Raw genomic sequence first — 56883 nt, 5'->3', positions numbered from 1 at the left:
CCCGGACGCGGACGCCGACGCGTTCGCCGAGCACGGCGCGGTGGTCGGCAGCGCCCTCGACGGGGTCCGTTCGCTGCGGCACGCGGCCGCGCTGATCGCCGCCAGCAACGCGATGGACGACGTGTTCATCCGGCTGTTCGCGCTGCGCCGCCGGGAGCCGGCGGACGACGCGGTAAGCCGGATCCTGGCCGCCGAGGGTGATCAGATCCAGTCACACGAATTGCTGCCGATGTGCCGGCTGCTGCTCGTGGCGGGCTTCGAGACCACCGTCAACCTGATCGGCAACGCGGTCAACGCGCTGCTCGACCACCCGGATCAGTGGGCCGCGCTGGCCGCCGACCCGGCCGGGCTGGCCGATGCGGCGGTCGAGGAGACGCTGCGCTGGGACTCGCCGGTGCAGCGTACGGCGCGCTGCGCGCGCGAGGATGTCGAGGTGGCAGGCCGTACGGTACGGCGCGGCCAGTTCGTCGTCTGCCTGCTCGGCGGGGCCAACCGGGACCCGGCGGTGTACGCGGACGCGGACCGCTTCGACATCCGGCGCGTGCCGGAGGCCGATCACCTGGCCTTCTCCAGCGGCATCCACTACTGCGTGGGTGCGCCGCTGGCCCGCCTGGAGGCCGGGGTCGCGCTGCGGATGCTCGCCGAACGGATGCCCGACCTGCGGCGGGCCGGCCGGCTGCGGCGCCGCGACGCCAGCATCATCCGCGGACCGCGGTCCCTGCTGGTCGCCGCGGGATCCCGGGCCCGGCCGGTGTCGGTCTGACCCGGGCGGACTACCTCAGGAAGCGATCGAACAGGTTCTTGGTGGCGCGCTGGATGCGGGCGTCGGTCACCTTCGACTTGACCAGCGCGAGCGGCCAGTGGAAGGTGCCGGCGACGAACATGATGGTGCCGTTCGGCGTCTCGCAGACGCTGGTGTTCTGCACCCGGTCGCCGCGGCCCATCCGGTCGGTGTACGGGCTGGCGGACAGCAGCGTCTGGGTCGACTCGTAGTCGGTCGGCAGATCCGACTCGAAGCCGTCCGCCTCGACCGCCACCAGGTCCCGGATCGTGTCGCCGTCCTTGAGACCGGTGCCGGCCCACAGCCAGTGCTGGGTGTTCTGCACGACCATCGGGACCGGGGTGGCCAGGATGCCCCTGTACTGCACGCCGAGCAGCCGGGCCTCGGCGTGCTCCTGGCCGGTGCCCAGGTTGCGCCACAGGGTGGTCTCGCCGATCGGGTCGGGCGCCGGGTCGGGCGCACCCTTGTAGCAGGTGACGATCCGGCCGGAGGTGCCGCGCGCGTCCGCCTCGATCCGGATGTTCCAGTACAGGTTGTTCGCCGCCAGGAACGCGACGTGGGTGTTGCCGGTGATCGCCTTCTGCACGACGTCCCGCATGGAAGCGGTCCAGTACTCGTCGTGCCCGGAGAAGATCAGCGCCCGGTGCCGGCTGGGGTCGACCCGGCCCTCGTGCAGGTCGATGCTGCTGACATAGGTGACGTCGTACCGCTGCGACTCCATCCACTGCGCGGTGGCGACGTCGATGTCGAACCAGGTGGGACGGCCCCCACCGGAGAACGGACGATTGAAGGACACCTCGTACGCCCGCTGGGTGGCGTCGCCCATCAGGCCGTCCGGCCGGTAGCCCTTGTACAGGCTCTTGCCGTTACGGCCGTCGGCCGGCCACACGTTGTACGCGTTGTAGGTGGTGAACGGCACCACCATGACGAAGTCGGAGCGGCGGCTGTCGTCGCGCACCACGAACGGGGTGACCGAGCGGTGCCCGTCCTGGGTGCGGAAGACCGCGAGGTAGAGACCGGAGACCCAGCCCGGCGGGACCTTGAACGAGTACGCCGCGGGCCAGTCACCGCAGTCCACCGTTCCGGTGACCGGGTCCACCGTGGGCACCACCCTCGTGCTGCCGGACAGGTTGGGGCTGGTGTGCACCAGCCGGCCCCCGACGCCCCGGTAGTGACCGAGCCGGAACAGCTGGACGGTGAAGTGCTGCGGCGTCGCGAGGGTGACGTGGAAGTCGATCGTGTCGCCCTTGTTGACCGAGGTCGCGGAGGCGAAGCCCTGGATCTGCCGGGCGGCGTCGTTCACGTTCTCCTGCGGCAGCCAGCCCTTGTTGCCCTGGAACCGGTTCTCCAGGATGGTGGCGCTGACCTGCGAGGTGGTGGGGCGGGTGGCGCTCAGACCGCCGCCGAGGGCCACCGCGCCGAACACTCCCGCCTTGACGACGGAACGACGAGACGAGGGCAACAGATCCACCTTTCACATGCCGACAAATGCCGCGGCACATTTCGGGCATAGTGATCTCCGGGAGGTGCACCCGAGTAGAAAATCAATCCCCGTAACTTCCACAGCGGCGGCACAGGACGCTATCACAAAGAAGATTCAGATTCTGTCCCCTGCTCGGGCGGTATTCGTCACCCGGCAATAATGGTCGACCGAAAGCCACCTGCCCGGGAATAGGGCGAACGGCTGGAATTCCGGGCTGGGAAAGGCTTCAGAAACCGAAGCTGACGCCGAGCAACTCGGCCAGGCCGGTGACCCGGAGCTGGCGATGCACGAACTCGCTGGGGTTGCGCAGCCGGAACCGGCCGCCGATGTCGCGGACCGTCCGCTCGCCGGCGACCAGGGCGCCGAGGCCGACCGAGTCCATGAAGGTCACATAGGTCAGATCGACGACGACGACGGCCGGACGGTCGCGCAGCACGGTGTCGACGAGGGTGGCACGCAGCCCGTCGACGGTCGCCGCGTCCAGGCTGCCGCGCACCTCGACGACCAGGGCGCCGTCGGCCTGCCGCCGCGTGGTGATCACGGCCTCACCCATGACGACCTCGCCCACTGATATTCCGAGTCGGGCGATTTGCCCGATCTCTCCACCGTACCGGTCCCGATGTCCCGCTCGCAGGCTGGCGCGCGGTTTCCCGACCTCGCCGCACACCGCGTACGCCCGGGCCGGATTTCACCCACCGGACGGGGCATCCGGCAACCCGGACGGCACAGATTCCCGCATCGCGCCGAACCGTTCGGCATGCCGCTTGGCGGACAGGTGAACGCGGGATGACGTGATCAGACTCGTCGAAGGGGGAACGGCATGGCCAGACCAGGGTTGTTCGCGATCCGCGACGTCGGATCGCTGGTGCAGGACACCGCCGAGGAGGGCACCGAGCTCAAGAAGGCGGTCGGGGTCACCCAGCTGACCGCGATGGGCGTCGGCGCGATCATCGGCACCGGCATCTTCGTGGTGATCGGCAAGGGCTCGGGCATCGCCGGCCCGGCCGTCGTACTGTCCTTCGTGCTCGCTGCGGTGGCCTGCGTGTTCTCCGCGCTGTCGTACGCCGAGCTGGCGTCCTCGATCCCGGTCTCGGGCAGCGCGTACACCTACACCTACGCCACCATGGGCGAGCTCGTCGCCTGGATCATCGGCTGGGACCTGATCCTGGAGTACGGCGTCTCGGTGGCCGGCATCGCGATCGGCTGGGGCGGCAACCTCAACGCGTTCCTGGACGCCGCGTTCGGGGTCAGCCTGCCGGACACGATCGCCAAGTCCCCCGGCGAGGGCGGGGTGGTCAACCTGCCGGCCGTCTTCGTCGTGCTGGCGATCACCCTCCTGCTGGTGCGCGGCGTGACCGAGAGCGCCCGGGCCAACCTGGTCATGGTGGTGGTCAAGCTGGTGGTGCTGATCTTCTTCCTGGTGGTGGCGTTCGCCAACTTCAGCACGCGGCACTTCCACCCGTTCGCCCCGCACGGCACGCACGGGGTGACCGCGGCCGCGGCGATCATCTTCTTCGCCTACATCGGCTTCGACGCCGTCTCCACCGGCAGCGAGGAGGCCCGTAACCCGTCGCGCGACCTGCCCTGGGCGATCATCGGCTCGCTCGCCATCTGCACGGTCTTCTACGTGCTCACCGCGATCGGGGCGCTCGGCATCGCCAGCCCGGACCAGATGAAGGACAGCGACGCCCCGCTCGCGGCCGCCCTCGACCAGGGCGCCGGGATGAGCTGGGCGGCCGGGATCCTGGCACTGGGCGCGGTGGTCGCGATCACCAGCGTGGTGCTGGTGATCTTCTTCGGCCAGACCCGGATCTTCTTCGCCATGTGCCGCGACGGCCTGCTGCCGCGCCGGATGGCCACCGTCCACCCGCGGTTCGGCACCCCGGCCCGGATCACCGTCACGCTCGGCGTGCTGATCGCGATCCTGGCCGCGCTGGTCCCGCTGGGCACCATCGTGGAACTGGTCAACATCGGCACCCTGTTCGCCTTCGTGCTGGTCAACATCGGGGTGATCGTGCTGCGCCGGACCCGCCCGGAGATGCCCCGGCCGTACCGGGTGCCGTGGTCGCCGGTGCTGCCCCTGATCGGTGTCGCGTTCGCCGTCTACCTGATGAGCGACCTGCCCGGGGCCACCTGGCTGCGGTTCGGCGTCTGGCTGGTGGCCGGTCTGATCATCTACGGGCTGTACGGCTACCGGCACTCCCGGGTACGTCTGGAGCGGGCGGACTAGTCGAGGCGGTGCCGGCCCGCGTGCTCCTGCGGGCCGGCATACGTCGCGGCCTGCTGCTGGAGGCCGCCATACGTCGCGGCCTGCTCCTGCGGGCCGGCATACGTCGCGGCCTCGGCGGCGGTCCGGTCCCAGGCCGGCACCACCGGTTTCATCTCCATCATCGGCACGTACACCCGGGCGTCCACCGCCTCGGCCAGCAGCAGCGCCGCGACCAGTGCGGTCGGCCGCTCCGCCGGGTCCCGGCGCAGGCAGCGGAAACACAGGTCGAGAACCTCGGGCGGCAGTCCGTCCAGGCTCGGCAGCGGCTCCGGGTCGTGGTAGCGCTGGGCGCGGATCAGCTCGGTGGGCGAGCGGGTGGTCCACGGCACCCGGCCGGCCAGGCAGTGGTAGAGCAGCGAGCCCAGGCCGAACATGTCCGAGGCCGGGGTGGCCGGCATCCCGTCGAAGCGTTCCGGGGCGACGTAGGCCGGGGTGCCCATCACCATCCCGCCGGTGTCCGGCTCGGGTGCGCCGACCGCCGCCGCGATGCCGAAGTCGAGCACCTTGGCGCCGCTCGGGGTGAGCATCACGTTGGCCGGCTTGATGTCGCGGTGCACCACCTGCTCGGCGTGCGCGGCGGCCAGGGCGGCGGCCACCTCGGCGCAGATCCGCACCCCGATCCGCCAGTCGAGCCGGCCGCCGGCCAGGTGCTGGCTGAGCGTCTGCCCCTCGACCAGCTCCATCACGATGTACGGGACGTCGCGCCGACCGGGTGCCGGCGAGGTGCCGAAATCGTGCACGCCGGCCACGTTCGGGTGGGCCAGCCGGGCCGCCGAGCGGGCCTCGGCCCGGATCAGGTCGACACCGGTCTGACCGAGCGTGCCCTCCACCGCGGGTGCCATGATCTTGATCGCGACCGGGCGGTCCAGCACCTGGTCGTGGCCACGCCACACTTCGGACATGCCGCCCAGCCCGATCCGGTGCTCCAGCCGATACCGGCCGCCCAGCGTGCGCACAGAACTCCCTCCGCCCTGCAGACGGCGATACCCGAGTGGTGCCTGCGCAAACCGCGAAGATCTTTCCTACACCCGTTCGGTACGCAGGTCGTGCGCCCCGTCCTCCCGGGTGGCCTCGTAGTACAGCCGGCGGGTGCCGTCCGGCAGATCGACCAGACTCACGTAACGCAGCCCGTACGGCGGGTGCGGGCTGCCGACCGGCTCGTCGTCCTCGGCGGTCAGCTCCCCGAAGCTGCCGTCGGCGAGCCGCCGGCCGCGGGCCACCCCGGTGCGCTCCTCCCAGTTCTCCCCCGCGGTCGCCCGGCCGTCGTAGGCCACGGTGATGTCGTCGCCGGTCACCGACACCGACGACACCCGCACCCCGCGGGCGTCCCACCGGCCCGCCCGGCCGGACAGCGCGGTCCGCCGCCGGGTCCAGTGCACGCCGTCCGGGCTGGTCGCGTACTCGGTGGTCATCCGGTCGGCGTCGTCCCAGGACTCCAGCGGGTGCACCGAGGCCCACAGGTGCCAGCCGTGCCCGTCGTGGTGCAGCACCGGGTCCTTCCAGCCGAACTCGGCGTCACCGGCCAGCACGGTCCGGGCCGGCGCCGCGGCCAGACCCTCCGGGGTGTCCGCCTCGACCATCTCGATGCGCCAGTGCTTGGTCCCCGGGGTGGCCGCGCTGACGTACAGCCGCCACCGCCCCTGCGGGGTGCGGACCAGCGCCGGGCGTTCCAGCGACTCGGCGGCGAACCGGTCCTTGCCCACTTCGGCGACCACGGTGAAGGCGAGCCCGTCGGCGGAGCGGGCGATCACGTTGGCGATCCCGCGGCCGGCGCCGATCGGCAGGCGCACCCGGTACGCCAGGTAGATGTGCCCGTCGGCGGCGATCGCACTGGGCGCGCCGGACCACGCACCCGGCTCGGTGCCCGGCGGCTCCACGACCACGGTGGAGTCTTCCCAGCGGGGCAGGGGCAGGGCGGTGGTTCCGACAGACACGTTCGCGCTCCTGGAGAGATAGGGCGTACCGGGCAATCTTCGCATAACCTATTGAACGGGTGGGGTTTCCGGCGCGCGGGCGTGTCGGTCCACACTGAGCCAGTCGTCGTACCGCTCGCCGGTGATGTCCTGCAGCAGCGCGATGTCCTCGGCGAAGTAGGGCAGCAGCTCCGCCCGCTCGGCCGGGGTGGTCACCGGGCGCGCACCCTTCTTGCGGTGCAGCAGGGTGAGCAGCGGGCCGCGGGCGGCCAGCCGCAGCGGCACCGGGAAGTGCTGACCGAAACCGCCGCCGGCGCGCAGCAGCCCGCGCAGCACCCGGTTCAGTCCGTTGTCCTCCACGACGTGCCGGTTGACGTTCTCCTTCGGGATCGCGGTGAGCAGCCCGGTGCGCACGCCGAGGAACGCGCAGACCCGGTCCAGGGTGGCCGCCGGCGCGTCCTTGAGCTCCTTGTAGCGCAGCAGCAGCACCTGCTCGCGCGGGAAGCGCTGGTAGAGGTGCTCCAGCTGCCGGCCGTACAACCCCAGGCCCAGGTAGTGCCAGAACTGCGCCCAGCCGGCCTCGATCCGGGCGGGCTCGGCCCGGCACGCGGCCAGGAAGTCGGCCTCGGGCTCCAGGCCGGCGTTCCACAGGTGGGTCCAGTTCGAGTGCGCCCGATCGACGGGATCACGCAGAAGCAGAATCAGCCGTACGTCCGGCCGCACCGCCTTGATGCGGTCGTGCGCGCCGAGGTCGTGCAGGTAGAACGGCGTGGCCTCGCCCAGTCTGGCGCCGGCCGGCGCGGGCGCGAACAGCGCCTCGTAGTCCTCGCGCCGCCAGACGTGCTCCTGGTAGGTCTGCACGTCACCCGGACCGCCGTGCCGCGGCGGCGGCCCGTCGGAGAGGAAGAACTTGGGCTCCTTGACCGGCGACAGGAACAGGTCGGGGTGGTGCACCAGTGCCGCGTGCAGGGCCGTGGTGCCGGCCTTGGGCACACCGGCGATCAGGAAGTCGGGAAGTGCCATCGGTGTCCTCACTTCAAAGGGGTCACTTCAAAGTGTGGTAAGCCTACAGAACTTATAGACTTTCGCATCCCCCGTCGACCCCTAAACGGCACGGCCCGCGGTCCAGCGGCGCCACCAGCGGGTGCGGCGGAAGCGGGCACACTCGCGCGGCGCGCAGATCACGCACTCGGTGCCGGCGCGGTAGTGCTGATGAGCCTCGAACGGGTGCCCGCAGACACAGGCCACCCCCTGACCGGTACGCACGCCGACCAGCATGCCAGAACCCGCGAGGCCTAGCCATTTCACGTGACTGGGAGTAACCTTCGCTTGCTCCCAGGACGCCTGCCAGCGCGTATCTCGTCACGGATCACTAACTGTGTGTAGTGACTGAACTTTTCCCCGCCGGTGCGCGTACCCGGGAGCGAGACGACAACGCGACAACGCTTCGCCGTTCGCATCACCCCCCGGGAGCGTGCACCATGTTCCGGCTCATCCAGCTGCACACCGAGGCCGGTGTGCCACAGATCGGCGTCGACCCGGACGGCTACGTCAGCGCCCGCGCCGCCCTGGCCCGCTACCGCACCGCCCCGGCCACCTACTTCGCGGTCGGCCGCTTCGACCACGAGGGCACCCTCACCGAGGTGATCCTCGACCCGTCCTGCGGCCTCGACGGCGCGTGCCAGCGGCCCGCGTCGGTCATCCACGCCAAGACCTACCAGCGGCTCTGCGAGGGCTGCGCGGCCGGGATGGACGTGCTCACCGTTCCGCAGCTGGCCCGCCGGCTCGGCATCGCCTGCCGGCTAGCGCCGCCGATCAGCCGGCTGCGGCAGAACACCCTCGGCGGGCTGCGCTCCCCGGCCGGGAACCGGATCGCCCGCGAATTCGCCGACCACGTGCACGACCCGGCCTGGCGGGCCGAGCTCTGCGGCGAACTGGGCCAGACGCCGATCGCGCTGAACGGGCTGCTGATCGGGGCCGGGGCGCTCAGCCACCGGCAGGTGCTCGATCTCTACCCGGTGCTCTGCGCGCTCGGCGACGAACTGCCCGCCGGGGTGCGGGACGACCTGGCGCGGGCCACCGCCCGGCCACTGTCGCCGGCCGGCGTGGCGGGGCTGCGACTCGGGCTGGGCTGAGCACGGCGTACGCCGACATCGTCGGTTGACCCGTGCGGCGGCTAGCGTCGCCGTCATGGAGAGCACGTTTCCGGAGTTGGTGGATCGGGCCCGCGGGCTGGTGGCCGGCGGGCGGCGCGCGGTGCTGGGGATCACCGGGCCGCCGGGCGCCGGGAAGACCACCCTGGCCGAGTCGCTGCTGGCGGCGCTGGGCCCGGGTGACGAGGTGGCGCACGTGCCGATGGACGGGTTCCACCTGGCCGACGTGGAGCTGGAGCGGCTGGGCAGGCGCGATCGCAAGGGCGCGCCGGACACCTTCGACGGCTGGGGATACGCGTCGGTGCTGCGGCGGATTCTCGCCGATCAGGACGAGATGGTGTACGCGCCGGGATTCGAACGGGTCCTGGAACAGCCCATCGCGGGGACGATCGGGGTGTCCCGCGCCGCCCGGCTGGTCATCACCGAGGGAAACTACCTGCTGCTCGAGGACGGCCGGTGGGCGGGACTGTCCGGAGTGTTCAGCGAAGTCTGGTATGCCGATCTGGAGCCGGCCGAACGGCTGCGTCGCCTGGTGGCCCGGCACGTTCGGTTCGGCAAGTCGCCGGAGGACGCGCTGACCTGGGCGACCGGGACCGACGAGCGCAACGCCGAGCTGATCGCCACCACCCGGGACCGGGCCGATCTCGTGGTGCCGTCCGCGCTGCTGAGAACGCTGGGGAGAGTGTCGTAGGCCGGTGGCATGCTTGTCTGCATGTCAGTGGAAGAGGCGGCGGTCGCGGCGCGGCCGCGACGCCGGCGGGCGGGCGCCCGGTTCGGTGTCATTCTGGTCGCGGTGCTCGCGCTGCTCTTCGGCGTGCCGTGGGCCACGCTGCTCTGGTCGGGCAACGCTTGGCCGGCCCCGGTCCGGATCGCCGGCACGGTGGTGTTCGTGCTGGTGGCGGCGGCTTTCCCGGTCCTGATGTTCCGCGGTCACGGCCGCCGTGACGACCGCAGCTCGCGGATCGCCGACACCACCCTGGGCGTGGTCTGGGTGCTGTTCACCTGGTCGGTGCTCGGCCAGCTGCTCGGCCTGGTGCTGGCCCTCGCCGGGGTCGCCGACCCGATCCGTTCCCGGCTGGTCACCGGGCTGGTCCTGGCGATCTCCGCGGTCCTGCTGCTCTGGGGCCACCGCGAGGCGATGCGGGTCTCCCGGGTCCGCGCGGTCGACGTCACCATCTCCCGGCTCGGCCGCGGGCTGGACGGGCTGCGGGTGGTGCTGATCACCGACACCCACTACGGCCCGATCGACCGGTCCCGCTGGTCGCGCGGGGTGATCGACGTGGTCAACTCGCTGCGACCGGACATCGTGGCGCACACCGGCGACATCGCCGACGGCGAGGTCCCGCAGCGGCTCGCCCAGGCCGCCCCGCTCGGCGACGTCCGGGCATCGATGGCCCGGGTCTACGTCACCGGCAACCACGAGTACATGTCCGGCGCCGCCGGCTGGGTCGAGTACATGTCGTCGCTGGGCTGGGACGCCCTGCACAACCGCCACCTGGTCGTCACCCGCGGCGGCGACTCGCTGGTCGTGGCGGGCGTCGACGACCGCACCGCGGCCGGCTCCGGCGTCCCCGGGCACCACGCCGACCACGAGGCCGCCCTGGCCGGCGCCGACCCGACCCTGCCCGTCCTGCTGCTGGCCCACCAGCCGCAGCAGATCGACGGCGCTGTGGCGCACGGCATCGACCTGCAGCTGTCCGGGCACACCCACGGCGGGCAGATGTGGCCGTTCCACTACCTGGTCCGCATCGACCAGCCGGTCCTGCAGGGACTGTCCCGGCACGGCGACCGCACCCAGCTCTACACCAGCCGGGGCACCGGTTTCTGGGGCCCGCCGTTCCGGATCTTCGCGCCCAGCGAGATCACGGTGCTCACCCTGCGCTCGGCGGAGTGACCCGGCAGCGGCGGAGATCATGATCACTGCCGAATAAACCGGTTGAGTCGTTCCACCGGGCCAACGGAGGATGGGATACCGCCTGCCACCCCATCGCTCCAGAGGACTTTCTCATGCGCCTGCTCCGCGACCTGTGGGTTACCTCCCGAAGTCGCACGGCGCTCGCCGTGTTCCTGATCGTGCTCGGCGCCGCCGGCTCGTCCGTCGCGCTGGCGCTCGCCGGATCGGTCCTGGTCGACCGCTCCGTCCTGCTGTTCACCGTGCTGGCCGGGGCACTCGGCGCGATCGTGCTCAGCGACGTCGTGGTCGGCCTGATCGCCGCCCGGCTGACCGCCGACTGGGCCGCCGAGGTCCGCCGCGGGCTCAACCGGGTCGCCTTCGGCCAGGACATCCCCACCCTGGAGAACACGCCGGTCGGCGAGCTGCTCGACCGGATCGACTCGGACGTCTACCAGGTCGCCTCCGAGCTGCGCGGCAGCGGCGTGCGGATCGCGCAGAGCCTGGCCGTGGCGACCCTGTCGATCGTCACCGCGTTCTTCGTCTGGTGGCCGGCCGGCCTCGCCATGATCGCGGTCGCCGTCCTGATCTTCATCACCATGAACAAGCCGATCCAGCGCATCTCCGCCATCCGGATCGCCGAGGAGGAGGCCTGGTCCGACCTGGCCGCGGTGATGGAGGAGGCGATCCACGGGCAGGACGACGTGCGCACCAGCCTCGCCGCGCCGTACGTGCTGCGCCTGTACGCCGACCGGGCCCGCGAGGTGCTCTCCCGTGGCCGCCGCGTCTGGCGCACCTCGTCCCGGGTCACCATGGGCGCCGGCACCATCACCCGCACGCTGATCGCCTCGCTCGTCGTGGTCGGCGCCTGGGCGCTGGCCACCGGGCACATCGACGGCGCCCGGCTGACCGGCGTGTGGCTGCTCGCCCTGGGCTTCGGCGGCACCCTGGAACAGATCACCCGGATGGTGCCCGAGCTGCAGAACGCGCTCGGCGCCTGGGGCCGGGTGCAGATGCTGCGCGCCGTGCCGCAGGAGCCGTCCGGTGGCCGGGCGCCCGCCGACGGCGACCTGATCGTGCGTGACCTGACCTTCCGCTACGGCGAGGCGGACAGCGGCCGCCCGCCGGCGCTGCGCGGCGTCACCCTCACCTTCGCCCGCGGCCGGTCGTACACGTTGATCGGCCGCACCGGATCCGGCAAGTCCACCCTGGCCAAGGTGCTGACCCGGGCCGTCGACGTGCCGCCCGGCACGGTCTTCCTCGGCGGCGTCGACCTGAACGACCTCGACGTCGAAGGCCTGCGCCGGTGGACCGCGATCGTCCCGCAACGCACCGAGATCCTGGCCGGCACCCTGGCCGAGAACATCGCGCTCTTCGACGAGGACCTACTGCCCCGGGCCGGCGCGGCCCTCGACGAACTCGGTTTGAGCAGCTGGGTCGCCGGGCTGCCGGACGGCATCGGCACCCGGCTCGGCGAGGGCGGCTACAAGCTGTCCGCCGGGCAGGAGCAACTGGTGGCGTTCGCCCGGATCCTGGTCCGCGACCCGCAGGTGGTGATCCTCGACGAGGCCACCGCCCGGATGGACCCGGTCACCGAGTCGTGGGTGCAGCAGGCCACCGACCGGCTGCTGCGCGGCCGGATCGGGGTGATCGTCGCGCACCGGCTCTCCTCGGTGCAACGCTGCGACGAGGTGGTGGTGCTCGCCGACGGCGAAGTGCTCGAAGCCGGCCCGTTGCGCGAATCGCGTCGCTTCGCCGAGCTCATGGCCAGCAGCAACCTGACCGTGCCGGCGCCGGCCCGAGACCGGTCCGGCGGCGTGCTCGTCGAGGAACGCCATGACTGGGACGCCGCTGTCCGGCTCGAACTCGGCCCGGACGCGCTCAGCAACCCGCTGCCGACCGTCGAGCCGCCTCCGCTGCCCACCCCGCCGCGAACCCGGACGATGCGGGAGATCGTCCGGCTCGCCACCAACGACGCGCGGTACGGGCTGGGCGCGGTCTCGCTCTTCGTCTTCCTCGTGGTCTTCGGGCTCGACGGCGCGGTCCTGCCGGTGCTGTGGTCCCGGGTGGTCGACGGGGTCGGCAACCCGATGCTGCCCGCCGTCGGGATCGCCGCCTGCCTGATCGCGCTGATCCCGACCCTCTACTTCACCGGGGCCTGGTTCCCGGAATGGTGGGTGCGGCAGATGCTGCGGATCAGCCTGCGCCTGGTGCACGGGCAGATCGGGCCGCGCCGGGTCAGCAAGCACACCCCGGCCGAGGTGGTCGCCCAGGGCGGCGACACCGAGCGGGTGGTGATGCTGGCCGACAATCTGATCGACAACGGGGTGGCGCTCGTCGTCGTGGTCGCCATGACCCTGACCTCGCGCTCGCCGGTGCCGGCCCTGTTCTTCGTCGGCACCATGCTGCTGTCCGGCCTGGCCGCCACCCTGTTCGGGCCGCGCCTGGAACAGGCGGCCCGGCGCACCGTGGGGGCCCGCGCCGCGTTCGCGACCGCGCTGGTGTCCGCACTGTCCGCGGCACGCACGGTGAAACTGGCCGGCGCGACCGAACCGGTGCTCGCCCACCTGGCCAAACTTGACGCCCGGCGCAGCGAACTGCAGTGGCGGGAGATCGCGATCCAGGTGTGGGCGCGGTCCACCCCGTCGATCGCCAGCGGCCTGCTGCCGATCGGCGTCTGGTCGCTGTACCTCACCGACCGGCTCAGCGCCGCGGCCACCCTGGTCGCGGTCGCCACCCTCGGCTCGGCCCGCTGGTTCGCGTGGACCACGGCGTCGCTGGTGTCACACTTCCCGTCGGCCCGGGTGTGGACGGCGCGGACCGTCGCGATGACCGGCTCCGCCGAATACACCGCCGAGATCCCGGGCGTCGACATCTCCGCCGGCACCGCGCCGGCACCGGCGGCCGCGGCGCGCAACCCGCTGCGCACCCTGCAGCTGCGCGGCTTCAGCGCCGTCCACGAAAACGGCGCCCAAGGCGTACGCGACATCGACCTGACCGTCGACCGCGGCGACCTGGTGCTGGTCGTCGGCCCGGTCGGATCGGGCAAGTCGTCCCTGCTGCGGGCCCTCGCCGGGATCGTGCACCACACCGGCGACCTGTGCTGGAACGGCGAACCGGTGAACGAGCCGGAACTCTTCCTGCGACCCAACCAGGTGGGGTACGTCGCGCAGCTCCCCCGGGTGCTTTCCGGCACCGTGGCCGACAACATCCGCCTCGGCCACGAGGTGGACGCCGAGGACGCCGTGACCGTGGCGCAGCTGCGGCACGACCTGTCCGCGGCCGGCGGTGGGCTGCAGCTGCTGATCGGCCACAAGGGAACCCGGCTCTCCGGCGGTCAGCTCCAGCGCCTCGCCCTGGCCCGCGCGCTGGCGCCGCGGACCGAGCTGCTGATCGCCGACGACGTGTCGTCGGCCCTGGACGTGACGACGGAGCTGGAACTGTGGCGGGCGCTGCGGTCGCATGGGGTGACGGTGGTGGGCTCGACGTCCAAGCGGGCCGCGCTGGCGCAGGCGGATCGGGTGGTGGTGCTGATCGGGGGGAAGGCCGAGGATCAGGGGACGTGGGCCGAGCTGGAGGACCGGTGGGGTCACCTGGCCGGCTGATCGGCTGACGCCGGGGCGGTGCGGGGTGCGGGGCGTTCCCTCACCGCCTCACCGCCCCGCCTCACACCCCCGCCTCACCGCCCCGCCTCACCGCCCCGCCTCACCGCCCCGCCTCACCGCCCCGCCTCACCGCCCCGCCTCACCGCCCCGGACCGCCTCGCCCGGCGTTTCCCCACGCCGCTCACCGCCCGCCGCACGCTCCTTCTGTCGCGCCCTGACCAGACCGCCGTCCCGCGGCGTTTCCCCGCACCATCATTCCCCCGCCGCGCCTTCCTCCCGCCGCCCCGCCGCGCCTCACCTGGCAGCGCCTTCCCCGCGGCGTTTCCGGCGGCGCGCCTTTTGTCCGCCGCTTCCGCTCCCATCGCCTCGGGGATCAACTGTGGGCTGGAGCAGGCACACTGCGGGTTCAGGACACGACCTGGATCTGGAGCCGGCGCACCGCGGTTCAGCCGGCGGTCTGGTTCTGAAGCCGGCGCACCGCGGTTCAGCCGGCGGCCCGGGTCTGAAGCTGACGGACCACCCCGGTGACCGTATCGGCCGGGATCGCGAAGCCGAGCCCGACGCTGCCGGTGCTGTCCCCCGACGTGGCGATGGCGACGTTGATCCCGATCACCCGGCCGGCCGTGTCGACCAGCGCACCGCCGGAGTTGCCCTCGTTGATCGGCGCGTCGGTCTGCAGCAGGCCGGAGAGCTTCTCGGCACCGGTGTCCAGGCTGCGGCCGAAGGCGGACACGATCCCCGAGGTCACCGTCCCCTCAAGGCCGAGCGGGGCGCCGAAGGCCAGCACCGTGTCACCGACCGCCACGCTGTCGTCGGTCGCGAAGGTCACCGGGGTCAGCCCGGACACCCCGGTCGCCTGCACCAGCGCCAGGTCGTGCGTCGGGTCCGCGGCCACCACTTTGGCCGGCACCGTCGTGCCGGTGGACAGGCGCACGCTGACCGTGCCGTTCGAAGAGATCACGTGATGGTTGGTGAGGATCAGCCCGTCGGCGCTGACCACCACACCGGAGCCGAGCGACGATTCGCGCGCCCCGTCGACCAGCACGGTCACCACGCTCGGCCGCACCTTCGCGACGATCGGCGCCAGCTCGTCACCCTCGGTGATCGTGGTGGAGGCCACGGTCGTCCCGGAGATGCTGCTCGCCGTGGCCGGGCGCCCGTTCAGGTACTGCTCGGTCAGGAACGCTCCGGCACTGCTGCCACCGCCGACCAGGACCAGGACCAGGACCGCGGCGCCGCCGGCGATCCGGCGCTTCCAACGCGGGTCGGCCGGGGTCCGCACCATCGCCGGCGGGATGTGCGTGACGGGCGGGTAGAACGACGACGGTACGTGGTGATGCTCGGCGGCGGAACGGTTCAGCGGCTCGGTCATGTTCTTCACGGTGTTCCCGGAGATTGTCCCGAACCGGTGAGCGGTCTGTGACTTCGCTGTACGCCATCGCCCCTGTCGCCACCACGGCGCTGCCGGACCCCCGGCCACGCCCACCGCCCAGCGATCACCCGACCCCCGCTACGCCCACCGCCCAGCCATCACCACGGCGCTGCCCGACCCCCGGCCACGCCCACCGCCCAGCGATCACCCTACCCCCGCTACGCCCACCGCCCAGCCATCACCGGCACCGCTTTGACCCCCGCCACGCCCACCGCCCGGCCATCACCACGGCGCCGCCCCGACCCCGCCACGCCTGACGGCCCCGGCCTTCACCGCCTGCCTCGGATCATGCTCCGCGGGGGTCCCCCGTCCGAGTCGGTGCGTCGCGGTCGCCGACCGCCCCGGGTGCCATACGGTCTTTCCGGTGAATTCCGGTCGTATCGCCTGCTCCATCGGTTTTGTCATGCTGGTGCTGGGCTCCACCGCGGGATGCTCCCACTCGGACGCCGTGTGGGTGCAGGGCCGCGCCCATCCCGCCGCGAGCGCCCCGCCGCCCGCCGACAACCAGGATCGCTTCGTCGCTGCCGTCCGTCAGGAACTGCCCGAACTAGCCGTGGATCGCCGGGACGAGGAGATCGCCGATCTGGGCAGCACGGCCTGCGCGTCGGCACACGGTCAAGAACATGACGATCTTGCCGCGTACGGCGTATCCCCCGAACAGGCCCGCAAACTGACCGACGTGGCCCGGGCCGCCCTCTGTCCGTAGGCTCGCACGGCCCCGGCTCCACCCGGCCAAAAGTCGGAGGCGACCACAGCCGATCGAGACCCTCGGCAGATGTCGTACACAGCGGAAAACCCGAAGCTGGAAGCACACAGCGAATCGGGGAGGCAACCATGACCGCTCGAGGAATGCTCACCATGGTCGGCACCGCCGTCGGCGGTCTGATCGGCTGGCCGGAAAGCACACCGTCCGCCGACCCGGCGAGCCTGCGCACCCTGTTCGCCGACTTCGGCGTCACGGTCGGCCCGGAACCGGCGGACCTGACCCAGGCGGTGCTCGCCTTCCAGGCCCGGGTCGGCCTGGACACCGACGGCACCGCCGGGCCGGAGACGGTGCACCTGCTCGCCCGCTATGCCGCCGAGGCCCGTGAACTCAACGAGTTCCGCCGGGCCGCCTGACCGCCCTTTCGCGTCCCGCCCCCCACGGTCGCCGCACATGTCCGGCGTTCACGAGGTGACCGCATGAAGGGCCGGGTCGAGACGACAGGCGTCGTCCCGACCCGTACGGCCGAATCGGATTTTGAGGTTTTATCGCCTTTGATGGTCAGGGCCGGAGCTTGGCGAGGGCGAAGATCTGGCTCTCCTGCGGCCCGTCGGTCGGCGTGAAGAACACCGTCTCGATCGTTGCGACCTCGAAGCCGTGCTTTTCCAGGACCGCCCTGAGGTCCGGCTCCAGGTAGCCGGAAACGGTCACCGGCACTCCCATGAATTCGATCGGGATGCTGTCCGCGTCGAAGTTGACCATGCCGATCGCGAAGTATCCGCCCGGCTGCAGCCAGCCCGCGATCTTGTCGAGGGTGCGTTCGATGTCCGCCTTGCTGAGCATGAGCAGCGAGAAGAACGCGGTGACCGCCTCGAACCTGCCGAAATCCGCCGGCAGCTCGGCGAAGTTGGCATGCACGAACTCGGCCGCGGGCACCTGCTCACGGGCCAGCCGCAGCATGCCCTCGGCAATGTCCACACCGACAACGCGGTGATCCGACTCGGTCAGAACGCGGGCGGTCGGCACCCCGGTGCCGCAGCCCAGGTCGAGCACCGAGGTGCCGGCCGGAAGCAGGGTGCCGATCTTCTCGATCAGCGCCGACTGGTAGGGATTATGGCTGTGCTCGCCCTGATACTTCTCAGCGAGTTGATCGAAAACCTCCATGCGCGAACGCTACCCCGCCCAGACTCCACAGTAGAAGAATGATCACCCGGGAATCAGCCGGGTGACGCCTTCCCGTCCCGCACGGACGCACAACCCGCAACGCGCGCGGAGCAGACCGACAACCCGCCCCACGCGGACACACAACCCGCAACCCGCGCGGAGCAAACCGACAACCCGCCCCACGCGAACACACAACCCGCAACCCGCGCGGAGCAAACCGACAACCCGCCACAGGCTGGCTCACGACCCGCAGGAAGCAAGCGGCGGGGTCAGCGGGCTGGCGGCTGCGCTGGGGGACCTGGCGGGTTATTCGTCGAAATCGACCACCACTTTCGGGGAAGTGGCCGTGCTCTGGCAGGTGAGGACGAAGCCGGCGGCCAACTCGGCGTCTTCCAGGGCGAAGTTGCGGCGCATGGCGACGTCGCCTTCGATGACGCGGGCTCGGCAGGTGCCGCAGACGCCGCCCTTGCAGGCGAACGGCAGGTCGGGCCGGGCGCGCTGGACGCCGTCCAGCAGGGTTACGCCCTGTTCGACGGTGACCGTGGTCGCGCGGCCGTCCAGGTGGACGGTGATCTCGCTGCTCGGGCCGCGGGACTCCGGCTCGGGGCGAACCGGCTCGGGCGGCGCCTCGTCGGCCCAGAACAACTCTCGGTGGATGCGCTCGGGTGCGACCCCGGCCTCGCTCAACACTTCAGTGGCGTCGACGACCATCCCGAACGGGCCGCACAGCCACCAGTGGTCGACCGCCGGGACGTCGATCAGCAGCGGCAGCAGTGCCCGCAGCCGGGCCGCGTCGAGGCGACCGGAGAACAGGTCGGCCTCCCGGGGCTCCCGGGACAACACGTGGACCAGCTCCAGCCGGGCCGGATAGCGGTCTTTCAGGTCGGCGAGTTCCTCGGCGAACATCACCGTGTCGGTCCGGCGGTTGCCGTAGAGCAGGACGACCTCGGCATCCGGCCGACGCAGCAGGGACGCGGCGATCGACAGCATCGGGGTGATGCCGGAGCCGGCCGCGATCAACACGTGCCGCCCGCCCGCCGTGAGATCGGGGGTGAACGTCCCGGACGGCGGCGCCACCTCCAACTCGTCACCGACGCGCAGGTCGTGCACGATCCAGCCGGAAATCCGGCCGCCGGGCACCTCGCGCACACCGATCCGGGGCGCGCCGCCGGCGGGGGCGCAGATCGAATACGTTCGGCGTTCGCCGGCCCGCTGGACCGTCAGCGACTGACCGGGCCGGAACGCGAATCGCTCGGTCAGCTCGGGCGGCACGGCCAGGGTCACCGCGACCGCGTCCGGGCACAGCCGATCGACCGCGGCGACCCGCAGCGTGTGGAAACCGCTGATCGCCACGTCAGATCTCCTTCATGTGTTCGAACGGCTCCCGGCAGGCCGGGCATCGACGCAACTCCCGGCAGGCGGTGGCGCCGAACGCGGCGACCGCTTCGGTCTCCGCCGAGCCGCAGCGCGGACACGGGACGGCGCCGGACCGCGGCGTGAGGGTGAGCGGGATCGGCCCGCCCGCCCGGCGAGGCGCGGCCCCCGGTGGCGCGATGCCGGCCTCGGCGAGCTTGCGGCGGCCGGACTCACTGATCCAGTCGGTGGTCCAGGCCGGCGCCAGCACGGTGCGCACCTCGACCGGCCCGAAGCCGGCCCGGCGCAGCGCCGTAGCGATGTCGGCGCGGATCGCCTCCATGGCGGGGCAGCCCGAATAGGTCGGGGTGATCGTCACGACCACACCGTCACCGTCCTGCCGGACCTCGCGCACGATCCCCAGCTCGGCCAGGGTCACCATCGGCAGCTCCGGGTCGGTGACGGTGCCGACGACCAGCTCGGCGTTCATCGCCGGCCGCCCGCGAGAACACCAGCCGGCGCGCCCATCACAGCGCGCCGTGTGAAGCGACGGTCATCGCACCCGTGGGCCTCGCTCAGACCCTGAACAGTGCGATGGTCACCCCATCCTCGAGGCCCGCGCAGACCACGGTCGGAGCGATGGTCACCGCAACCTCGAGGCCCGCGCACGCCACGGTCGGAGCGATGGTCACCGCAACTCCGCGGCCCGCGCACGCCACAGTCGGAGCGATGGTCACCGCAACTCCGCGGCCCGCGCACGCCACGGTCAGAGCGACGGCCATCGCATCTGCGGGGCCCGCGCAGGCCCGAGGCGGTGAGGTGACGGACGGTGGTCACCACGTACCTCCGGGGACAGCACGGGCCAGCTCCTGCATTTCGGCGAGGATCTCGCCGAGGGCCGTGGTGTGTGCGCCGTCGCGGCCCTGGCCAGCGGCCTCGTCGTCGTCCGTCACCGAGCCGGCGTCGATCGTCGCCGCGGCCAGCACCTCGGCGAGCACCATGTCGAACTCGGCACGAAGGGTGGCCGGGTCGACGGCGACGCCGTCGGCCGCCAGCCGCGCCTCGACCTCGTGCGGGCGGAACAGCTCGCCGGCCGCTGAGAGCACCCCGGTCATCGCCGCGGTCATCCGGTCGTGCGACAGCGGGGTGCCGTCGCCGAGCCGGACCACCCACTGCGCGGCGTAGTCCCGGTGATAGGTCAGCTCCTTGACCCCCTTGGCGGCGATCGCGGCCAGCATCGGGTCGCGGGAGGCGGCGAGCCGGTCGAAGAGCGCCAGCCGCCAGGTCGCGAAGACCAGCAGCCGGGCGGTCAGCTGGGCGAAGTCGCCGTCGGCCCGTTCCGCCAACCGCACGTTGCGGAACTCGTGCGGGTCACGGTGGTAGGCCAGCGCGTCCTCGTCATGCCCGCCACCCCCGGCCTCCCCGGCCCGGGTCAGCAGCAGCCGGGCCTGCCCGAGCAGGTCCAGTCCGATGTTGGCCAGCGCCAGTTCGTCCTCGAGCTCGGGAGCACGGGTGACCCACTGCTGCAACCGGTGGGACATGATCAGCGCGTCGTCGCCGAGCATCAGGCAGTAGGTGGCCAGGTCGCCCCGATCCACCCCGTCGGGGAACGCGGCGGGCACCCCGGCGAGGGGGTCGGTGAAGCCGGTCCCATACGCCCAGCGGGCGTCGTCGTCATGATCGGTGAGCGCACCGTACGCGTCGTCGAAGGCCATGGTCACCTCAGATGTGCGGCACCGAGTCGGGGATGGCGTAGTACGTCGGATGCCGATACACCTTGTCGGCGCTCGGCTCGAAATACGCCGCCTTGTCATCGGGGTCGCTGGCCACCACGTCGTCGGAGAGCACGACCCAGATGCTGACCCCCTCGTTGCGCCGGGTGTACAGATCCCGCGCGTGCTGCAGAGCCATCCGGTGGTCGGCGGCCCGCAGCGAGCCGACATGCACGTGGTTGAGGCCGCGCTTGGCCCGCACGAACACCTCGAACAGCGGCCACTCGTGGCGTACATCGTCGCTCATCGCCCGCTCCCGGTCTGTTTCGCCGCGTGCGCCGCGGCGGCTTCGCGCACCCAGGCCCCGTCGGTATCCGCCTGCCGGCGCCGCGCGATCCGCTGCCGGTTGAGCGGCCCATCACCGGTGATCACGCGTTTCAGCTCAGCCCAGTCGGGCTCACCGAAGTCGTAGTGCTCCCGGTCGGCGTTCCACCGCAGCTCGGAGTCGGGCAGGGTGACGCCGAGCGCCTCGGCCTGCGGCACACTCATGTCGACGAACCGCTGGCGCAGCTCGTCGTTGCTGTGCCGCTTGATTTTCCACGCCATCGAGCGGGCCGAGTTCGGTGAGTCACCGTCGGGCGGGCCGAACATCATCAGCGAGGGCCACCACCAGCGGTTCACCGCATCCTGCACCATGTCCCGCTGGGCCGGGGTGCCGCCCATCATGGTCATCAGCAACTCGTAGCCCTGCCGCTGGTGGAAGGACTCCTCCTTGCAGATCCGGATCATGGCCCGGGCGTAGGGCCCGTAGGAACTGCGGCACAGCGGCACCTGGTTGCAGATGGCGGCGCCGTCGACGAGCCAGCCGATCACCCCGACGTCGGCGAAGCTCAGCGTCGGATAGTTGAAGATCGACGAATACTTCTGCCGACCCTCGATCAGCCGCCGGGTCAGATCGCCCCGGTCGGCGCCGAGCGTCTCGGCAGCCGAATAAAGGTAGAGCCCATGACCGGCCTCGTCCTGCACCTTTGCCAGCAGGATCGCCTTGCGCCGCAACGTCGGGGCGCGGGTGATCCAATCGCCCTCCGGTTGCATACCGATGATCTCGGAGTGGGCGTGCTGGGCGATCTGCCGGATCAGGGTCTGGCGGTATCCGTCCGGCATCCAGTCCCGTGGCTCGACACGCTGATCCCGCGCGATCGTGTCGGCGAAGGTCTCCTCACCGCTCATGACGTCGCCGCCGGCACGTGGTGGCGGGACTGGAGGGTGAAGAACCGGCCGCTCACGAAGTAGTCGTCGGTCAGCGAGGCGGTCGCGGCCGGGTTCGCTCCGGTGCCGTGCAGGTCGCTGAACGCCGCCGTCTGGTTCACGAAGACGCCGCCGGTCAGGTTCTCCGAGAGGTGCACGCCGGCATCCAGCGCCGCTTCCCGAGCGGCCGCGAGCACCTCGGACGACGTGGAGTGGACCAGCGCGGTCAGCGCGCCGTGCGCCCGCACCGTCTCGGTGAACACCCGCAGGCTGTGCTCGGTGGAGTCGGTGGTGATCAGGAACGAGACCGGCCCGAACCACTCGCGGGTGTAGGTCTTGTCGTCGGCGGCGTCCAGGCTCAGCACCACCGGCGTCCGGATGGTGGCGCCCGGGAACTGCTCGTCGGTGACCTCGGTGGACGGGTGCACCACGCCGGGCGACCCGGCCGCCTCGGTGAGCCGGGCCAGCACGCCGTCGTTGACGATCGCGCCGAGAGTGCCGGCCGCCCGTTTCGGATCGCCGAGCAGCTTGCCGAGCGCGGTGGCCAGGTCCGCGCCGAACTCCTGCGGGGTGCGACGGCCGGCTTCCGTGTCGATGCCGTCGCGGGGGATCAGAAGATTCTGCGGGGTGGTGCACATCTGGCCGCTGTAGAGCGAGAGCGAGAAGGCCAGGTTGCGCAGCAGGCCGCGGTAGTCGTCGGTGGAGTCGAGCAGGACCGTGTTGAGCCCGGCCTTCTCGGTGTAGACGACGGCCTGCCGCGCGTTCGCCTCGAGCCAGTCGCCGAACTCGCTGGAGCCGGTGAAGTCGACGATCCGCACGTCGGGATGCGTGGCGAGGGTGGCGGCGATGCCGTCACCCGGCTCCTCCACGGCGAGCGTGACGACGTCCGGGTTCAGCCCGGCCTCGGTCAGGACCTCCCGGCAGATCTGCACGGTGATGGCGAGCGGCAGGACCGCGCCCGGGTGCGGCTTGACGATGACCGGGTTGCCGGTGACCAGGCTGGCGAACAGGCCGGGGTAGCTGTTCCACGTCGGGAAGGTGGTGCAGCCGATCACCAGGGCGACACCGCGGCCGACGACGGTGCCGGTCTTGGTCATGCTCAGCGGGTCACCGCCGCGCTGCGGCTTGGCCCAGGACGAGGTGCTGGGCATGCGGGTGGTGGCGGCCAGCGCATAGGCGATGGCCTCCAGTGCACGGTCCTGCGCGTGGGCGCCGCCGGCCTGGAAGGCCATCACGAACGCCTGCCCCGAGGTGTGCTGGACGGCGTGCGCCATCTCGAAGATGCGCGCGTTGATCCGGCGCAGGATCTCGGCGGCGATCCCGGCCCGGCCCTGCGGGCCGACGGCGCGCCAGGACGGGATGGTGGCGCGGGCGGCGGCGACCAGGGCGAGCGGGTCGGCCTTGGGGTAGCTGACACCGAGCTCGATGCCGAACGGCGAGCGCTCGGTGGACACGGTGCCGGTGGCGCCGGGGACGTCGATCGGGAACCGGTTGCCGAGCAGGGCGGCGAAGGCACGCTCGCCGGCGGGTGCGGCGTCCTCGCCGTACACCGACTTGCTGGGCGACTCCGGGTAGGCGGACCAGTAGTCGCGGGCGGAGGCCGCCTCGATCGCGCGCTCAAGCAGCTCACGGTGGGTGGCGTACAGGTCAGCGGGTGTCGTCATGCGTTCGCTCCGTTGCGATCGGTGGTCCCCTCATGTTTACCAACCATTCGGTCGGTAATTCAAGCCCTCGCCTTACTCTCCTCGTCAGGTCTGACATATTTCGCTCCATGGACACCGCGCAGCCCGCACCGCGCCGCCGCGGCCGGCCCGGCCACGACGTCGACGCCGTGCTGGCCGCCGCGGTCCGGCTGTTCAACGCGCACGGGTACGACGCGACCAGCATGTTCGACGTCGCGGAGACGCTCGGCATCACCAAGTCGACCCTGTACCACCACGTCAGCAGCAAGGAGCAGCTGCTCGGGATGGCGGTGGATCGCGCGGTGGACGGCCTCTTCGAGGCGGCCGAGCAGGTGCGTGACGCGCCGGCATCCGCGACGGTACGCCTGGAGGCGCTGGTCCGGAGCAGTGTTCTGGTGCTCGCCGAGCGCCTGGAGTTCGTCACGCTGCTGCTCCGCGTCCGCGGCAACACAGCGGTCGAACAGCACGCCCTGGCTCGTCGCCGGGAATTCGACGCGCTGGTCACCGAGCTCGTCAAGCAGGCCCAGGCCGAAGGGGGCGTCCGCGCGGACGTGGACCCGGCGACCGCCGCGCGTCTGCTCTTCGGCATGGTCAACTCGCTGGTGGAGTGGTACCGCCCTGATCGCGGCCGGCCCGGGGCGCTGGCCGACACCGTGGTCCGGCTCGCTTTCGACGGACTTCGGACAATAGACACAACCGATGATCAACACGTTCAAGACGAACAATGAGTTAACGTTGCCCCAGGCGGGCAGGAACCCTTTACGGGGCGGCTCTCCCGCGGGCCACGTCGCACGCGGGACGGATTCGCCCGGAGGCCGGGTGTCATCGCCGCCAACGACGTCGGCGGTGACACTCCCGCGCAGGCGAACCGTCCGCCACCCGCGGCGTCAGCCCGACAACGCGTACAACTTGGGCCGATCGACCAGACTCACCGGGATGCGCTCCGCGGTCCGCAGCGCCCGCACCGCCGCGTCCGAGACGACCGAGGCGGCATAGCCGTCCCACGCGCCCGGGCCGCCGGCCTCTCCACCGCCGACCAGCGAATCGGCCCACTCGCGCAGTTCGATGTCGTACGCCGGGCCGAACCGCTCCCGCCAGTCCTCGGGCACGGGACTCGCCAGCCGGCCCGCCCGGCGCACCGCGATCAGCCCGGGATCGCCGAGCGAGACCGTGCCGTCCTCGCCAAGGATCTCGCCGCGGATGTCGTAGCCGTACCGGGCGTTGACCGAGATTTCGACATCCACCAGCACCTCGTTCGCAAGCTCGAGAAGCAGCAGTGACGGGTCGGGCAGGACGCCGGCGTTCCGGCTCGCCCGCGGACGCAGCACGCGTACCGCGGTCACCTCCGCGCCGAACATCCAGCGCACCATGTCGATCTCGTGCACGGCGGTGTCCGTGATCGTGTTCTCCGGCTCGTAGAAGGACGGCACCCCGGCGTTGCGGTGCGCACAGTGCATCATCAGCGGGGCGCCGATCACGCCACTGTCCAGCACCCGTTTCACCGCGCGGTAGGCCGGGTCGTACCGCCGCATGTAACCCACCTGCACCAGCCGGCTGCCGTGCGCGACCTCGGCCTCCACGATGCGCAGGCAGGCGTGCTGGCTGGTGGCGAGCGGTTTCTCGCAGAAGACCGGCTTGCCGGCGGCGATCGCGGCCAGCACGTATCGCTCGTGGGTCCGGCCCCAGGAGCAGATGACGACGGCGTCGACCCGGGGCGAGGCGATCAGGTCGAGACCGTCGGTGAAGACCTCGGCGCCGACCGAGGCGGCGACGCGGGAGGCCAGGACCAGGTCCACATCGGCCACCGCGACAACCGAAATCGCGGACATTCCGGTCGCCATCCGACGGATGTGGTCGCGGCCGATCAGGCCGGTGCCGATCACTCCGACGCGTACTGCGGCCAGGGCGGTCATGCTGCACTCCCCCTCATCCGAAGGTCCGGGAATCTCCGCGAAGTCCCTGGTGGACGTTTATGTGGACGCGTATCGCCCTTTCCGGGTGGCCTGCCGGAGTGGCAGGATGAAGGCCGACCGCAAAGGCTGTTCCCGCGGAGGTAAATCATGATCGGCGCTCCAATTCACGCGACAGTTCCGCGAGTTCGTCACCCCCGGCCATCTGCGTGGTCAGCTCCTCCAGGGTGACGCTGCCGCGCCCGGCATCGAGGATGGCCACGCCCCGCTGGAGGATCACGAAATGATCCCCCACCAGGTAGGCGTGCTGCGGGTTGTGGGTAATCAGGATGACGCCGAGGCCCGCATCCCGAGCTGCGGCGATGTACTTCAGCACCACCCCGGACTGCTTCACGCCGAGCGCCGCCGTGGGCTCGTCGAGGATCAGCACGCGGGCGCCGAAATACACTGCGCGGGCGATGGCGACACACTGCCGCTGGCCGCCCGACAGGGTGCCGATGGGCTGATTGATGTCAGCCACCGCGATACCCATTTTGCGGAGTTCCCGGTCGGCGATGCGGCGCATTTCCCGCACGCGCATGCCAGCCAGGGGGAAACGACCGGAGACGATTTCCGAGCCAAGAAAGAAATTGCGCCAGACCTCCATGAGCGGCACCACCGCGAGGTCCTGGTAAACGGTGGCTATTCCCAGATCGAGCGCGTCGCGCGGCGAGCCGAGGAACCGGGCGGCACCGTCGACCTTGAGAGAACCAGAGGTGTGTGGATGCAGGCCAGAGATGATCTTGATAAGCGTGGACTTGCCCGCGCCGTTGTCGCCCAGCACGCAGGTCACCTCACCGGCCCGGACCCGTAGGTCGATGTCCAGCAGGGCGCGGATCGCTCCGTACGTCTTACCGACGCCGGTCAACTCGATCAGGAGTTCGCCGCGCCGCAGACCGCGGTCGGCGTGGTCGGCCAGGGTGTCGGTCACGTCAGTCCTCCTCCTGTGCGGCGACGCGGGCAGAAGGCGATGCCGGGTCGCTGGACGGCGGGGCACCCGCGAGCACGGGCGGGCGAGCAGAGGTCGACGCCCGGTCGCGTGGGGGTGGTGTGTCCGCGGTTGAGGAGAAGCTGGCCGTGGAGGTGGCCAGGCGTTTGACGTACGTGTTGACCAGAACCGCGAGCAGGAGCATGACGCCGAGGAAGGCCTTGAACCAGTTGGGGTCCCAGCCGGCGTAGACGATGCCGAGGCTTGTCATGCCGAAGATGAAAGCGCCGATGGCCGCGCCTACAGCGTTGCCGAAACCGCCGGTGAGGAGGGTGCCGCCGACCACCGCGGCGATGATGTAGAGGAATTCGTTCCCGACGCCGTTGCCGGCCTGCAACGTGTTGAAGCGGTAGAGCGAGTGCATCCCGATGAACCAGCCGAGGAACGACACGGTCATGAACAGACCGATCTTCGTACGGGTCACCGGGACGCCGACGGCGCGGGCGCTCCCGGCGGAGCCTCCGACAGCGTAGATCCAGTTGCCGATCCGGGTGCGCTGGAGAGTCCACGCGGCCAGGGCGACGAACAGGGCCCACCACACGACGGTGATCCAGATGGTGGCGAAATCGATGGTGATGCTGGAGGCGAACAGCTTCTGCAGGGATGCGAAGCCGTCGATGGCGGTGATGTCGCGGCTCGACACCGATCCGGTGACCAGTTTCGTGACGCCCAGGTTGGCGCCCTGCAGAACGAAGAACGTGCCCAGCGTGATCAGAAAACTGGGGATGCCGGTGCGGGTCACCAGCCAGCCGTTGAGGAAACCGACGAGGAGACAGAAGGCCAGGGACAGCGCGGCGCCGACCCAGAGGTTGACGCCGAAGTACCAGCAGAACATCGAGTTCACCAGGCCGGCGCTGGTGGTGATGACGCCAGCGGAGAGGTCGAACTCGCCGCCGATCATGAGGAGGCCTACGCCGACCGCGACGATGCCGATCGTGGAGGACTGGTAGAGGACCGTGAAGAACGCCGCGGTGGACCGGAAGGACGGAGCTACCACGAGGAAGAACAGGAAGATGACGACGGCTGCGGCAAGGGCGCCGACCTCGGGTCGCGCCAGCAGGCGGGCGGCTCGCCGGGCCCTCGATCGGGTTGTGCCACGGGCTGGTTCGGGCTGGGAACCCAGCGCCGTGGCATGGCGGGCTGAGCCCACGGGCTGGCGGGCTGAGTCTGCGGGCTGGCGGGCTGAGTCTGCGGACCCGGTGAGGTGGTGGGCAGGGTGGGTGAGGTGGTGGGCAGGGTCAGTGAGGTGGTGGGCATGGTCGGTGAGGTCGCGGGTGCCGGCGGGATCAGCGGTTTTTGCGGGGTCGGGGGTTCCGGGAGGAGTGGGAGGGGTCATCGAGTGTTCTTCTCCGTGAACGGGAGGATCTTGTCGATGTTGGTCTGGTCCACGAAGGACGGACCGGTGAGGACGGGGCGGCCGCCGCCGATGTCGTTGCCGTTCTTCAGGTACAGGTACAGGGAGGTGACCGCCATGTAGCCCTGGACGTAGGGCTGCTGGTCGATGGCGAACTCGACCTCGCCGTTCTTGATGCGCTTGGCCATCTCCTGGTTCAGGTCGAAGGTGACCAGCTTGGCTTCCGAGGACGCCTGCTGTTTGGCGTTGATCGCGTCCAGGGCGACCGGGGCGCCGAGGGTGACGATGTAGTCGATCGACTTGTCCTGAGCCAGCTTCGCCTGCAGGGTGGTCGTGACCGCGCTGTCGTCGGCGCCGTTCACCTGGAGATTCTCGGTGGCGGGGACGGCGCTCTTGACGCCGGCGCAGCGGGCTTCCAGGGCGACCGAACCGGTCTGGTGGATCACGCACAGGGGGTGCTTGGCGCCCTCGCCGGCGATGCGTTTGCCGAGGCTGGTGCCGGCCAGGGACTCATCGGAACCGAAATACATCAGGGCGCCGAGTTTCTGGTACTGGTCGATGCCGGCGTTGAGGCCGACAACCGGGATACCCGCGGTGGTCGCCGACTTGACCGCACCGGCCAGGGCGTCCGGGGTGACCAGGGTGGTGGCGATGCCGTTGACCTTGGCGTCGACGGCGCTCTGGATCAGCTGGGCCTGCTTGCCGGCGTCCGGGTCGTTGGAGTACTTCAGCGTGACGCCCTCGTCCTTGGCGGCCTGCACCGCACCCGCCCGAACCTTGTCCCAGAACGTGTCTCCGGGGGTCTCATGAGTGACGAACGCGATCGTGTAACCGGAACTGCCGGGCGCGTTGCCGCCCGCGCCCGAAGTGTCCGCGGCGGACTTGTCCCGGCCGCCACCGCTGCACGCCGCCAGCGCGAGCACGGTGGCCGTCCCGGCGGCAAGCAGGCGTTTCCTCATGCGAAGTCTCCTGTCTCTTCCAGATACCGGCGGGTGCGGGTGGCAATCGGCAGGGGAACGTCGAAGTCGACCGGATACATGTCCTGCTCGACCACGACGAACAGATCCGCGTCCAGGGCGGCGAGCGCGGAGAGCACGGTCGGCACGTCAGGCGTGCCACGTGGTGGGGCGACACTGACGCCGAGAGCCACGGCCTGCGCGAAAGCGAGATCTTCGGCTTCCGCGCGGAGGGCGATGTCCGGGTCCATCTGCTTCAGGTGGACGTATCCGATGCGGGAGGGATAGGCGGCGATCAGTGACAGGATGTCGGCGCGGCGGTAGGCGAGGTGGCCGGTGTCCAGGCACAGCGACACGAAGCGGGGGTCGGTGCCGTCCAGGAAGCGTTCGATCTGAGACTGGTTCTCCACCTGGTAGTCGGCGTGCGGGTGGAAACGGAGGTTGAGGCCGTACTCCTCGGTGACTATCCGGCCGAGGGTGTTCGTGTTGTCCAGCAGGGCGCGCCACTGGCCGGCACCGAGCGTGGCGGGTTCCAGGTATCCGCCGGTGGCGTCGTCGCGGTAACCGGGAACAGGGACGAAGACGACGTCGCGGCCGCCGACCGCGCGGGTCAGGGCGGCGACGCGGCGGGTCCCGGCGACCACGGCCGGAAAGTCCCTGTGCGGGCCGCCGACGCCGCCGACGGTGCCCGCGGCGCAGGACAGGCCGCGGGCCGCCAACTCGTCGGCGAGTTGAGCGGGGTCGGTGGGCAGGTAGCCGTGTGGGCCGAGCTCCAGCCAGCGGTAACCGGCCTCGGTCAGCTCGTCGAGGAACCGGGACCAGGGGATCTGCCGGGGATCCGCGGCGTACCAGACACCCCAGGAATCGGGGCAGCTGCCGAGTCGCAGCCGGCGCACGGGGCTCACCACGCCCTCGACAAGGGCGCCGCGACGGAAGGCCGGGGTTTGGCAGCGACCTGGTCAGGGACGGCGGAAGGAAGTGATCGTCTGACGAGGGGTCGGCAGCAAGCGGATGCCGGCAGCGGGGTGGGGGCGGATACGGCGCCAGCGGTGGAGTGGCCGGCGGGACGGGGGTGGCTCGGGCACATCGGGTGGCCTCCGGGTGCGGTTGGGCGGTGGGGTGGTCAGCCTCCGGCTGCGGGTAGGTGGTCGGGGAAGTCAGCCTCCGAGTGCGGGTAGGTGGTCGGGGAGGTCAGTCACCGGGGCGTAGGTGGGGGCGTTGGTCGCGTTTGGCTTCGAGGTAGGCGGCGCGGGCGTGGCGGGTGCTGTGCAGGGTGGCGACTTCGGCGACCGGGACGTCCCACCACGCCTCCGAGGACGGGGCGGCGGCGAGTGGGTCGGTCTCGATGTGGAGGAGGGTGAGATGGTCGTGTTCGCGGGCTCTCTTCAGGCCCTCGGCCAGGTCGGCTGTGGTGCGGCAGCGGATCACCGCGGCGCCCAGGCTTTCCGCGTTCAGTGCCAGGTCGACGGGAAGGAGCGCGCCGTCGTAGTCGCCGGTCTGCGGGCTGCGATAGCGGTAGCTGGTGCCGAACCGCTGCGAGCCGACCTGTTCGGAGAGGGCGCCGATCGAGGCGAAACCGTGGTTCTGCACGAGGATGACGATCAGTTTCACGCCTTCGGCGATCGCGGTGACGATCTCCTGCGCCATCATCAGGTACGACCCGTCGCCGACCAGTGCGAACACTTCGCGGGACGGGTCGGCCAGCTTGATGCCGAGGGCGCCGGCGATCTCGAAGCCCATGCAGGAGTAGCCGTACTCGACCTGGTACTGCTTCGGATCCCGGGACCGCCACAGCCGCTGCAGGTCGCCGGGAAGGCTGCCGGCCGCCTGCACCACCACGTCGCGCGCCCCGCACGCGTCGTTGACCACGCCGATCACCTGCGCCTGCGTCGGCAAGCCGCCGCCCGGTCGGAGATGCGCGGCGACGACCGCGTTCCACCCGGCCACGTCCTCCTGGAACTCATCGGTGAACCGCCTGCCGTGCAGCGCCGGACGCAACGCCTGCAACCCGGCCCGGGCGTCCGCGACCAGCGGCAGCGCGGCGAGTTTGCCCGCGTCGAACGAGGTCACGTTGAGGTTCACGAACCGGACGTGCGGATGCCGGAAGGCGGTCCGGGACGCGGTGGTGAAATCCGAATACCGGGTGCCGATGCCGATCACCACGTCGGCGTGCCCGGCGAGCCGGTTCGCGACCGGGCTGCCGGTCGCCCCGATCCCGCCGACCTCGTTCGGATGATCCCAGCTCAACGCGCCCTTGCCGGCCTGGGTGTCGGCGACCGGGATGCCGGTTTCCCGGGCGAACCGGTCGAGCTGCGCCGACGCCTCCGAGTAGATCACCCCGCCACCGGCCACGATCAGCGGCCGGCGCGCGCCCCTGATCACGGCGGCCGCCCGCTCCACGGACAACGGGTCGGGAACAGGCCGGGTGATGTGCCAGACGCGTTCGGCGAACAGGTCGTCCGGCCATTCGTACGCCTCAATTTGCACGTCCTGGGGAAGGCAGACGGTGACCGCACCGGTCTCCGCCGGGTCCGTCAGGACCCGCATCGCGCCGAGCAGCGCCGCAGGCAGCTGCTCGGGCCGCCAGACCCGGTCGAAGAACTTCGACAGCGGCCGGAACGCATCGTTGACCGACACGTCGCCGGCGCGCGGATCCTCCAGTTCCTGCAGCACCGGGGTGGCGACCCGGGTCGCGAACACGTCGGACGGCAGCAGCAGCACCGGAATCCGGCTGATCGTGGCGAGTGCCGCGCCGGTCAGCATGTTGGTCGAACCGGGACCGATCGACGCGGTGCAGGCCATCGTCGACAGACGGTTGCGCATCCGGGCATAGCCGACCGCGGTGTGCACCATCGCCTGCTCGTTGCGGGCCAAACGGTACGGCATCGACGGCGACCCGGTGCGGTGCGCCTGCACCAGTGCCTGACCGATTCCGGCCACATTGCCGTGCCCGAAGATGCCGAGAAAGCCGGCCACCGCCCGCTCGCGGATCCCGTCACGTTCGGTGAACTGATTGGCCAGGAATCGGACGGCCGCCTGCGCGACGGTGAGCCGGTGCTTCACCTCGACCCCCGCAGAGGATGCCGCTTGACGTCCGCCCTCGCGACGGTGCGCCGGCGCCTCACCGGACCACCCGTAAAAGATGCCGTCTCACGTCCGCCTCCGGGTCAGCAGTTCGCGGTCTGTGGTCAGCGGCAGCCGCGGATCGACAGCCTGCACCGCCCAGGCCTCGCGCACCCACCCGTGCGCCGGATCGTCGGTGATCAGCCACCGCCGCTCCCCCGGCCCGGCCATCACGTTGAGGTAGTACAGGTCGTAGCCGGGGGCGGCCATCGACGGCCCGTGCCACCCGTACGGAATCAGCACCACGTCCCCGGTGCGCACCTCCGCGCACACGTCGATCGGCCGATCCTGATCACCGTAGACGCGCTGATAGCCGCAGCCGGGCCGCCCGGACGGCGACGTCGCCACCTCGTAGTAGTAGATCTCTTCGAGCGTGTCGTGGCGGTGCGGCGGATACGACGACCAGTTGCCGCCGGGCGTGAGCACCTCCACCGCGATCAGCGCGTCGGCTTCGAACGATTCGGGGGTGCAGAAGTTGTTCACCTGACGGCTCGCCGACCCGGCACCGCGCAGTTCGACCGGCACGTCCTCGGCCGCTCCGTAACGGAACGGGAGTTGCCGGCGGGCGCGGGCGGCGGGCAGCGCGAACCGGCCGCCGTTCGGCGCCCGCAGGGTGACCGCGGCATCCCGCGGCAGGTAGGCGAAATCGGTCACCCGGGAGAAGACGGACCGGCGGCCGGTAAGCGTCAGGCGTTCGTCGTCGCAGGCCACGTCGCAACCGCCGGACAGCGGCAGCACCAGCATCTCGTCGCTGCCGGTGACGAAGGTGACGCGTCCGCCGACCGGCAGCTGCACCACGCGCAGACCGCTGTGCGCCCAGCCCGCGTTCTCCGGGCTGACCACCACGTCGTACGGCCGGTCGGCGGTGGAACCGCGCGGCACGACCGGATTGGCCCGGGCCTCAGCCATGATCGACATCCGGCAGGTCGGGGCTCTCCGAGAGGCGCGCGGGAGCGCGACCGGCGGCCAGCAGTTCGTGCACCTCGGCGGCGGTCGGCATGGCGTCGGCGCAGGCCAGTCGGGAGGCGACGAGCGCACCGGCGGCGTTCGCGAAACGGATCGTCTCGGCCAGCGGCCAGCCGGCGAGCAGCCCGTGGCACAGGGCCCCGCCGAAGGCGTCGCCGGCGCCCAGGCCGTTCACCACGTCGACCTCGATGGCGGGGGCGTACGTCGTTTCCGTCCGCGTGGCGGCCCGCACCCCCGCCGGCCCCTGCTTGAGCACCGCCAGCTCGACCCCGGTGGCGAGCAACCGGCCGAGCAGGTCGTCGTCACCCCCCGCGGTTGCCGCCCCGCCGACGCCATCAGACGCGGCAACCACCCCGCCGATGCCGCCGACCGCGATCGCCACCTCGTCCACATTGCCGATCGCGACGGTGGCGTATCGCAGGGCTTCGAGATACCAGGGCCGGGCCTCCTCCGGCGACGCCCAGAGCATCGGTCGCCAGTCGAGATCGAAGACGGTCACGCCGGTGCGGCCTCGGGCCCGCAGGGCGGCCAGTGTCGCCTCCCGGGACGGAGCGGCGCTCAGCCCGGTCCCGGTGACCCAGAAGATGGTGGCGGCGCGCACGGCGGCCAGGTCCACGTCGTACGGGGAAATCTCCAGATCGGGGGCTCTGGGGTAGCGATAGAAGTAGAGCGGGAACCGATCCGGCGGAAAGATCTCACAGAATGTCACGGGGGTCGGCAGGTGCTCGACGACGCCGACGAACCGATCGTCGACGCCGAAACGGCGGAGCGCATCCCGCAGGTAGGAGCCGAACGGGTCGGCGCCCACCCGGGTGATCACCGCGGCGCGCCGGCCGAGCCGGGCCGCGGCGACGGCCACGTTGGTGGGGCTGCCGCCGAGGGATTTGGCGAAGGTCCGTACCTGAGCGAGCGGTGTCCCGAGCTGCTCCGGGTAGAGATCGACGCCGATCCGTCCCATGGTCAGGACCTCGTGTGCGGACATGCCCGCCCCCTCCGGCCTAGCCACCCGGGAGGGTCAGGTCCCGTGCGGTCACGGACGCAACGCGATGAACCAAGCCGTCAGCGCGGGGTAACCGTCCAGCAACGCTGAGTGGACCTGGTCTCGATGTAATTACGCGACCGCGTCCGCGTCAAGAGCCTGGACGCCACATCGGACGAAAAGGGGCGACCACGACGGCCGCCTCGACCTGCGCCACGAGCTGCTGCAGCTCGGCCGGAAGATCCCGCCGGGACTGCTCGGACAGCCGGTCCCGGTCACGCGCGGTGAGGGCGGCCAGCACCTGCCGGTCCAGGCCGGTGGCCCGGATCAGGCCGGAAACCAGCAGGTCGGGCACGTTGAGCGGCTCGCTGCCGGCGACCTTGGTGCGAATCCGGGTGGCCGGCCAGGCCGCGGTCATCGCGTCGGCCGGCACGAACGAGCTCCTGGTGCCGAGCAGTCCGCGTCTCTCCACCCGCCGGATCAGGCCACCGCGGGCGAGCCGACGTCCGACCAGGTCGGTGGCACTGCCGGTGGCGAGCCGGGCGAGCCAGTCGCGCAGGCCGCGCCGATCGGCCTCACGCAGGATCCGCTCCAGCAGCGCGGTGGTGGCGGTGTCGCCGGTCGGACGCTTGTCGGTGACCACCAGGCCGGCGCTGATCAGGTCGATGCGGCGCCACAGGATCAGCTCGCCGAGCAGCGCGGCGCCCAGGCCGAGACCGAGGGCGGCCGATCCGAGCAGCGGCCGGCCACTGCTCGCGTCGTGCGCGGTCAGGTAGAGATCATCCGCGGGCGGTAGCTGCGGCGGCGCCACGGCCGGTCTCCTCTCGACGCCGGGCCGCACCCGCAGAGAGTGGCACGGCTCGATCAAACCCTAGACCATCGAGATCAAATTATTACGGTACGTCATTTTCCTTGCGGATAGTTGACGCATCAAGTACCGTTCGGTGCAGATAGTTGAAGTTTCAACGGAGGTCATCGTGCGCATGCCGGCCCTGTTCCTCAGCCACGGCGCGCCGCCCCTGGTGGACGACCCCACCTGGGTCGCGCAGCTGCGTGACCTGGCGGCCGCCCTCCCCCGGCCGAAGGCCGTCCTGATGGCCTCCGCGCACTGGGAGTCGGCCCCGCTGATGCTGTCCGCCACCGAGACCGTCCCGCTGGTCTACGACTTCGACGGGTTCGCCCAGCGCTACTACGAGGTGCAATACCGCGCTCCGGGCGCCCCCGTCCTCGCCGACCGGGTCGCCGCGCTGATGCCGGACGGCGAGACGGTCGCCCGCACCCGCCGCGGCCTGGACCACGGCGCCTACGTGCCGCTCACCGTGATGTATCCGGAGGCCGACATCCCGGTGCTGCAGATGTCGCTGCCCACCCTGGAGCCCGACCGGCTGCTGGAGCTCGGCGCCCGGCTCGCCCCGCTGCGCGACGAGGGGGTGCTGATCGTCGGGTCCGGCTTCACCACGCACGGCCTGCCGTTCCTGCGCGACTGGCGGCCCGACGCGGCGGCCCCCGGATGGTCCCGCGAGTTCGACGCGTGGGCGGCCGAGACCCTGGCCCGCGGCGCGGTGGACGAGCTGGCCGACTTCCGGTCGGCGGCGCCCGGCATGCCCTACGCACATCCGACCATCGAGCACTTCGCGCCGATGTTCCTCACCCTGGGCGCGTCCGGCGCGCCGGAGCAGGCGCCCGAGCAGCCGATCGACGGTTTCTGGATGGGCCTGGCCAAGCGTTCCTTCGTCAGCGCCTGACCGGAACACGCCGGCGCCGAGCGGAGTACCCGGGCAGCTGACCGGAACACGCCGGCGCCGATCAGAGTACCCGGGCAGCTGACCGGAGCGCGCTTCACCCGCGCCGAGCGGCGGAAAGGGCGGGTTTACAGGGATCATCCAGCCGGTTCGGGGCGTTCTTTACAGCAACGTCGAGGATCCTTGAAGCATGCTAGAGGTCACCGCGCTCGGCTGGACCCTGACCATTGGCGTCATCGTCGCCCTGCTCGCCCTCGACCTGACTCTGGGGGTGGTGCGTCCGCACGTCGTCGGCTTCCGCGAGGCGGCCGGCTGGTCGATCTTCTACATCGGCGTGGCGGTCGCCTTCGGCCTCGTCTTCGCGAGCGTCGCCGGCTGGGGCTACGGCACCGAGTATTTCGCCGGCTACATCGTCGAGAAGAGCCTGTCGGTCGACAATCTCTTCGTCTTCGTGATCATCATGAGCACCTTCGCCGTCCCCGAGCGGTATCAGCAGGAGGTGCTCACCTTCGGGATCATCATCGCGCTGGTCCTGCGGGTCGCTTTCATCGCGCTCGGCGCCACCCTGCTCAACCTGTTCTCGTTCATGTTCCTGATCTTCGGGTTGATCCTGATCTACACCGCCGTCCAGCTTTACCGGCACCGCGACCAGGATCCCAGCATCGAGGACAACGCGCTGGTCCGGGCCGGCCGCCGGCTGCTGCCGGTGACCGACGACTACGTCGAGGGCAAGATGATCACCCGGGTCGGCGGGAAGCGGATGGTGACGCCGCTGCTGCTGGTCCTGCTGGCGATCGGCAGCACCGACATCCTGTTCGCCCTCGACTCGATCCCGGCGGTCTTCGGGGTGACCGAGCAGGCCTACATCGTCTTCGTCGCCAACGCGTTCGCCCTGCTCGGCCTGCGCGCGCTGTTCTTCCTGGTGAAAGGGCTGCTCGACCGTCTGGTCTACCTGTCCACCGGGCTCGCGGTCATTCTGGCCTTCATCGGGGTGAAACTCGTGCTGCACTGGGCGCACAAGGCGATCAGCCACGCAGTCCCCGAGGTCGGCACGCCGGTGTCGCTCGCGGTGATCATCGGCATCCTGGTCATCACGACGGTGGCGAGCCTGGCCAGGTCCCGCCGCGATCCGGCACTGAAAGCACACGCCGGCAGCCTGAAGGCACACCCCGAGCAGGAGCCCCGACGGTAACGGCGCCGCCCCGGGAGGGAAAAGGCCCGGGCCGGACCCGACGACGGGATCGCCCCCGGCGCCGTGGGGGCGCCCGGGGCGATCGTCGGGGGCCGGCACGCTCCGGGGACGGTCCCGAGCGGGCATGATGACCCACGGTCCAGTGTGTACCGACGAGCGCCGCCGTGGTTGCCGGCCGACCGGAAGGTCCGCGGCTACCGGACGACGCCCGTCGCGGGGCTGCCGCCGAGAGAGCGCCGTTCGGCGTCCTGCCGGCTGAGGATGGCCTCGATCGCGCGGGTCTCCTCAGCGGTGTGCCGCCCCAGCACGAGATCGAGTTCGGTCCGTTCGGCGGCGGTGCGGAACGCCGCGAGCTCCTCGCTCAACCGGCGGTGGGCACGGCGCTCGGCGAGACGGTGGGCGAGGGCGACACGGATCTGACGAAGGGTAGGCATCGGGCACTCCTTAACGGACAGTGACGGAGAAAGCCTGCTCCCACAACCCTGCCCGACCTCTGCTTCATCCGGGAATCCGGCAGGTAAAAGCGCAAAGTCGAAAGTATCCCGCGTCACCCTCAGTGACCCACGGCACCTGTTACGTCGGGTCGCCTTCGAGCACCTGAAGACGTGACGAGAGTTGCGTCCGGGAGCGCACCCCGAGCTTGCGGTACACCCGGGTCAGGGTGGCCTCCACGGTCTTCACGCTCAGATACAGCCGGGACGCGATCTCCCGGTTGCTGGCCCCGTCCCGCACCATCACCGCGATCCGCAGCTCGGTCGACGTGAGTCCCTGCTCGGGCGCCAGGCTGCCCTCGGTGCGGGCCAATGCCCGCTCGGTCTCCTCGGCCCACGGCCGGGCGTCCGCGTTCATGAAGATGGCCAGCGCCGCGCCGATCAGCAGGCGGGCCGCGGCGTACCGGCGGCGACGGCGTTCGGCCCCGCCGGCGACCAGCAGGGCGTGCCCCTGCTCGACCGGCTGGCGCAGCTGCTCGAACAGCTGGGCGGCGGCGGTCGACAACTCGACCGCGGACTCCGCCTGGCCGCTCTCCGACTGCACGATCGCGGTCGCCCGGTCCAGGTAGCCGGCCAGCGCCGGGGTGCTGCCCAGCTGTTCGGCGGCTTTGCGGGCGCGGGCCAGGGTCTCGGCCGCCTCGACGTGCTCGCCGAGCGCGGCCAGCCCGGCCGCCAGGTCGGCGTGCCAGCGGACGATCATCGGATCCGAGTTGCCGGCCTCGGCCTCCAGGTCGCGCAGCCGGCGCAGGGCGGCCACCCCGGCCCGGGTGTCCCCGGACCGCAGCCCGGCCTGGCCCAGCGCGTGCAGGTTGCGGCGCAGGTAGAGGTTGTCCCCCTCCTGTTCGGAGGCGCGGATGCCACGCTGGGCGAACCCGGCGGCGGCCGGGAGACTGCCGCCGGCCAGCTCCGCCACGGCCGCGGTGTACCAGGTGGGACCGGGACTCAGGCCGGCCTCCTGCGCCGCCTGGACGGCCCGGTGGGCGTAGCGCAGCGCCTCCCGGCAGCGGCCCGCCCGGGTCGCCACCTCGGAGAGGCTGCGCAGCACCTCGACCCGGGCCTCGCCGATCCGGTCGTGTTCGGCGACCGCGAGCAGGCGCAGCAGCTCGGCGCGCGCCTCGTCGAGCCGGTCGTCGATCAGCGCGAACCGGGCGGCCATGTAGTGCGGGCCGTAGTGCAGCCAGTCCGGCGCCGGAAAGGCCGGCAGGGCCAGGGCGCGGGCCAGCGACTCCCGCCACCGCGGTTCGCCGCGCATCCGCTGGATCTGGGCCAGGCCGCTGAGCGCCATCGCCTCGCTGGTGGCGTCGCCGGCCCGGTGCGCGATCTCGGCGGTGGCGACCGCCTCGGCGGCCGCCCGGTCGGGCTCGCCGGTGATCATCGCCTGCCAGGTGAGCCGCAGCCGGACCGGGGCGAGCAGGGCCGGATCGTCGCCGGCCTCGGCCAGGGCCGCGGCGAACATCTCGCCCATCTCGCCGAGCGCCTGGCCGGCCAGATCGATCAGCACGACCCGGGCCCGGACCCGGTGCCCGGCCGGGGCGTCGGCGGCGATCACCGCCTCGGCGGCCCGGCCGGCCAGCGCCGGTGCGCCACCGGTGAGCGCGGTGCGGGCCGCGGTGACCAGCCAGTCCAGGCGTTCGGCGGCCAGCGGGTATGGCGCGCGGTCGGCGGCGAGCAGGTACAGCTCGGCGGCGGTGCGGTCGGCGCCACGCGCGGCGCACTGGGCGGCGGCCTCGGCCAGCCGCCGGGCGCCGGCCGCGTCCGGGCGGGCGCTGCGCAGGGCGCGATGCCGCAGCGCCTCGACCGGGTCCAGCGCGGCCTCGGCGAGGGCGGCGTGCTGGCGGGTACGCTGCGCCGCCTCCGTCTCCTCGACGAGCACCTGGGCGATCAGCGGCGGGGTGAACCGGATCGCCTCCCCGGTCAGCTGCACCACCCCGGCCGCCTCGGCCAGCCGCAGCTCCCGGGCGGCGTCGTCGCGGCCGGCCCGCAGCAGCAGGGTGCGTGTCGGGTCGGTGGCCAGCGCCGCGGTCAGCAGGGTGGCGATCGCCTCCGCGGGCAGGCCGGTGAGCAGCTCACGGGCCAGGTCGCGGGCCGCCTCGGGCAGCGGGGCCGGACGCCAGGCCGGGCCGTCCGCGCCGGTGCTGCCCAGTGCCAGGGCCAGGAACGGGTTGCCGGCGCTCGCCGTGTGCAACCGGCTGGCGGTGCGGCAGGGCAGGCCGCGGGCCTCCAGCATGGCGGTCAGGTCGTCCGGGGCGAGCGGCGGCACGGTGAGCTCGGTGACCGGCGCCGGGCAGAGCCGGGCCGCGCGCCGCCGGCCGGCCGGGTCGGGGCGGCGCTCGGCGGTCAGCGCGCGGACCCGGGAGCCGGGGCGACGGCGCATCGCGAAGGTGATCAGCGCGGCCGACTCCGGGTCCAGCCACTGCACGTCGTCGAGGACCAGCAGCACCGGGGCGAGCCGGGAGCAGTGCGCGAGCAGGGTGGCCAGCAGCAGCCGGCGGGCCGGGGCGGGCGCGCCGGAGCGCGGTGGCCGACCCTGCCGCAGGCCGGCGATCGCGTGCCGGGCGGCCGGCGGGAGGGCCGCGACGACGTCCGGCGGGACCTGCCGGACGAGGTCGGCGACCCCGGCGTACGCCAGGGTCCGCTCGCCCCGGGCCGGCCGCAGCCGCAACAGCAGCTCACCGCGGGCCACCGCCTGCTCGGCGACCGCGTCGAGCAGCGCCGTGCGCCCGATGCCGGGCGGACCGCAGAGCGCCACTCCGCCGCCCACGGCGAGCCGCACGTCGATCTCCGCGAGCAGTCCCGCCCGGCCGAACAGAATCGGCGAGTCGCGCCCCAACGCGCCACCCCCTAGTCCGTGCCCGGAAGCCGACCGGGGCTGCGGCGTGGCCAGGAGCGCGCCTGGCAGCGTCCGCGGAACGCCCCCATCAACACCGGTGTGCGAGCGTTTCGCGCCCGCTGCCGGCCACACTCCTGACCTCGCCTCGCACTCGGCCGGGTTCCGGGTACGCACTAGGTCTGAGCTGGGCTCAGCCTAGGGAGAGAGAGCCGCGATCTTCAATGGGTGGTTCGTCACTTGTGCTGCGTGATGACGGATGTGGCGGCGACCGCGCCGTCGGTACCGGCCTCGCCCCGGACGGTGATCGCGTCGCCGGCCTTGACGTCGGCCAGCTTTGCCTTCTTCGCCGCGGACACGGTGGTCTTCCCGTCGGTGTTGACCGTGACCACCGTGCCGTCCGCGGTCTGCACGTAGATCGTGGTGCCGCTGACCAGCTTCACCGTGCCGGTCGTGTCGGCCGCGGCCGCCGCGGTGCCGGTGCCACCGGTCCCCGTCCCGCCCCGGCCGGTGCCGCCCTGGCCGAAGCCGCCGCCGGGGAAGCCGCTGGCACTCAGCCCGCCCGGAAAGCGGCCGCCGGGGCCCGGGAAGCCCGAGGTCGCGTTCGTCTTCGGGCCCCACTCCCGCTGCGCGTAGACGCCGCCGAGGAAGCCGCCCATCAGCAGCACGGCCGCCCCCAGCCCGATCGTCCCCCGGTTCCACCACTGCCGGGGGGCGGCCGCGGCGAGTTCCTCGGCCAGGCCCTCGTTGTCGTCGTCGCCGGGCCCGGCCGGGTCGGCGTCCGGCGCCGGGATGGTCGGCAGCACGGCGGTCTCGTCGTTCATCCGGTTCACTGGTGAGTCCTCACTCGTAGCGCAGCGCGTCGATGGGACGCAGGCGGGCGGCGCGGGCGGCGGGCAGGCCGCCGAAGAACAGCCCGATCGCGATGGACACCCCGACGGCGAGCCCGATCGAACTGGGCACGATCACCGGTTTCACGCCGACGATCGTGAAGTGGCTGCCGATCAGCGCGGCCGCCACGCCGAGGGCGCCGCCGAGCACGCTCAGCAGGGTGGCCTCGATCAGGAACTGGGTCAGGATCACCCGGCGAGGGGCGCCGAGCGCCTTGCGGATGCCGATCTCCCGGGTCCGCTCGGTCACCGTGACCAGCATGATGTTGGTGATGCCGATGCCGCCGACCAGCAGACTGATCGCGGCCACCGCGCCCAGCAGGGTGGTGAACGTGTCGGCGGTCGCGGTCTGGGTCTCCAGCAGCGACGAGGCGTTCTGGATCCGGTACGGCGTACCGCTGCCCGTGCCGTTGGTTCTACCGCCGGACGTCCGTGCGGTGGTCGACGACTTCACGCCGAGCTTCTGGTCGAGGATCGTGGCGACCTCGCTCTGCACCAGGTTCACCCTGCCGGGGTCGTTGGCCTCGACGATGATCGAGGTGAGCGCGCCGTAGCCGGAGAGCACCTGCTGCACCGCGGTGAGCGGGGCGACCGCGGTGTCGTTGGCGTCCTGGAAACCGGTCGAGCTCTTCTCCTTGAGCACCCCGATCACGGTGAACAGCGCGCCGCTCACGGTGACCTGCCTGTCGATCGGATCGACGCCGGGAAACAGTTCCTCGGCCACGGTCTGTCCGATCACCACGACCCGGCGCCCCTGGGCGACGTCGTCGGCGGTGAACGCCGCGCCCTTCTCCACCGGGGTGCTGGAGGCGCCGAACCAGGTCGGCACGGTGCCGACGAAGGTGCTCACCGAGTGGTCGGTGCCCTCGTAGGTCATGGTCGCCGAGGAGGCGCTGACCACCGGTGACACCGACTTGATGTCCGGGGCCAGCTCCGAGTTGACCAGGGCGTCGGCCATCGGCCTGGTGAGCGCGGTGCTGCTCGACCCGCCCCGGCCGGTGCTCATCACGGTAATCGTGTCGGTGCCCAGCGCCTCGATCCGGTCGCTGATCGCCTTGGCCGAGCCGTTGCCGACCGCGACCAGCAGGATCACCGCGGCCACACCGATCAGGATGCCGAGCATGGTGAGCGAGGACCGCAACTTGTTCGCCGACAACCCGCGCAGCGAGAACCGGACCACCTCGAAGAAGTTCATGCGGTGTGCCGCCCCCCGCTCCGGTCCGCGGCCGGCCGGCCATAGGTGGTCGCGGTGCCGTTCGCGCGCGCCGCGACGGCCTGCCCGGCCGGCGGGTGACCGGCGGCCACCCCCCGTACCCCGGCGTGCGCGGCCACCGCGCCGACCGGCGGCAGGTCGATCGGGGACTGCCGGACGTCGGTCACGATCGCCCCGTCGACCAGCCGGACGAGGCGTTTGGCACGGGCGCCGACCTCGTCCTCGTGCGTGATGATCACGATGGTCCGGCCGGCCGCGCTCAGGTCGTCGAAGACCTGCAGCACGTCGTCGGTGGACCTGCTGTCCAGGTTGCCGGTGGGCTCGTCGGCGAGCAGCAGGGCCGGCTCGGTGACCAACGCCCGGGCCACCGCGACGCGCTGCTGCTGGCCACCGGAGAGCTGGTTGGGCTCGTGGTCGGCGCGGTCCGCGAGACCGACGATGTCCAGGGCGGCCATCGCGCGGCGGCGCCGCTCTCCGGATTTCACCCCGGCGTACGCGAGGGGAAGCTCGACGTTGGCCACCGCCGTCGCTCGGGGAATGAGGTTGAACGCCTGGAAGATGAACCCGATGAGCCGGTTGCGGGCCAGCGCCAGCTGCGCGTCGGAGAGCGTGCCCACCTCGACGCCGTCCAGTTTGTACGATCCGACGGTGGGGATGTCCAGCGCGCCCAGGATGTTCATCAGGGTCGACTTGCCGGAGCCGGACGACCCCATGATCGCCACGTAGTCGCCGCGGTGCACGGTCATCGACACCCCGCGCAGCGCGTGCACGGTGGCCTCGCCCGTACCGTAGATCTTCTTGAGGTTCTGCACCTCGAGGACCGGACGGCTCATCGGCCGGCCCCGCCGCCGGCGCGGGCCCCGATGCCGCCGCCGAAGTTGCCGCCGCCGCCGAAGTTGCCGCCGCCGCCGGGGAAACCGGCGCCGCCGCCCGGAAAGCCCCCCTGGTTGCCGGAACCGGCGCTGGTCGAGGTGATCTTTACGGTGACCTGCTCGCCCGCGGCGAGCCCGGAGGTGATCTCGGTGGCCGAGTCGCCCTCCAGCCCGATCTCCACCGGGCGGGTCTCCGTGACGCCGTTCGCGACCACGGTGACCGTGTGCCGGTTGCCGACCGTGGTGATCGCCGCCGAGTTGACCATGAGGACGTTCGCCCTGGAGCCGGTGGTGACCACCACCGAGACGGTCTGGCCGACCTTCGCGCCGGCCGGCACCCTGTCCAGGGTCAGCGTCACGCCGTAGGTGACGACGCTGTTCGAGGTGGTGCCGGCCGGGTCGATCGCGGTCACTTCGGCGGTCTCGCTGGTGCCGCTGAGCGCGTTCCAGGTGACCGTGCCGGCCTGCTTCTCCTTCAGCCTGGTCGCGTCCGCCTCGGCGAAGCTCGCGCTGACCTGCATCCTGCTCAGGTCGGCGATCTCGACGAAGCCGGCGGACGAGGACGACGAGGACGAGGTGGTGCCCCCGCCGCCGGGTGAACCGCCACCGCCTTGCGACGACGAGGACGACGACGAGCCGGTGCCGGCGGCGGAACTGCCGACGGTGCCGGCCACCGAGGTGACCGTCCCCGCCATCGGCGCCTTCAGCGTGGTCCCGGCGACCCCGGCGGCCGCGTCGGTGACCGCGAGCTTGGCCGTGGTGACCGAGTTCTCCGCGTCGGTGGTGTCGGAGCCGGCGGTCTGGGCGCGGTCCCACGCGTCGTTCGCGGCATCCAGGTTCGCCTGCGCCTCGGCCAGCGCCCGCTTCGCCGCGGCCGGGTCGACCTTCGCCAGCACCTGGCCCTTCCTGACCCGGTCACCCACCTTGACGTCGATCTCGGTGACCGTTCCGCTGGTCTCGAAGCTGGCGCTCGCGGTGCTGGCACTCTCCACGGTGCCGTCCGCGGTCACCGTCCTGGTGACCGTGCCCTGCTGGACCGACACCGTCCGGTCGGAGGCCGCGGCGGCCGTCGCGCCGGCGTCGGAGGAGGAGAATGTCTCGTACACCGTGATGGCACCGGCGACGAGCACGACGCCGATCACGGCGTTGACCACCAGGGACGGGTGGCGGCTCAGGCGTACCTTCATGGCCGTCACTCTGGTGGCGCGGCCTGGGAGGAGATTCGGCGCAACCTCGGAGCCAGCTCAGAATCTCACGGCGCGTCACCGATCGACGGGAGCAGTACCCGGAAGGTGGCGCCGCCGCCGGGCGTGTGGTGCAGCTCCACCCAGCCGCCGTGGCCGTGCACGATCGCCGCCACGATGGCCAGGCCGAGCCCGGAACCACCGCCCTTGCCGCGGTTCCGGCTGGCGTCCGCGCGGTAGAGGCGCTCGAAGATCCGTGCCGCGTGCTCGTCCGGCACGCCGGGGCCGTCGTCCTCCACCTCCAGCACCGCCAGCGGCAATCCATCACGGAAAGTGATCGAGCCGGAGCAGGCCGCAGCCTCGTCGGCGGGTCCGGCGACGGTGTGCCCGACCCGGACGGTGACCCGGGTTCCGGCCGGGGTGTGGTTCAGCGCGTTGGCGACCAGGTTGGTGGCCACCTGCCGCAGCCCGTGGTCGTCGCCGAGCACGGTGGCCGGCTCGAAGGTGTCCGCGTCGTCGCTGAGCCCGGAGAGCAGCACCGGACGCTCGGGCACCCGGGCGCGCGCATCCCGGATGGTGTCCGCGGCGATCTCCAGCAGGTCGACCGGGCGCAGGTCGAGGGTGCGCTGCCGGTCCATCCGGGCCAGCATCAGCAGGTCCTCGACCAGCACACCCATCCGGCCGGCCTCGGCCTCGATCCGGCTCATCGTCTCGTCCAGCCGCGGGCCGGGCGGGGCGCCGCCGCGCCGGTACAGCTCGGCGAAGCCGCGGATCGAGGTGAGCGGGGTGCGCAGCTCGTGCGAGGCGTCCGCGACGAACTGCCGCAACCGCTGCTCGGACGCGGTCCGGGCGGTCACCTCGGTCTCGATCCGGGTGAGCATCGAGTTGAGCGCCAGACCCAGCCGGCCCGGCTCGGTGTGCGGGTCCGCGCCCGGCACCCGCAGCGACAGGTCACCGCCGGAGATGTCCGCGGCGGCGTGCTCCATCTCGGTGAGCGGGCGCAGACCGACCCGGACCACGAACGCGGCGCCGAGCCCGAGCAGGCCCAGGATGAGCAGCAGCACCCCGGCGTCGATGGTGATCAGCTTGCCGGTGGTCTGCCGCACCTCGTCCAGTGAGGAGCCGAACAGCACATACCTGCCGCTGGTGCCGACCGGGAGCGCGAACAGCCGCCAGTCGGTGCCGTCGGCGCTGGTCACCGTGTAGGGCAGCCGGGTGGCGGCGCGCGTCCTGACCTGCTCGAAGGTGGGCACCGCGGGCTTGCCGGGGTCGGCCGTGCTGCTGTTCTCGGTGTCGAGCGTGCCGTCGGCGGCGAACAGGTAGGACACCTGCTCGGGGCCGATCCGGAAGCCACGGCGGGCGACGAAGCCGCCGGACGGCGGGGTCGCGAACTCCATCGGCCGGGCCATGCCGGTGAGCTGTCTGTCGATCCGGTCCAGCAGGTAGCCGCGGATCAGCACGACGCCGGCGACGTTCGCGGCGAGCAGCGCGATCGCGGCGAGCACGCCGACCACCAGAGCGAGGCGGGACTGCAGCGTCCAGTGCCGCCAGCGCAGCGTCACTCCCATCCGACCGCCCCGCCCACCGCCCCCGAGCGGAATGACACCTATTCCCCCTCGCGCGGCAACCGCAAGGCGTAGCCGACGCCCCGCACGGTGTGGATCAACGCCGGCTCGGTCCGGTCGATCTTGCGACGCAGATAGTAGACGTAGGACTCGACGATCCGGCCGTCCCCGCCGAAGTCGTACTTCCACACCCGATCCAGGATCTGTGCCTTGCTGACCACCCGGCCCGCGTTGATCATCAGATATCGCAGCAGGTTGAACTCGGTCGGGGACAGCTCGATCAGACGGCCCGCCCGGCGCACCTCGTGGGCGTCCTCGGCCAACTCCAGGTCGGCGTACCGGAGCACCCCGGTGTCCGGTTTCGGTTCCTCCGGCCGGCTGCGCCGCAGGATGGCGCGGATCCGTAGGACGACCTCCTCCAGGCTGAACGGCTTGGTCACGTAGTCGTCGGCACCGGCCGAGAGCCCGACGATCCGGTCCTCGACCGCGTCGCGCGCGGTGAGGAACAGCACCGGGGTCCGGGAGCCGGCGGCACGCAACCGCCGGGCCACCTCGAACCCGTCCACATCCGGCAGCATCACGTCGAGCACGATCAGGTCGGGCTCGAATTCGCTCACCGCGACCAGGGCGGCGTGCCCGGTCTCGGCGACCCGCACGTCGAAGGCGACAAGCCGCAGAGTGGCGCTGAGCAGCGCGGAGATGTTCGGCTCGTCGTCCACGACGAGGACGCGGGTGGCCCGCGCCGACGCGTCGCCGACGGTCATGGGGTAACGGGTTTCGGATAGCACCGCACAGAAGTACCAATGTTTTCTTTGAATCGGCTATGAGGCGGCTGTCCGGCCCGCCTCACCGATCACCAGGATCGCGACACCGGATCCCCCTCCACCAGTCCGGAGGTGATCTCGGTGTACCGGTCGCCCCGCAGGCCGATCCGCACGCTCACCTCGGCGCCGTTCTTCTGGACCGTGCCGGACGTGCCGGCCACGTCGTGCACCGCCGTGCTGGGCACCCGCAGCACGGCGGCCCGGCTGCCGGTGGTCACCCTCACCTGGGCGCTCTGCCCGACCAGCAGGTCCTTCGGCGCGTCGGCGAAGGCGAGCACCACGCCGAACGTCGTCAGCGTGCCGTCGCTGGTGCCGACCGGGTCGACCACCACCAGGGTGGCGGCGAACGTCTCGCCCGGCTTGTCGGCCAGGGTGATCACCGCCTTCTGCTGAACCGCCAGATGGTCGGCGTCGGCCTCCGGGAACGACGCGGTGATCTGCATGTCGTAGATGTCGGCCAGGCTGATGAACGTCGACCCGGAGCTGACCCGGCTGCCGACCTTGCCGCCGACGCTCAGGATCCGCCCCGGGATCGGCGCGGTGATGGTGGCGCCGGCCAGGGCATCCTCCCTCTCCTGCAGGGTGACCTCGGCCGCGTTGACCCGCTGCTGGGCGCTGAGGATCTGGTCCCCGCCGCCGTTCTGCCCGCCCTGTCGGGTGGTGCCGCCGCCGTTCGCGGAACAGTTCGTCCCGGTGCCGGTGCCGCCCTGGGCCGGCGCCTTCGTCGGTGTCACGGTCGCGGTCCTCGACGGCCGCGCGGACGCCGACGGGCTGGGCGAGGACGACGGCGAGGGCGAGGGGCTCACCCGGTACGCCGCGGCCGCGACACATGACGTCGTCGTCGAGGAGGTCGCGCCGGCGCTCTTCTTCGCCGCGGTCAGCGCGTCCTCGGCGTCATCCAGCGCGGACTGCGCGTCGTCGACCGCCTGCCGCGCGTCGTCGTCGTCCACCGTGGCGAGCACCTGGCCCGCGGTGACCGTCGTGCCGGCCCGCACCTTGACCGTCTCCACGGTGCCGGCCACCGCGAACGACAGGCTGCGCGTCTGCGCCGCGGCCAGCGTCCCGGTGGTGGCCACCTCGGTGCTGACCGCGCCCCGGTCCACCGCGACGGTCTCGGCCGCCTTCGTCTTCGCCCCGCCACCCGCCGTCATCGCCCGCACCACCGCGTAGCCGAGCACCGCGAGCACGACGACGGTCACGCCGAGCCAGATCCCACGCCGGCGACCGGCCAGTGCAACACCCATGGTCGAGGAGTCTGGCCACCGGTCCTCGCGGCGGCCTCGGTCCCGCCTCGGAGTTCCCTGGGAGCCGCGATGCCGGCTCAAAGGAGATTCCCAGGCTCGTCCGACCTTCCGCATAGGAAGCCGGGGTTCGCTGTGCCGTCGTGTCCCGCCGCGTTCTTCCCCGGGCGGGCCCGTGTCGATGAGGAGACGATGATGCCGGTAGTCAAGTCGAAGGCGGCCCGCCGGATCGCGGCGTGCGCGGCGGTGGCGTTCGTCTCGGTGGCCTTCACCGCGGCGTGCGGCGGCAAGGACGGCGGCACCGGCACGTCGACCGGCGCGACCGGACAGAACGGCGGCGGCAACAACGCGGCGTTCACGGCGTACGCCGCATGTCTGGCGAAGAACGGCGTCACGATCACCCTGCCGTCGTTCGGGCCGGGCAACGGCCCGCGCCCTTCCGGTGGCGCGCGCCCGTCCGGCATGCCGCGCCCCTCGGGCAGTTTCGGCGCCGGCGGCCGGGGCGGCTTCCCGGGTGGCGGCGGCTTCTTCCAGAAACCGGCGGACGTGGACGAGGCGACCTGGACCAGGGCACAGGAGGCGTGCGCGTCGGTGCGGCCCAGCTTCGGCGGGCGCGGCAACGGCGGGGGCGGCGGGGCGAACGCCGCGTACCGGGACTGCCTGAAGAAGAACGGCGTCACCGACGTGGCCGATCCGAACCCGTCGGATGCCACCACCGAGAAGGCGATCGAGACCTGCAAGGTGCTGCGGCCGTCGGCGGCGCCGAGCTCCTGACCGCACCCTGATCCCCGTGCCGGCGTCGGTTGCCCCCCGTCTGACGACGCCGGCACGGTCCTGTCCGGATCAGCCGGCGGACAGCGGGCAGGTGCTGCGGTACGCCGAGACCAGCACGCTGCTCGGCCCCGGGCAGATGAACTGGTCGTAGCGGGTGTCGTTGTCGACGAACCGCTTGAGCCAGGCCACCGCCTCCACCGCGGTCGTGGTGTTCACCGTCTGCGGGAAGAAGTGGCTCTGCCCGGCCAGCTCCAGGTACGCCTTCTCGGACGACGCCGGGATGGTGGTGTAGAACGGGATCGAGTGGCTCGCCACCGGCGCGATGGTGTCCGACTGTCCGCCGACGATCAGCGTCGGAACCTTGATGCCGGTCCACGACTTGGTCAGGTCCCATGGCGCCAGCGGCACCGCGGCCTGCAACGACGGCCGGTCGTTGGCCGCCTCCAGGCTGCCGCCGCCGCCCATCGAGTGCCCGGCGACGGCGAGCCGGCTGGCGTCCACCCGGTTGCGTACCGTGCTGCTCCTGGTCAGGTAGTCGAGAGCGGCCAGTAGCTGCCGCCCGCGGGAGTCGGGCTGGTCGAGCGTACTCAGCGTCTCGATGCCGATCACCACGAAGCCGTGCGAGGCCAGGCGGGGTCCCAGCCACGAGATGCTGGACCAGTACGCCGTGTAACCGGGCGAGATCGCGATCCCGCCGAAGGTGCCGTCGGCCGTGCTGGTCGGGTAGTAGATGACGCCGCCGCCGAAGCCGGACACGCTCGACCGGGAGACGGACACCTGGGAGACGGCGTACGGACCGCTGGCCGCCTGCAGGGCGGCCAGGGTCGGGGCCGGGCCGCGCTGGTACGGGTTGTCGGCCGCGTGCGCGGCGGTGGCGCCGAGTGGTGCGGAGAGCATCAGGGCGGCGGCGGCCGTCGCCAGCAGTCGCTTCCAAGATCGGTGCACGTCGAACACTCCTTCACCTGGGGAAACGGATCGACGAGCGCCAGTCTGCGCAGCGCCGGACGAGCCGCGCATCGGCGAAATCACCGGCTTCGTGTCATCAGGGCGCAACATCCCGGAAATTTCACCCCTTGCACGACATCGATGTCCTTCTTTCGATGCGACGCGCGAGGGGGAACACTCACGACATGTTTCATGCACCGCTAGTGCAAGAAGTTCAGCGGCTGCTCACCGCTGCCGAGGCCGGCCACGGCGGCGCCCTCCTGCTCTGCGGCGCCCCCGGCTCCGGCCGCACCACCCTGCTGCGCACCGCCGCCGCCCTCGCCGGCGGCTGGACGGTCCACGAACTCGCCGGCTACGCCAGCGAGACCGCCCGGCCCGGGGCCGCCCTCCGCCGCCTCACCGCCGGACGGTCACTGCACCACCATCTGCGTACGACGTCGGCCCACCGCCCGCTCCTGCAGCTGCTGGACGACGCCCACCTGCTCGACGCACCGTCGCTGCGGGCCATCGCGCACGCCGCGCACCGCCTCACCACCCTGCCGGTCGTGATCCTGGCCGCCGGCCCGCCCGGGCTCACCGCCGGCGACCTGCCGACCCGCCGCATCCCGCCGCTCACCCCCGAGCAATGCCGCACCCTGCTCGGCGCACACGCCCCCGACCTCGCCGACGACGTGGCGATCGCGCTGATCAGGATCGCCGGCGGCAACCCGGCGGCACTCACCGACCTGGCCACCGGGCTCACCCCGGCGCAGCGCCGCGGATACGAACCGCTGCCGGCCACCCTGGCACCGGACCACCCGCAGCGCCTGCGGCTGCGTACCGAGCTGGACGCCCTGCCCGAACCAACCCGGCGACTGCTGCTGCTGGCCGCCGCCGGGCCGCCCACACCCCTGCCCGACCTGCTCGACGCCGCCGACGCCGGGCTCGCCGACCTGCTGCCCGCCGAACACGCCGGCCTGGTCACCGTCGACGACACCACGGTGCGGTTCGGGTCGGAACTCGCGCGGGCCACGACGTACCGCGAGATGTCCGCCATCGCGCGCCGCGCCGCGCACCTGGCACTGGCCGAAGTCTCGGCCGCGCGCGGCCGCCGCCTCGACACCCTCCTGCACCGCGCCGCCGCCGCGACCACCACCGGCCTCGGGACCCCCAGCGGCCTCGCCACCCCCAGCGGCCTCGCGACCCCCAGCGGCGTCGTGATTCCCACCGGCCCCGCCACCCCCACCACCGAGGCCGCCGCCTCCGGGATCTCCGCTCCCCCGGCCGCCGTCTTTCCGATCTCCGGCGCCTCGGTCGCGGCCACTCCGATCTCCGGCGCCGGGGTCGCGGCCGGCGCCGGCGGCGGGCAGGGCGCGGCGCTCGCCGCCGAACTCATGGCGGCCGGCGCGCTCGCGGCGCCAGCCGAGGCGACAGAGGCTTTCCGGTACGCCGCGGATCTGGCCGCCACGCCCGCCGACCGGGACGCCGCGCTGCTCGCCGCCGCCCGGGCCGCCTGGCTCGCCGGCCGCCCCCACCAGGCCGGGCTGCTGATCCGCCGCGCCGAACGCGCCGCGGCCGACTCGCCCGGGCAGCGGATCGGCGCCGCCCGCACCCGGCTGCGCGCCCGCGGTCTGGCCGCGGAGATGCGGCCGGACGAACCCGCCTCCCGCGACATCCTCCTCGACGTGGCCGCGGAACTCGGCGACGCGGACCCACTCGCCGCCCTGGACGCGCTGTCGCTGGCCGGGGAGGCCGCCGGGCTGGCCGCGGAGCGGGACCGGTTTGCGACCCTGGCCCGCCGGATCATGGCCGGCCGGCGCGGCGACGAGACACCGGCGGTCACCATGGCGTACCACCACGTGGCCGGGCTCGCCGAGATCGCCGGCCGCGACGAGGCCGCCGCGTTCCGCCGTTTCCGCCGCGAACTGGACCTGGCCGGAGCCGTCACCGAACCCGTCCCGCTGATCCGCGCCGCCACCGCCGCCATCCTGGTCGGCGACGCCCGCCTCGCGGCCGCCTCGGCCGGACGCGCCGCGACGCTGGCCGGGGCGGCCGGCGCGCACAGCCTGGTCCCGCGCGCCCTGGAACTCGCCGCGCTCGCCGGGATGGCCGCCGGCGACTACGACGCCGCCACGAACGCCGCCCTCGACGGGGTCGCGATCGCCCGGGGCACCGGCCAGAGCGCGCTCGCCGGCCAGCACCTCGGCCTGCTCGCGGTGCTCGCCGCCCTGGTCGGCGACCGCGACAACGGCCGGCACCGCATCGACGCGGCGACCGGTACCGACCAGGCCCGGCCGCTGTGCGAATGGGCGCTGGCGCTGCTCGACCTGGTCGACGGCCGGCAGCGGGCCGCGGCGCTGCGGCTGCAGACCATCGTCGCCGGCCCACCGGCCCGCGGGTCGGTGCTGCTGCGCGTCGCGGTCGTCCCGCACCTGCTGGAAGCCGCCGGCCCGGAGCCCGCCCTGCACCCGGTGGCGGCCGCCTTCGACGCCTGGGCCGGACGAACCGGACAGGACGGCTGGCTCGCCCTGCGCGACCGCTGCCGGGCCCTGCGCACCGGGGACGCCGAGGCCGCCGAAGCGCACTTCCACGCGGCGCTGCACCGGGTGGGGGAAGGCGGATTCCCGCGGGCGCACACCGAACTGCTGTACGGCCGGCTGCTCCGCCGCCGGCGCCGCCACGTCGCCGCCCGCGAACATCTGCGCCGGGCCGCGGAGACCTTCCGGCTGCTGGGCGCCGAACCGTGGGCGGCGCAGAGCGTCCGCGAGCTGCGGGCGGCCGGCGAACGCCCCGGGGCCGGCACCCCGTCCCGGCCCGCCGGCACCGCCCCCGGCCTGACCGCCCAGCAGGAACGGATCGCGGCCCTGGTCGCCGCCGGCGCCACCAACCGTGAGGTGGCCCAGGAGCTGCATCTCAGCCCCCGCACCGTCGACCACCACCTGCGCAACGTCTTCACCCGCCTGGGCGTCCGCTCCCGCACCGAGATGGCCCACCTGCTGGCCACCCGCTGAACTCGCCTTCGAGATGGCGGCACCGACGCGTCCAGGGAACGGTTCGCGGAGGCACTCTGCACGCCGGCACTCTCACCGCCGCCGGAAACACCGGAGGCCGTCGGCCGGGCGGGTCGTTGTGCCGCCGATCGTCAGAGCGCCGTCCCTGGACGTGCGGCACGGTAGAGGCGAGCGGGAGCCAGGGGCCGTGTCACGAGTAGCGAAGCTGGCCGGCACCGCCGGGCCCGGTGAGGACCGAAGCGGTGGCCAGCCGGCGACGAGGGACCGGCGACTCCCCCCGCTCGGGTGAGCCGGATCGGCGGGTTGACAGCGCGCGGGCGGGGGCTGGTTGACCGGATTGGCGCCATCCGCGTGGAGCGACTTTGTGCGGCACTGTGCGTATGGGCTGGTCACACTCTGGTGTCGGAAAGGTGGCGGAGGGTGCGCGTGACAGCGTCGGCGAAGATGTCCGCGGAGCGTGAGTACGGGGGTACCGCAGATGATTGTCGTGCTGGTGGCGATGCTCGGCCTGGTGGCCGCGCTCGCCCTGGTGTTCTGGCCGTGGCCGGCGGGCCGGCGGGTGACCGGCGAGCGCCGGGAGACTCGGGCCGAACCGGGGCGCCGGGAGGATCGGGAGACCCGGGAGGATCGGGAGCGCCGGGAGAAGCGGGATCGGCGCGCGTCGCGGGCCCGGCGGGTGTCCCGGGGCCGGGTCGCGCCGCCGCCATTGCGGCTTCCGGACAGCCTGGAGGGTGTGCTCACCGTCCAGCTGATGACCGGCGAGATCGACAGCCAGCAGTACATTCGGGCCCTGGAGCGGATCGCCGCCCGGGACGAGCGCCGGCACCCGATGTCGGTGCCGCCCGACTGCCGTCCCTGAGGCCCGCCGACCGCGGGCGGAGTCCGGCGGAGGTCGTTTTCTCTTGCCGGGATGAGGTATAGACACAGTGCCGCGGTGGGTACGACGCCCGCCATGAGCGCTGAGGGGATGATCGCCATGTTTCTGGCCGTGCTGATCGGCAGCACGATCGCCGCCCTGGCGGTCACCTTCTGGCCGCAGCGGCACGGCGGACCGTCCGGCCTGTTCGCCGGGCCGGGGCCGGCCACCGGTCCGGGCCCGCTCTCCGCCGTCCTGCTGCCGGTCGCCACCGTGATCCCGCCGATGCCGGAGAGCACCGAGGGCATCCTGATCGCCCAGCTGATGCGGGGCGAGCTCAGCGCGGAGCAGTACCGGCACGCGATGTCCGGGATCGCCGCCCGCGAGGAGGGCCACAGCCCGATGCCGCTGCCGGGGGCACTGCCCGACTGAGGCGGTCCGGGCAGGTGATCCCGGTCAGGCCGGGTGGGTGACGCGGCCGCCGGGTGGCAGGGTGGTGCCCGGCGAACGGAAGGCGGGGACATGGCGGAGATCGTGCTGATCCGGCACGGGCAGACGGAGTGGAGCGCCAACGGGCGGCACACGTCGTACACCGATCTGGCATTGACGGCCGAGGGGGAAGCGCAGGCGCGCCGCGCCGGCGAGCGTCTCGGCGGGCGGACCTTCGCGGCGGTGATCTCCAGTCCACGGCGGCGGGCGCTGCGGACCGCGGAGCTGGCCGGGCTGACGGTCACCGAGGTGACCGAGGATCTGGCCGAGTGGAATTACGGGGAGTACGAGGGGATCACCACCAGGCAGATCCGGGAGAGCCGCCCGGACTGGTCACTCTGGGTGCACGGCTGCCCGGGCGGGGAGTCACCGGAGCAGGTCGGCGAGCGGCTCGACCGGGTGCTGGCCCGGGCCCGGGCGATCGACGGTGATGTCGCGCTGGTCGGGCACGGGCACAGCCTGCGGGTGACCGGGGCGCGCTGGGTCGGGCTGCCGGCCGGCGCCGGCGGGCTGCTCAAGCTGGACACCGCGACCGTGTCGGTGCTGGGTTGGGAGCATGCCGTCGACCCGGTGCTGGCCAGCTGGAACGCGCCCTGCTGACGGTCCGCCTCATCGGGCGGGCGGCCCGTCATCGCAGGACGGTTGCGATGACGGGCCGGCCCCGCCCGGTCACAGGGTGGCTCTGATGTCGCCCAAGCCGCGAGCGATCAGCAATTGTCCACCGGAAGCACGCTCCCATACTCCGGACGTGGTATTCCACACACGCCACATCCGGCTGTCAAGCGTGACGGTGACCCGCGCCGACTCGCCGGAGGCGACCGTGACCGGGGTCCAGCCGGCCAGCCGCACCGGCTGCGCCGGGTCGTCCGGCTGCAGGTAGACCTGCACGACCTCACGGCTGGTGCGGCTGCCGGTGTTGGTGACCGTGACGGCCACGGCGGCCGGGTCGCCGTCGACGCGGCGGGCGTCGGCGTACTCCCAGGTGCCGTAACCGAGACCGTGCCCGAACCAGAAGGCCGGTTCGGGCGCGCGCCCCGCGTGATGTCCGCGGTATCCGATGAACGGCCCTTCGTCGTACGCGAGCTTCCCGTCCACCGGGGTCACCGACCAGGCCGGGGATTTCCCGTCGGCGGCCGGGAAGGTGGTGACCAGCCGCCCGGCCGGTTCGATGTCGCCGAACAGCGCCGCGGCCACCGCGTGCCCGCCCTCCTGGCCGGGCAGCCCGGCCCAGAGCACCGCGTCGACCCGGGACAGCCAGGGCATCAACACCGGGGTGGCGGCGTTGACCACCACGACGGTCCGGCGGGCCGCCCCGGCGACCGCCTCGACCAGCGCGTCCTGGGCGCCGGGCAGCGCGAGGGTGGTCTTGTCGACGGACTCGGTCTCCTGCTCCTCGGTCAGGCCGACGACGACCACGGCGACCTCCGCCCCGGCCGCTGCCCGGACCGCCTCGTCGAGCACGTCGACGGCCGGGCGGGGCGCGGTGTGCGCGAGGAGACCGAACAGTCCGGTGTTCGCGAACGAACCGCCGGAAAGCAGCCGGACCCGCGCGGTCAGGATGTCGCCCGCGGTGGTCTCGAAGCGATCGACGCGCAGCGGCGGAGCGAGGACGGCCTCGCCGAAGCCGTTCCCGGTGAGATCCAGGTGGTAGTCGACGCGGCTCTCGCCGACGGTGACGGTCCAGGTGCCGGCGCCCAGCGCGCCGAGCTCGACCGTCCCGCCCCCGGTGATCCGGCCGGTGAGCTCCGCGGTGTGCACCACGCCGTCGAAGTCGTCGTCCATTCCGATCATGGTGGTGGCCTGGGCGCAGAACCGGCTCTCCAGTTCGGTCCCGGCGGCCTCGAACATCCGGACCCGGATGCCCGGCCGGCCGGTCTGCGGGTCGGTGAGGAAACCGCCGCGGGCCGGTACCGGGCGGGTCCGCACCTCGACCCCGTCGGCGATCACCGCACCGGGCAGCGCTTCCGCGATGCTGACCTGGTAGGGCGGGTTGACCTGCGCCGAACCGCCACCCATGTCGATGGTCTGCAGCGCGTGCCGGCCGATCACCGCGATCCGCGTGTCCCGGGCCAGGGGCAGCACGGCGCCCTCGTTGCGCAGGACCGTCATGCCGCTCGCGGCCAGGCGGGTGAGCTGCTCCCGCCGGAGGGCGGAAGCCGGCGCCGGCAGGCCGGCCGGGTACCCCCGCGGGGTGCCGAGCGCGCCGACCCGCTCGGCGAGCAGCAGCAGCCGGTTCAGGTGGTCGTCGATCACCGCCTCGTCGACCTCGCCGCGCCGGACCGCCGCGACCAGCGCGTCGCCCCACGGGCCGGCCGGGCCGGGCATGACCAGGTCGAGCCCGCCGTTCGCCGAGGCCGCGGTGGTCCTGGTGGCGAACCAGTCGGACATGATCAGCCCGCGGTAGCCCCACTCACCCTTGACGATCTCGTTGTTGACGTGCCGCTGCTCGGTCGCCGCGGCGCCGTTGACGTCGTTGTAGGCGGCCATCATCGTCCAGGCGTCGGCCTCCTCGACGGCTATCTCGAAGGGCAGCAGGTAGACCTCGCGCAGGGTGGCCTCGTCGACGACGCTGTCCACCGTGGTGCGATCGGTCTCCGACTCGTTGGCGACCAGGTGCTTGAGACAGGCGGCCACCCCCTGGTCCTGCATGCCGCGCACATACGCCGCGGCGAGTCTGCCGGTGAGCAGCGGATCCTCCGAGTACGCCTCGAAGAGCCGGCCGCCGAGCGGGCTGCGGTGCAGGTTGATGGTGGGGCCCAGGACGACGTGGATCCGCTGGGCCAGCGCCTCCTCGGCCAGGAGCCGGCCGACCTCGTACGCCGCGTCGGGGTCCCAGGCCGAGGCGAGCAGCGTCGCGTTCGGGAAGAGGGCGACCACCCGGCCGCCGCTGAACTTGAGGCCACGCACCCCGGTCGGCCCGTCGGAGAGCCGGATCTCGTGCAGGCCGATCCGCGGCTCCGGGGCGAGCGTGAAGGTGGTCGCGCCGGTGAGGAGGGCGACCTTGGCGGCGAGGTCGAGAGTCATCCATCCATACTGACACGTGTAAGTAGTAAAGTCACCCCATGCCCGAGCCCCGCCGGATCA

The 56883-nt window shown here is 72.1% G+C and carries 51 protein-coding genes (2 of these 51 running past the window's edge); 17 read left to right on the top strand and 34 right to left on the bottom strand.

Features of this window, described 5'->3' with window-relative positions; all coding sequences use genetic code 11:
* Positions 1 to 763 carry the 3' portion of a cytochrome P450 gene (locus ACSP50_RS13450; RefSeq protein ID WP_014689858.1) on the top strand. Its footprint begins 503 nt before the window's first position, so the window shows 763 of its 1266 coding nt (coding positions 504–1266); the start codon falls outside the window, past its left edge; its stop codon occupies positions 761 to 763.
* A gap of 10 nt (positions 764 to 773) precedes the next feature.
* On the opposite strand, the gene ACSP50_RS13445 is transcribed toward ACSP50_RS13450, so the two are convergent.
* On the bottom strand, positions 774 to 2243 hold the full coding sequence (locus ACSP50_RS13445; RefSeq protein ID WP_197688134.1) for a N,N-dimethylformamidase beta subunit family domain-containing protein: 1470 nt from the start codon (positions 2241 to 2243) through the stop codon (positions 774 to 776).
* A 247-nt stretch (positions 2244 to 2490) separates the two neighbouring features.
* Positions 2491 to 2817, bottom strand: coding sequence for an STAS domain-containing protein (locus tag ACSP50_RS13440; RefSeq protein ID WP_014689860.1), 327 nt, complete (start codon positions 2815 to 2817; stop codon positions 2491 to 2493).
* Between the two features lie 267 nt (positions 2818 to 3084).
* Here ACSP50_RS13440 and ACSP50_RS13435 point away from each other — a divergent pair, with 267 nt between their 5' ends.
* Positions 3085 to 4494 (top strand): amino acid permease, encoded by a 1410-nt coding sequence (locus ACSP50_RS13435; protein ID WP_014689861.1) that lies wholly within the window; start codon positions 3085 to 3087, stop codon positions 4492 to 4494.
* Here the strand turns inward: ACSP50_RS13435 and ACSP50_RS13430 are convergent.
* The 4 genes from ACSP50_RS13430 to ACSP50_RS41830 form a co-directional block, all read right to left on the bottom strand.
* A complete protein-coding gene (locus tag ACSP50_RS13430; protein WP_014689862.1) occupies positions 4491 to 5489 on the bottom strand; it encodes a serine/threonine-protein kinase in 999 nt (332 codons plus the stop codon). The genes ACSP50_RS13435 and ACSP50_RS13430 overlap by 4 nt on opposite strands.
* A gap of 66 nt (positions 5490 to 5555) precedes the next feature.
* On the bottom strand, positions 5556 to 6467 hold the full coding sequence (locus ACSP50_RS13425; RefSeq protein ID WP_014689863.1) for a hypothetical protein: 912 nt from the start codon (positions 6465 to 6467) through the stop codon (positions 5556 to 5558).
* Between the two features lie 48 nt (positions 6468 to 6515).
* On the bottom strand, positions 6516 to 7469 hold the full coding sequence (locus ACSP50_RS13420; RefSeq protein WP_014689864.1) for a sulfotransferase: 954 nt from the start codon (positions 7467 to 7469) through the stop codon (positions 6516 to 6518).
* Positions 7470 to 7550: 81 nt separating this feature from the next.
* Positions 7551 to 7712, bottom strand: a complete 162-nt coding sequence (locus ACSP50_RS41830) for a hypothetical protein (protein WP_155123496.1) — start codon at positions 7710 to 7712, stop codon at positions 7551 to 7553.
* A gap of 215 nt (positions 7713 to 7927) precedes the next feature.
* On the opposite strand from ACSP50_RS41830, the gene ACSP50_RS13415 reads away from it, so the two are divergent.
* From ACSP50_RS13415 to ACSP50_RS13400, 4 genes are all read left to right on the top strand, one after another.
* Positions 7928 to 8581, top strand: coding sequence for a hypothetical protein (locus ACSP50_RS13415; RefSeq protein WP_014689866.1), 654 nt, complete (start codon positions 7928 to 7930; stop codon positions 8579 to 8581).
* A 55-nt stretch (positions 8582 to 8636) separates the two neighbouring features.
* Positions 8637 to 9290: a nucleoside/nucleotide kinase family protein gene (locus tag ACSP50_RS13410; RefSeq protein ID WP_014689867.1), complete on the top strand. Its 654-nt coding sequence runs from the start codon at positions 8637 to 8639 to the stop codon at positions 9288 to 9290.
* Between the two features lie 21 nt (positions 9291 to 9311).
* Positions 9312 to 10493 carry a metallophosphoesterase gene (locus tag ACSP50_RS13405; RefSeq protein ID WP_099343765.1) on the top strand — a complete coding sequence of 394 codons (1182 nt, stop codon included), beginning with the start codon at positions 9312 to 9314 and terminating at the stop codon, positions 10491 to 10493.
* Positions 10494 to 10606: 113 nt separating this feature from the next.
* Positions 10607 to 14095, top strand: coding sequence for an ABC transporter ATP-binding protein/permease (locus tag ACSP50_RS13400; protein ID WP_014689869.1), 3489 nt, complete (start codon positions 10607 to 10609; stop codon positions 14093 to 14095).
* Positions 14096 to 14579: 484 nt separating this feature from the next.
* Here ACSP50_RS13400 and ACSP50_RS13395 read toward each other — a convergent pair whose 3' ends face one another.
* Positions 14580 to 15467, bottom strand: a complete 888-nt coding sequence (locus tag ACSP50_RS13395) for a S1C family serine protease (protein WP_014689870.1) — start codon at positions 15465 to 15467, stop codon at positions 14580 to 14582.
* A 424-nt stretch (positions 15468 to 15891) separates the two neighbouring features.
* On the opposite strand from ACSP50_RS13395, the gene ACSP50_RS13390 reads away from it, so the two are divergent.
* Together ACSP50_RS13390 and ACSP50_RS13385 are read left to right on the top strand one after the other, a co-directional pair.
* A complete protein-coding gene (locus tag ACSP50_RS13390; protein ID WP_155123495.1) occupies positions 15892 to 16233 on the top strand; it encodes a DUF732 domain-containing protein in 342 nt (113 codons plus the stop codon).
* Positions 16234 to 16361: 128 nt separating this feature from the next.
* Entirely contained in the window at positions 16362 to 16646 is a 285-nt protein-coding gene (locus tag ACSP50_RS13385) for a peptidoglycan-binding protein (protein ID WP_014689872.1), read from the top strand.
* A gap of 145 nt (positions 16647 to 16791) precedes the next feature.
* Here ACSP50_RS13385 and ACSP50_RS13380 read toward each other — a convergent pair whose 3' ends face one another.
* The 7 genes from ACSP50_RS13380 to paaN form a co-directional block, all read right to left on the bottom strand.
* The gene (locus ACSP50_RS13380; protein WP_014689873.1) at positions 16792 to 17394 is read right to left on the bottom strand and encodes a class I SAM-dependent methyltransferase; all 603 of its coding nucleotides are present in this window, start codon (positions 17392 to 17394) and stop codon (positions 16792 to 16794) included.
* A 306-nt stretch (positions 17395 to 17700) separates the two neighbouring features.
* The gene (gene paaE / locus ACSP50_RS13375; RefSeq protein WP_014689874.1) at positions 17701 to 18747 is read right to left on the bottom strand and encodes a 1,2-phenylacetyl-CoA epoxidase subunit PaaE; all 1047 of its coding nucleotides are present in this window, start codon (positions 18745 to 18747) and stop codon (positions 17701 to 17703) included.
* Between the two features lies 1 nt (position 18748).
* The gene (paaD, locus tag ACSP50_RS13370) at positions 18749 to 19237 is read right to left on the bottom strand and encodes a 1,2-phenylacetyl-CoA epoxidase subunit PaaD (RefSeq protein ID WP_014689875.1); all 489 of its coding nucleotides are present in this window, start codon (positions 19235 to 19237) and stop codon (positions 18749 to 18751) included.
* A 343-nt stretch (positions 19238 to 19580) separates the two neighbouring features.
* Positions 19581 to 20462, bottom strand: coding sequence for a 1,2-phenylacetyl-CoA epoxidase subunit PaaC (gene paaC / locus ACSP50_RS13360; protein ID WP_014689876.1), 882 nt, complete (start codon positions 20460 to 20462; stop codon positions 19581 to 19583).
* Between the two features lie 7 nt (positions 20463 to 20469).
* A complete protein-coding gene (gene paaB, locus ACSP50_RS13355) occupies positions 20470 to 20766 on the bottom strand; it encodes a 1,2-phenylacetyl-CoA epoxidase subunit PaaB (RefSeq protein WP_014689877.1) in 297 nt (98 codons plus the stop codon).
* Positions 20763 to 21689: a 1,2-phenylacetyl-CoA epoxidase subunit PaaA gene (gene paaA / locus ACSP50_RS13350; protein ID WP_014689878.1), complete on the bottom strand. Its 927-nt coding sequence runs from the start codon at positions 21687 to 21689 to the stop codon at positions 20763 to 20765. The genes paaB and paaA overlap by 4 nt, the downstream gene beginning before the upstream one ends.
* A complete protein-coding gene (paaN, locus tag ACSP50_RS13345; RefSeq protein ID WP_014689879.1) occupies positions 21686 to 23371 on the bottom strand; it encodes a phenylacetic acid degradation protein PaaN in 1686 nt (561 codons plus the stop codon). Before paaN ends, paaA begins: the two co-directional genes overlap by 4 nt.
* 107 nt (positions 23372 to 23478) lie before the next feature.
* Here paaN and ACSP50_RS13340 point away from each other — a divergent pair, with 107 nt between their 5' ends.
* Positions 23479 to 24117: a TetR/AcrR family transcriptional regulator gene (locus tag ACSP50_RS13340; protein WP_014689880.1), complete on the top strand. Its 639-nt coding sequence runs from the start codon at positions 23479 to 23481 to the stop codon at positions 24115 to 24117.
* A 159-nt stretch (positions 24118 to 24276) separates the two neighbouring features.
* On the opposite strand, the gene ACSP50_RS13335 is transcribed toward ACSP50_RS13340, so the two are convergent.
* From ACSP50_RS13335 to ACSP50_RS13295, 9 genes are all read right to left on the bottom strand, one after another.
* Entirely contained in the window at positions 24277 to 25302 is a 1026-nt protein-coding gene (locus ACSP50_RS13335; protein WP_014689881.1) for a Gfo/Idh/MocA family protein, read from the bottom strand.
* A gap of 145 nt (positions 25303 to 25447) precedes the next feature.
* The gene (locus ACSP50_RS13330) at positions 25448 to 26269 is read right to left on the bottom strand and encodes an ATP-binding cassette domain-containing protein (protein WP_014689882.1); all 822 of its coding nucleotides are present in this window, start codon (positions 26267 to 26269) and stop codon (positions 25448 to 25450) included.
* Between the two features lies 1 nt (position 26270).
* Complete coding sequence (locus tag ACSP50_RS13325) at positions 26271 to 27323, bottom strand: ABC transporter permease (protein WP_231956923.1); 1053 nt, start codon at positions 27321 to 27323, stop codon at positions 26271 to 26273.
* A 335-nt stretch (positions 27324 to 27658) separates the two neighbouring features.
* Positions 27659 to 28639, bottom strand: coding sequence for a substrate-binding domain-containing protein (locus ACSP50_RS13320; RefSeq protein WP_014689884.1), 981 nt, complete (start codon positions 28637 to 28639; stop codon positions 27659 to 27661).
* Positions 28636 to 29541 carry a TIM barrel protein gene (locus tag ACSP50_RS13315; protein WP_014689885.1) on the bottom strand — a complete coding sequence of 302 codons (906 nt, stop codon included), beginning with the start codon at positions 29539 to 29541 and terminating at the stop codon, positions 28636 to 28638. The genes ACSP50_RS13320 and ACSP50_RS13315 overlap by 4 nt, the downstream gene beginning before the upstream one ends.
* A gap of 286 nt (positions 29542 to 29827) precedes the next feature.
* On the bottom strand, positions 29828 to 31699 hold the full coding sequence (iolD, locus tag ACSP50_RS13310; RefSeq protein ID WP_014689886.1) for a 3D-(3,5/4)-trihydroxycyclohexane-1,2-dione acylhydrolase (decyclizing): 1872 nt from the start codon (positions 31697 to 31699) through the stop codon (positions 29828 to 29830).
* 87 nt (positions 31700 to 31786) lie between these two features.
* Entirely contained in the window at positions 31787 to 32668 is an 882-nt protein-coding gene (gene iolB / locus ACSP50_RS13305) for a 5-deoxy-glucuronate isomerase (RefSeq protein ID WP_014689887.1), read from the bottom strand.
* Positions 32661 to 33707: a 5-dehydro-2-deoxygluconokinase gene (gene iolC / locus ACSP50_RS13300; RefSeq protein ID WP_014689888.1), complete on the bottom strand. Its 1047-nt coding sequence runs from the start codon at positions 33705 to 33707 to the stop codon at positions 32661 to 32663. Before iolC ends, iolB begins: the two co-directional genes overlap by 8 nt.
* Before the next feature lie 148 nt (positions 33708 to 33855).
* Positions 33856 to 34515, bottom strand: a complete 660-nt coding sequence (locus ACSP50_RS13295) for a GPP34 family phosphoprotein (protein WP_014689889.1) — start codon at positions 34513 to 34515, stop codon at positions 33856 to 33858.
* A 172-nt stretch (positions 34516 to 34687) separates the two neighbouring features.
* Here ACSP50_RS13295 and ACSP50_RS13290 point away from each other — a divergent pair, with 172 nt between their 5' ends.
* Together ACSP50_RS13290 and ACSP50_RS13285 are read left to right on the top strand one after the other, a co-directional pair.
* Positions 34688 to 35449: a dioxygenase gene (locus tag ACSP50_RS13290; protein WP_043511412.1), complete on the top strand. Its 762-nt coding sequence runs from the start codon at positions 34688 to 34690 to the stop codon at positions 35447 to 35449.
* Positions 35450 to 35636: 187 nt separating this feature from the next.
* Complete coding sequence (locus ACSP50_RS13285; RefSeq protein ID WP_014689891.1) at positions 35637 to 36638, top strand: TerC family protein; 1002 nt, start codon at positions 35637 to 35639, stop codon at positions 36636 to 36638.
* Between the two features lie 194 nt (positions 36639 to 36832).
* Here the strand turns inward: ACSP50_RS13285 and ACSP50_RS13280 are convergent, their stop codons facing one another.
* From ACSP50_RS13280 to ACSP50_RS13240, 9 genes are all read right to left on the bottom strand, one after another.
* A complete protein-coding gene (locus ACSP50_RS13280) occupies positions 36833 to 37072 on the bottom strand; it encodes a hypothetical protein (RefSeq protein ID WP_014689892.1) in 240 nt (79 codons plus the stop codon).
* Between the two features lie 139 nt (positions 37073 to 37211).
* On the bottom strand, positions 37212 to 39959 hold the full coding sequence (locus ACSP50_RS13275) for a LuxR family transcriptional regulator (protein WP_014689893.1): 2748 nt from the start codon (positions 39957 to 39959) through the stop codon (positions 37212 to 37214).
* Between the two features lie 233 nt (positions 39960 to 40192).
* Positions 40193 to 40780 carry a hypothetical protein gene (locus tag ACSP50_RS13270; protein ID WP_043511413.1) on the bottom strand — a complete coding sequence of 196 codons (588 nt, stop codon included), beginning with the start codon at positions 40778 to 40780 and terminating at the stop codon, positions 40193 to 40195.
* Between the two features lie 19 nt (positions 40781 to 40799).
* Positions 40800 to 42041 (bottom strand): ABC transporter permease, encoded by a 1242-nt coding sequence (locus ACSP50_RS13265; RefSeq protein ID WP_014689895.1) that lies wholly within the window; start codon positions 42039 to 42041, stop codon positions 40800 to 40802.
* Positions 42038 to 42892: an ABC transporter ATP-binding protein gene (locus ACSP50_RS13260; RefSeq protein WP_014689896.1), complete on the bottom strand. Its 855-nt coding sequence runs from the start codon at positions 42890 to 42892 to the stop codon at positions 42038 to 42040. The genes ACSP50_RS13265 and ACSP50_RS13260 overlap by 4 nt, the downstream gene beginning before the upstream one ends.
* Positions 42889 to 44118, bottom strand: a complete 1230-nt coding sequence (locus tag ACSP50_RS13255) for an efflux RND transporter periplasmic adaptor subunit (RefSeq protein ID WP_014689897.1) — start codon at positions 44116 to 44118, stop codon at positions 42889 to 42891. Before ACSP50_RS13255 ends, ACSP50_RS13260 begins: the two co-directional genes overlap by 4 nt.
* A 65-nt stretch (positions 44119 to 44183) precedes the next feature.
* Entirely contained in the window at positions 44184 to 45683 is a 1500-nt protein-coding gene (locus ACSP50_RS13250; RefSeq protein WP_014689898.1) for a cell wall metabolism sensor histidine kinase WalK, read from the bottom strand.
* A gap of 38 nt (positions 45684 to 45721) precedes the next feature.
* A complete protein-coding gene (locus ACSP50_RS13245) occupies positions 45722 to 46444 on the bottom strand; it encodes a response regulator transcription factor (RefSeq protein ID WP_014689899.1) in 723 nt (240 codons plus the stop codon).
* An 89-nt stretch (positions 46445 to 46533) separates the two neighbouring features.
* Positions 46534 to 47748, bottom strand: coding sequence for an efflux RND transporter periplasmic adaptor subunit (locus tag ACSP50_RS13240; RefSeq protein WP_014689900.1), 1215 nt, complete (start codon positions 47746 to 47748; stop codon positions 46534 to 46536).
* A 192-nt stretch (positions 47749 to 47940) separates the two neighbouring features.
* Here ACSP50_RS13240 and ACSP50_RS13235 point away from each other — a divergent pair, with 192 nt between their 5' ends.
* Complete coding sequence (locus ACSP50_RS13235; RefSeq protein WP_014689901.1) at positions 47941 to 48519, top strand: hypothetical protein; 579 nt, start codon at positions 47941 to 47943, stop codon at positions 48517 to 48519.
* A 69-nt stretch (positions 48520 to 48588) separates the two neighbouring features.
* Here ACSP50_RS13235 and ACSP50_RS13230 read toward each other — a convergent pair whose 3' ends face one another.
* On the bottom strand, positions 48589 to 49416 hold the full coding sequence (locus tag ACSP50_RS13230) for an alpha/beta hydrolase (RefSeq protein WP_099344061.1): 828 nt from the start codon (positions 49414 to 49416) through the stop codon (positions 48589 to 48591).
* A gap of 251 nt (positions 49417 to 49667) precedes the next feature.
* On the opposite strand from ACSP50_RS13230, the gene ACSP50_RS13225 reads away from it, so the two are divergent.
* The 4 genes from ACSP50_RS13225 (at position 49668) to ACSP50_RS13210 (ending at position 54399) form a co-directional block, all read left to right on the top strand.
* On the top strand, positions 49668 to 52454 hold the full coding sequence (locus ACSP50_RS13225; RefSeq protein WP_052311574.1) for a LuxR C-terminal-related transcriptional regulator: 2787 nt from the start codon (positions 49668 to 49670) through the stop codon (positions 52452 to 52454).
* Positions 52455 to 52932: 478 nt separating this feature from the next.
* Positions 52933 to 53313 (top strand): hypothetical protein, encoded by a 381-nt coding sequence (locus ACSP50_RS13220; protein ID WP_014689904.1) that lies wholly within the window; start codon positions 52933 to 52935, stop codon positions 53311 to 53313.
* Positions 53314 to 53406: 93 nt separating this feature from the next.
* Entirely contained in the window at positions 53407 to 53742 is a 336-nt protein-coding gene (locus tag ACSP50_RS13215; RefSeq protein WP_155123493.1) for a hypothetical protein, read from the top strand.
* Positions 53743 to 53832: 90 nt separating this feature from the next.
* Positions 53833 to 54399 carry a histidine phosphatase family protein gene (locus ACSP50_RS13210; RefSeq protein WP_014689906.1) on the top strand — a complete coding sequence of 189 codons (567 nt, stop codon included), beginning with the start codon at positions 53833 to 53835 and terminating at the stop codon, positions 54397 to 54399.
* Between the two features lie 69 nt (positions 54400 to 54468).
* Here ACSP50_RS13210 and ACSP50_RS13205 read toward each other — a convergent pair whose 3' ends face one another.
* Positions 54469 to 56823, bottom strand: a complete 2355-nt coding sequence (locus ACSP50_RS13205; protein ID WP_014689907.1) for a beta-glucosidase — start codon at positions 56821 to 56823, stop codon at positions 54469 to 54471.
* 38 nt (positions 56824 to 56861) lie between these two features.
* On the opposite strand from ACSP50_RS13205, the gene ACSP50_RS13200 reads away from it, so the two are divergent.
* Positions 56862 to 56883, top strand: partial view of a LacI family DNA-binding transcriptional regulator gene (locus tag ACSP50_RS13200; RefSeq protein WP_014689908.1) — the 5' end (the start) only. It continues 962 nt past the right edge of the window; the window shows 22 of its 984 coding nt (coding positions 1–22); the start codon lies at positions 56862 to 56864; its stop codon lies beyond the right edge, outside the window.

This window comes from Actinoplanes sp. SE50/110 (genome assembly GCF_900119315.1).
Classification (GTDB): Bacteria; Actinomycetota; Actinomycetes; order Mycobacteriales; family Micromonosporaceae; genus Actinoplanes.
The sequence above is the reverse complement of the archived record's forward strand: the minus strand, read 5'-3'. Positions and strand labels throughout refer to the sequence as shown.

Bases quoted from the DNA above. Each gene is read 5' to 3' on its own strand.
- ACSP50_RS13205 (WP_014689907.1), bottom strand. From the start codon at position 56,823: ATGACTCTCGACCTCGCCGCCAAGGTCGCCCTCCTCACCGGCGCGACC.
- ACSP50_RS13340 (WP_014689880.1), top strand. From the start codon at position 23,479: ATGGACACCGCGCAGCCCGCACCGCGCCGCCGCGGCCGGCCCGGCCAC.
- ACSP50_RS13280 (WP_014689892.1), bottom strand. From the start codon at position 37,072: ATGCCTACCCTTCGTCAGATCCGTGTCGCCCTCGCCCACCGTCTCGCC.
- ACSP50_RS13380 (WP_014689873.1), bottom strand. From the start codon at position 17,394: ATGGAGGTTTTCGATCAACTCGCTGAGAAGTATCAGGGCGAGCACAGC.
- ACSP50_RS13215 (WP_155123493.1), top strand. From the start codon at position 53,407: ATGAGCGCTGAGGGGATGATCGCCATGTTTCTGGCCGTGCTGATCGGC.
- ACSP50_RS13235 (WP_014689901.1), top strand. From the start codon at position 47,941: ATGCCGGTAGTCAAGTCGAAGGCGGCCCGCCGGATCGCGGCGTGCGCG.
- ACSP50_RS13440 (WP_014689860.1), bottom strand. From the start codon at position 2,817: ATGGGTGAGGCCGTGATCACCACGCGGCGGCAGGCCGACGGCGCCCTG.
- ACSP50_RS13435 (WP_014689861.1), top strand. From the start codon at position 3,085: ATGGCCAGACCAGGGTTGTTCGCGATCCGCGACGTCGGATCGCTGGTG.
- ACSP50_RS13415 (WP_014689866.1), top strand. From the start codon at position 7,928: ATGTTCCGGCTCATCCAGCTGCACACCGAGGCCGGTGTGCCACAGATC.
- ACSP50_RS13265 (WP_014689895.1), bottom strand. From the start codon at position 42,041: ATGAACTTCTTCGAGGTGGTCCGGTTCTCGCTGCGCGGGTTGTCGGCG.
- paaA (WP_014689878.1), bottom strand. From the start codon at position 21,689: ATGAGCGGTGAGGAGACCTTCGCCGACACGATCGCGCGGGATCAGCGT.
- paaN (WP_014689879.1), bottom strand. From the start codon at position 23,371: ATGACGACACCCGCTGACCTGTACGCCACCCACCGTGAGCTGCTTGAG.
- ACSP50_RS13285 (WP_014689891.1), top strand. From the start codon at position 35,637: ATGCTAGAGGTCACCGCGCTCGGCTGGACCCTGACCATTGGCGTCATC.
- ACSP50_RS13320 (WP_014689884.1), bottom strand. From the start codon at position 28,639: ATGAGGAAACGCCTGCTTGCCGCCGGGACGGCCACCGTGCTCGCGCTG.
- paaD (WP_014689875.1), bottom strand. From the start codon at position 19,237: ATGAACGCCGAGCTGGTCGTCGGCACCGTCACCGACCCGGAGCTGCCG.
- ACSP50_RS13250 (WP_014689898.1), bottom strand. From the start codon at position 45,683: ATGGGAGTGACGCTGCGCTGGCGGCACTGGACGCTGCAGTCCCGCCTC.
- ACSP50_RS13210 (WP_014689906.1), top strand. From the start codon at position 53,833: ATGGCGGAGATCGTGCTGATCCGGCACGGGCAGACGGAGTGGAGCGCC.
- ACSP50_RS13400 (WP_014689869.1), top strand. From the start codon at position 10,607: ATGCGCCTGCTCCGCGACCTGTGGGTTACCTCCCGAAGTCGCACGGCG.
- paaB (WP_014689877.1), bottom strand. From the start codon at position 20,766: ATGAGCGACGATGTACGCCACGAGTGGCCGCTGTTCGAGGTGTTCGTG.
- ACSP50_RS13260 (WP_014689896.1), bottom strand. From the start codon at position 42,892: ATGAGCCGTCCGGTCCTCGAGGTGCAGAACCTCAAGAAGATCTACGGT.
- ACSP50_RS13385 (WP_014689872.1), top strand. From the start codon at position 16,362: ATGACCGCTCGAGGAATGCTCACCATGGTCGGCACCGCCGTCGGCGGT.
- ACSP50_RS13230 (WP_099344061.1), bottom strand. From the start codon at position 49,416: ATGCTCTCCGCACCACTCGGCGCCACCGCCGCGCACGCGGCCGACAAC.
- ACSP50_RS13245 (WP_014689899.1), bottom strand. From the start codon at position 46,444: ATGACCGTCGGCGACGCGTCGGCGCGGGCCACCCGCGTCCTCGTCGTG.
- ACSP50_RS13335 (WP_014689881.1), bottom strand. From the start codon at position 25,302: ATGACCGCCCTGGCCGCAGTACGCGTCGGAGTGATCGGCACCGGCCTG.
- ACSP50_RS13395 (WP_014689870.1), bottom strand. From the start codon at position 15,467: ATGACCGAGCCGCTGAACCGTTCCGCCGCCGAGCATCACCACGTACCG.
- ACSP50_RS13420 (WP_014689864.1), bottom strand. From the start codon at position 7,469: ATGGCACTTCCCGACTTCCTGATCGCCGGTGTGCCCAAGGCCGGCACC.
- ACSP50_RS13270 (WP_043511413.1), bottom strand. From the start codon at position 40,780: ATGAACGACGAGACCGCCGTGCTGCCGACCATCCCGGCGCCGGACGCC.
- ACSP50_RS13220 (WP_014689904.1), top strand. From the start codon at position 52,933: ATGATTGTCGTGCTGGTGGCGATGCTCGGCCTGGTGGCCGCGCTCGCC.
- ACSP50_RS13290 (WP_043511412.1), top strand. From the start codon at position 34,688: ATGCCGGCCCTGTTCCTCAGCCACGGCGCGCCGCCCCTGGTGGACGAC.
- paaC (WP_014689876.1), bottom strand. From the start codon at position 20,462: ATGGCCTTCGACGACGCGTACGGTGCGCTCACCGATCATGACGACGAC.
- ACSP50_RS13405 (WP_099343765.1), top strand. From the start codon at position 9,312: ATGTCAGTGGAAGAGGCGGCGGTCGCGGCGCGGCCGCGACGCCGGCGG.
- ACSP50_RS13255 (WP_014689897.1), bottom strand. From the start codon at position 44,118: ATGAAGGTACGCCTGAGCCGCCACCCGTCCCTGGTGGTCAACGCCGTG.
- iolB (WP_014689887.1), bottom strand. From the start codon at position 32,668: ATGGCTGAGGCCCGGGCCAATCCGGTCGTGCCGCGCGGTTCCACCGCC.
- ACSP50_RS13410 (WP_014689867.1), top strand. From the start codon at position 8,637: ATGGAGAGCACGTTTCCGGAGTTGGTGGATCGGGCCCGCGGGCTGGTG.
- ACSP50_RS13240 (WP_014689900.1), bottom strand. From the start codon at position 47,748: ATGGGTGTTGCACTGGCCGGTCGCCGGCGTGGGATCTGGCTCGGCGTG.
- iolC (WP_014689888.1), bottom strand. From the start codon at position 33,707: ATGTCCGCACACGAGGTCCTGACCATGGGACGGATCGGCGTCGATCTC.